This is a genomic window from Actinacidiphila acidipaludis, from assembly GCF_019890725.1.
GTDB classification, from domain to species: Bacteria; Actinomycetota; Actinomycetes; order Streptomycetales; family Streptomycetaceae; genus Actinacidiphila; species Actinacidiphila acidipaludis.
In genome coordinates, this window is sequence record NZ_JAINZZ010000011.1 from 1 (window position 1) to 56638 (window position 56638).

A 56638-nucleotide genomic window follows, 5' to 3' on the forward strand; every position below is an offset into this window, starting at 1 on the left:
GAGGGCTGCACCTGATCGACTTGGAGAACTTCTGCCTCGACCGCCCTGAGTGGGATCTGGTGGTGTCGGCCCACGAGTACGACCGGTTGGGGTGGGTGAGCCGGGACGAGTACCTCGCGTTCGTCGACGGGTACGGCCGGGACCTGCGCGACTGGCCCGGCTTCGGCGTCCTGGCCGCCGTCCAGGAGTTCAAGATGACGACGTGGCTCATGCAGAACATCGCAGAGGGCCCGCACGTGGCCGAGGAGGTTCGGGCTCGGCTCGCCTCGCTCCGAGACGATGAGGCGCCGCGGAACTGGCGGCCGTACTGACGCCGATGAGTCCAATGATCTGTGTGGGGCGACTACACGCGGCCCGATCGGCCGTTGGTTACGAACTGGTCGAGCGATTGCTCCAGCAACTCCAGAAAGTGCCGCAGATCATCAGCGACCTTGTCGAGTTCTGGCTCATCGAGCGAGGCCGTCCGAGTCCGGTACACCGCGCCAGCGGGGGCCAGTACGTAGGACAGACCACCGCCGTTTGAGCCGATGACCAAGCCGCCTTCGTTCCGGTCGACGCCAAGCTCGACCGCCCCGTACTCGTTGAGCATGACCAGAACATCAGTCGCCGAATGGATGAAGTATCCGTTACCGACGTCCTCCCAGGTCATAGACCCGACGCGGTGGTAGAAGGTGACCAGATCAACGGGTGCCAGGTTCATCCGGGCAAGTACCTCTGCTGCCGCCTGATCGTCCTGATCGGCCTCACGGACGCTATTGGTCCCGGCGGGATACCCCTGTCGATGCTCAAACTCGTCGGTCATTGCCTGGAGGGAACGGGAGACCCTGGCCACCCATGAAGCCAGCCAGGCATCCGTAAGCGAACGATCACTCATGGGTCTGGATCATGGCAGCAGGTCGAGTTACTCCTCCAGCTCGGCGCGAGCGATGACCACCCTCTCCTCAAAGGCCCGGACCACAGGGACCGAGGAACAGTCGCTGATCTCACGCTGGAAGTCCTCGATGTAACGGACGAAGCGCGCCGACTGCAACGACTCCCCTTCGTCTACCGCCAGGGTGGCCGTCGCAACGGCACTTTCAAGGTCGCCGTTCAGGTACTGGCCCTGTGCCAGGACCATTCGGCAGAACCCGAGGGTGCGGGCGTACTGCGGGTCGGTCTGGGCAACGGCCTGCTCTGCGAATCGCAGGGATTCGGCGGGCCGCTTGAGGTCGCGGAAGCAGTGGGAAAACTCGCCGATGATCTCTGCCTCGTCCACGTAGGCGAGGTACTCGGGGTCCTCTGCCGTGGCGGCCCGTTCGAAGAACTGCTCGGCCTCGTTCATCGCGCGCGATGCGCCGGCCACGTCCTGCGCGCTCGACAGGGCACGTGCCTCGTGGGCGGCAAAGATGGCGTTGGCGCGAGGAGTGGCCTGGCCTCTGCCACCTTCGAGGGCCGCGCGGGCGAGTTGGGCGGCACGGGCCGTCTGCCCGAGGTAGTTCGCTTGGTGGCTCATGTTGGCGAGAATCGTCGAGCCCAATAGGCGGTCATCGATGACCTGTGTCAGCCGGAGCCCGGAGATGAAGTAGCGGTGGGCCAGCGCGTGATCCCCGATGTCGTACGCGGTCCAGCCGAGTACTTCGGCGATCTCGGCGGCTGCTGCGAAGAGCGCGGCGCCTACCTTCTCGCTGTAGCTGGCCTTCAGCAGGGGGAGAACTTCATGACGGAAGTAGTGCCGCAATGTCGTGTGACCGTGTCCGCCTCCGTAAAGGAAGTCGAGCCGTGTAAACATCGCGGTTGCCGTACGTATGGCCATGACGTCGCGCATGCCGACTCGGCGCGTTCCTGGGACATCGGTTAGTCCGTCTGGCCGCGAGACCATCCAAGACAACACGGCCGAGTCGACCTCGCTGTCAGCCATGAACGCGGCGCCGTCCGGATGCTCGTCGCCCGGTCGGAGTTGAGTGAGCCCGTCAAGGGCTGCCAGCGCTTCGTCAAGGGAGGCTGCGTAGCCCGGACTGAGCGGCATTCGGCGTGGATGATTGAGGCCCGCAAAGCCGATATCAGCGGGCGTGATGGTGCGTCCCAGCTTGTCGCTCAGGGCCTCCGCCACATACGCAGCGGTCGCCGCCTGAATGCCGCTGCCGTCGAGCCAGCGCTGCACGGCAATGTGCGTGGTGCCGAGGTGGGCACCGTGCATCAGTGCCACGTCGCGCACTCGTCGCGCCAAGCCCTTGTTGGAGGCGCCGGCTTCGGCCATCACCGCCGCTAACCGGTGGTTTGGCTCCTTGCTCATGATCCCCCTGTCATCGCGTGATGACGGCAAGTGTCCATCCTGTCACGCAATTCCCGCACGGTGCACGGGGTTCACGGCTGAACCCCCCCCACGTAGTCACGTGAACCCCCGTGATCACGCGAACCCCTCTGTGAACGCTGCCGCTTGAGTCTTGACCGCCATTGACTTGCTGCACACAGCGGCGCACCAAGCCGCCGACGGACGGAGGACAACGCGATGACTTCGCGAGAAACCCACCGCCGGCCTCTGCGCACGGCGCATCCCGCGCCGATGGAGCCCGGCATCCTCGCCGGATCGGAACGCTTCCGTTCGGTGACCCTCGACGCGGACGCGCCTGACACGGGCTCGGTCGTCCGTCGCACCGCTTTCTCAGTGCTGAACAACTGGGGACTTCACCCTCTGGTGGACGACGTCACCCTGTGCCTCTCCGAGCTGGTGGGGAACGCAGTCCAGCACGCGGTACCCGATGGCTGGCACTCAGGCGCGAGCCGAGGGCGCCACGTGACGGTGACCCTCCGGGCCTGGCCGACATGCCTGTTCCTGGAGGTGTCGGACGAGGACTCCACACCCCCCATGCTCCCCGCGGGGGACTTCGTTCTCACCGACGACTCGAAGGCATCGTCAGACGCTCTGCTCGCCGACAGCGGTCGGGGACTCCTGATCATCCAATCCCTCTCCGACGCCGCTTGGTGGGCGCCCCGCGACGAGGGCGGCAAAAGCGTCTTCTGTCGCTTCGACCACGACCGCTGCCCACTCCCTACCGCCGACCAGACTCCGCAGCCGTCCATGGCAGCCGGACCGATCTCACTCCCCAGGTCCGGGTGACGGCGCGGTAGCGCCTGAGCTCTGGTCAAGCTCGGGCGGCAGGACGGCCTCCCGGCCCTTCCCCCAAGCCGGGAGGCCGTCCCCCACAACGACCACACAACCGCATACGCAGAACCGGACCACCCCTCCGCCTGGCAGCTTCCGGGGTGGTCCGGCGTAGGGGTCACGCTGGACCCCGGTGCCGAATGGTACCGGGGCTCTTGCCATGCCTTGGCCAACGCGGCACACCACGGCCACAGACCAGCCACCGCGTGGAAAGAGTGACGTGATCCCGATGCCTCCCACCGACCAACCCACCTTTGAAGGCGACGAGTTCGACCCGGCCACGATGCTCTGGTCTCCCGGCATCGACTACGTCCACGGCTGGCGCGAGGCGACCGACACAGCCGCGGAACTCCTCGATGCGCTCAGGGCCGCCGGCATCGACACGACGCCCATCGCGACGCGAGCCGACACTTCCCACGACGGCACAGGGTGGTCCGCCTGGCGCTACCCGTCGAAACCGCTCAGCACCTCACGGCCCTGGCGAAATGTGCGGCCCCTCGCTCCCGGCGCGCCGGCTGATGTGGGCCGCGCCCCGTTGGTGCTGGTCCACGCCCTGAGCTTGGGAATCACGGGGCCTCGACGTGACGAAACAAGCTCTGACCTGCCGGAATGGTGTTTCTGGGAGAGCTTGGAGGGACCCGCAGTTGACTGCCGTTGACCGGGGTGCACCGCTCGGTCGGGCACGGGTCGGGCACGTTCTGCCTTCGGGACGCGGTCGCAGCCTGCCCTCGAACCACCACGGGCAGGACTTGTACGCCCGACTCGGCTATCAGTACACCAGTCCCTACCACGCTGGCGGAGCCGAGTTCGATCTCATGCTGCTGCAGGTGGCCAGTGCATCTTGACTGGGGGCAGCAACACGGTATTCAGGCTGCCCTGCCCAGTTTCCCTTGAACCGCTCTTTTACGCTCCGGGCTGCCAGCTCTGCGTGGTGGCGGAGGGGTCTGCATCGGGCGATGTCCGCTCGTAGGCGGGTGCGTTCCACGATTCCAGGAGGCGCAGTGCCTCGTCGGTGGGTGAGCCGGGCTCGATGTTGTAGACATAGAGGGTCTGGTCCTCGTCGCCGGGTACAGGAAAGGACTCGAAGGCGAAGTGGAGGTCGCCGACGACGGGGTGGTGATGGAGTTTCGCGCCGTAGGTACAGCGCAGGACCCGGTGGTCGTTCCACCAGGTGGTGAACTGTGTTGAGCGCAGCGTGAGTCCACCGACCAGGTCGGCGAGTTGGCGGTCGTGGGGGCGGCGGCCGGCCTCCAGGCGGAGGATGGCCACGGTTTCGGCGGCCACGCGTTCCCAGTCGCCGACGGTTTCTTGGGCGGTGGGGTCCAGCAGGTAGTACCGGGCCAGGTTGCGGGCAGGCGCGGGTAGGGCGTCGAAGTCGGTGATCACTGCGCGAGCCAGCCGGTTGCTGGCCAGGACGTCGGTCCGTCGCCCGAGGACGAACGCCGGAACCCGCTGCGCTTCCAGCATCAGGTGCAGTCCGGGGCGCACTCGCTGCAGGGCCGTCCTGGACCGGCGGGCGGCAGTGCTCGGCCGCCTCAGCAGATCCTGCATGTACCGCATCTCGGAGGGGTCCAGTTGCAGCGCCCGGCCGAGGGCCTCCAGCACCTCGGGTGAGGGGTTGCCGGCCCGCCCATGCTCCAGGCGTGTGTAGTACACCGTGCTCATGCCGGCGAGCCGGGCGACCTCGTCCCGTCGCAGGCCCGGAACCCGGCGCGTGCTGCCGTCGTGCGGCAATCCTGCCTGGTCAGGGTCCAGACGGCTACGCCGCGTGCGCAGGAAATCGGCAAACTCGCTTCGACTGTCCTCAGGGACAGTGTCGCTCCGGCATGTGCGGTACATCCGAGCCTGAGGAGTCCTGTCGGTACCCCTCTCGCCAGGGTCCGGCACGTGCCCTTTTCGGTGGGTGCGGCGGTGGTCTGCTGGATGAGCGGTCCGGTTCGTTGCGGTCCGCCGCTGAAGATCCACGGAAGGCACCCCCATGACCTTGCAGTCCTCTGTCGCCCCGCTCACTGGCCGTGTCGCCGCCATCACCGGTGCTTCGAGCGGCATCGGTGAGGCGACCGCCGAGCACCTGGCATCGCTGGGTGCGAAGGTCGCCGTGCTGGCCCGGCGCGAGGACCGGCTCACGGAGCTGGTCTCGCACATCGAGAAGAACGGCGGCACCGCGCTCGCGATCGCCGCAGACGTCACTGACGCCGATGCCCTGCGGGCGGCCGCCGAGCGGGTCAGGGACGAGCTCGGCGGCGCCGACATCCTGTTCAACAATGCGGGCGTGATGCTTCCGGCCCCCATCGAGGAGCTGGCCACCGGCCAGTGGCAGCACCAGATCGACCTGAACATCACCGGCTTGATGAACGCCATCGGCGCGTTCGTCCCGCAACTGGTCGAGACGGCCGCCGAGCGTGGCGTCGGCGACCTGATCAACACCTCTTCGATCACGGCGAAGAACCTGTTCCCGAACTTCGCGGTGTACTCGGGCACCAAGGCGTACGTGACGCACCTGTCGCGGCACCTGCGCATGGAGCTGGGCCCGAAGAAGGTGCGGGTCTCGGCGATCGAGCCCGGCATCGTCGGCACGGAGCTGCAGAGCCACGTCACCGACACTGGTGCGCGGGAGTGGCTCGCCGGATCCAGGGATGCGATGGAGTGGCTGACGTCGGAGGATGTTGCTCACACGGTTGGGTTCCTCGCCTCGCAGCCGCCGCGCGTCAATCTTGAGCAGGTCACGATCATGCCGACCGGCCAGCTCAGCTGACCGCACTCCGCATGTCGTGTGACCCGTCGTCCACAGTGTGGGCGACGGGCTGCATCACGATGCCGGGCCTGGGTGGTGTTTGAGCTGCCCAGGCACCGGCGGCGCGTCGCCCCACCGGCGTATGGCTACCTCTGATCGCATCGAGGCCACGCCGCCCGGCCACGTGATCGCCCATCCGGCGGACGTCCGGACGCGATGTGACCGCACCCCACCTACGGTCGGAGACGTGTCATGCGCGGCCGTGGAGCCGCCTGGGCGAAGGAGGGGCCATGGCCGTACCCAGTCCGCGCCGAAGAAGCTACCCGGAAGGTCTCGGCGGCGAGATGATCGCCGAGTTCCTGGGCACTTTCGTCGTGATCCTGCTGGGCTGCGGCTCCGTGGCCGTCTCCGTTGTCGGGTTGCCCGGCTCGGGCCGGCAGGTAGAGGCGTTCGGGGCCGCCAACTGGCTCATCATCTCGTGGGGCTGGGGCTTCGCCGTCGCGTTCGGCGTGTACATCGCCGGCGGCATCAGCGGCGCGCACCTCAACCCCGCGGTCACCCTGGCGTTCGCGGTGCGCCGCACGCTGTCCTGGCGCAAGGTCGCCCCCTACTGGGCCGCTCAGCTCCTCGGCGCCTTCGTCGGCGCCGCGCTCGTCTACGCCGCCTACCGCTGGGCAATCGACGCATTCAACGTGAAAGCCGGCACCGCACGGGAGCAGTCGCTCAACACCTTCTCGATCTTCGCCACGTTCCCGGCCGAGTTCTTCGGCGACTCCTGGTGGGGGCCATTGCTCGACCAGATCGTCGGCACCGCGGTCCTCCTCATGGGAGTCTGCGCACTCATCGACATCAAGAACCTGGCGCCGAAGGCCAACCTCGGTCCGTTCCTGATCGGCCTGGTCGTCTTCGCTATCGGCCTGACTTTCGGCACGAACGCCGGTTACGCCATCAACCCCGCCAGGGATTTCGGACCCAGGCTCTTCACATTCTTCGAGGGCTGGGGTTCTCTGTCTCTCCCCGGGAATTTCAAGTGGTTCAGCAACTACTGGTGGATCCCGATCGTCGGCCCGCTCATCGGAGGGGTCCTCGGCTCCCAGGCGTACGACAGGCTCATCCCGCCCGTGATCAGGGCGCGTAGCGCGCCGAGCGAGGCTGGACGCGGAGACCTCGCGTAACGCCTGCGCCGAGCACAGGCCGCGCCACGTTTGCGCTGCAGAGAATGCAGGGTGCGCTCCTCCGAGCTAAAATTCGCGCTTCTGTCTATGGCGGATAGGACCGTCAAGGCCGCCGCATGAGTCGACGTCCGCCCGCTTGCGGTCACCGTGCGTGCTGTTTACGCCAGAGCTAGCCTTGTATCTGCAGCCAGCCCCGACGCGGCATGCAGCCTCGGGCGTCATGTGCCGTGATGTCTATGGGGCGTGAAAGACGAAAGGCAATTCCCGGAGGAGAGCACGATGCCCTTTTCTCAGCCGACTCAGGGCTTCCGGAACTACTACGAGCGCTCGGGCGAGGGGACGCCCGTCGTCCTCGTGCACGGCAATCCCGGTGATCACATGGAGTACTCACGCGTGGTCCCGCTGCTCGGGGACGACGTCGAGGTGGTGACGCCTGACCTGCGCGGGTACGGGAAGTCCGACAAGCACCTGGAGGACGTGGGCAATGCCTACTCCCTCACCGGCCAGGTGGACGGCGTCATCGCACTCATCGACGAGCTGGGAATCAGCGACGCGGTGCTCTGCGGGTACGACGTCGGCAGCTTCACCGTGCAGACCATCGCGATGAAGCGCCCGGACCTGGCGCACTCCCTGGTCATCGCCCCGCCCACCTTGGGCGTCGGCCGCCGAATCCTGGAGGAGAAGGCCGTCAATGCCTTCCTGCACGCCATCCTCTACAAGACGCGACTGGTGGAGGACCTGATCGACGGCAAGCCCGAGGCCGTCCGCGCGGCCCTGCGCGAGAACCTCGAGAGCTGGTCGCCCCCGGGGTCACCTGCGCCGGAGGCACTCCTGGACCACCTCACCGAAAACCACTCGGCGCCCGGGGCGTTCGTCGCCGGCGCCATGTGGTTCCGGTACCCAGAGGGAAACCCCATCACCTTCTACGCCAACGAAACCAAGCCGGAGCCCGCTGATCGCTTCTCCAAGAACGTCACCATCCTCTGGCCGGACAGTGATGCACTCTTCCCCGTGGAATGGAGTGACACGCTGGGCGACTACTACAGCGACTTCGATCTCCACATCATGGAGAACACGGGCCACTTCAGCCCGGTCGACTCCCCCGAGACGTGGGCGGAGCACATCCGCAAGCACGTCCAGGCCGCGGCACGGCAGCACGCCCACGCCTGACCAGCCAGCCCTCGCCGCCGGCGCTTGCGTTGCCCGCGCCGGCAACCCAAGCGCCGGCGGCGAGTTTCCGCACCGCTCTGCATAAGGTGTGTACGTACGCAGAGGAACGGCCATGGATGAGCCTCAACAGTTCCACCACAACATGTTCCGGCACGGTGGTGTCCGCACCCACTACGTGACCGCCGGCACGCCCCCTGGTGAGGGCGGGGACGGCCGGACGCTCGTGCTGGTCCACGGCTGGCCCCAGACATGGCGGGAGTTCCGCCTGATCGTGGGCCCCCTCGCTGCCGACGGCTGGTTCGTCGTCGCCCCGGATGTGCGGGGGGCCGGAGGGTCCTCGAAGCCCGAGGGTGGCTACGACAAGCAGACGATGGCACGCGACCTGAGGGCGCTGCTCGACCACCTCGGCGTGACCACGCCGGTCACCCTCTTCGGTCACGACCTGGGGATGCTGGTGACGTACGCGTACGCCACGCTCTACCCCGACGATGTCGATCGCCTCATCGTCGCCGAAGCCCCGATCCCCGGCACCAAGGTCTACGAGAGCGTGCTGGCTACGACCGCGTTCAGCAAGGACCCGCTGTGGCATTTCCACTTCCACGGTGCGCCCGACAACGCCGCCGAGCAGCTCATCGCGGGCAACGAGTTCGCCTACATCCGCTCGTTCTACGTCAAGCTCAGCGCGAACCCGGACGCCATCCCGATCTCGGAGGCCGAGCACTACGTGGCCGACTACACCGCTCCAGGGGCCATGCGGGCGGGCATCGAGCTCTTCCGGGCCTTCGAGAAGGACGCGCAGGACAACCAGCGCGTCTTGGCGGACAAGGGCAAGCTCACCCTCCCCGTCCTCGGCATCGGGGGCACGGCGAGCTTCTTCCTGCCGGTGGCGGAGCAGATGCTCTCCGAGGTCGCCGAAGACGTCACCGTCCAACCGATCGAGGAATCCGGCCACTGGCTAGCCGAAGAACAGCCCGACAAAGTCCTCGAACGGCTCCGCGAGTTCACGCACGTACCCCGAGCGGCCGCCTGAGCTGTACGACCCGCACGCCTGTCGCGGCGGGCGGAATGATGTCCGACCCGCCACCGTATGGTGACCACCCTCCCCCGGAAGGTCGGTGAGGCAGGTGACGGTCGTCGACACCCCCGCGGATTCTGGGAGGTGCTGGATGTGTTGAGCACTACGTCGTCGGGTGCAGATTGGACGTGATCCACTGGGTCGCCTGCCAGGTGGCTTTCAGCGCGGGATCCGCAGGACCCGACTGCCAGCTGTCGGCCACGGCGAACGAGACGAAGTACGTCGCGGCAAGTCCTCCCACACCCGTGGTGACGGCGAACAGGCCCTTCTCGTCCGGGAGGTACATCGCGGCCAGCACTTCGAAGGATGCCAGGACCGACAGGATCGAGATCACGACCGGGACCGAGGTGTACATGACCGCCGGGGGTATGTTCGCCGTGTGATCACGTTCCGCACCGATCGCAGCGAGTCCGACGGAGCCTGTGAGCCCCCCTATCGTCGCCACGACGAGCAGACCGCAGGCCAACAGCACCAGCTTTTCGGTGTGCGGCGGCTTGTTCGAGGTGAAGAGGACGGTCACCGTGGGAATGGCGAGCGCCCCGAAGGCGCCCACGATGGGGGCATACGAAGCCGCCCCCTTGCGTATGTCGTAGCGGCCTTCGGCCGTAGGTCCCCCTGAGCTGTTGGTCATGGCCTGACGATAGGTGGGCGTACTCACCCAAGCTCTGCGTATTGCGGCCACGGTTACCTTTTCGGAAGCTCTCCCGCCTTCCGGTCACCACGCCTACGTCAGGCTGCCGGACAGGAGGAGGCGGCCGAGGGGGGTGCAGGTGTGGCGGACGTGTTTGCCGTCGCGGACGGTGGCGACCAGGCCGGCCGCGCGCAGGGTCTTGGCGTGGGCTGAGGCCGAGCCTGCGCTGACGCCCAGGGTGCGGGCGAGTCCCGTCGTGCTCTGCGGCTCGGTCAGCAGATGGAGGGCCAGCGCCCGGGTCGCGCCGAGCAGCGCGGCCAGCGGGTCGGTGGGCGCGCCCGGCGCGGGCACCAGCGGCAGCGGTGTCAGCGCGCTGTAGACCAGGAGCAGCGAGCCGTCCGGGTGCCGGGTCCTGAGCGGCACGCCGCGCCAGAGCAGCGAGGGCATCAGGGTCAGCCCCCCGCCGCCGAGGACGACCGTCGTCTGACCGCGGCCGGGCAGCCGCAGATCGGCCCCGGACCAGGCCGCGCCGGGGACGAGCCCGGCCAGCATCGCCCGCAGCCCCTGCTGTTGCTGCACCTGCGTGCGCCACGCGACGTCCGCCGCGTATCCCGCACGCAGCCGGGGCCACCACGGCTCCAGCAGCGCGTCATGGGTCCGGGCCAGCGTGGACGTCAACTCCCGCCAGGCGCGCGCCTCGTGGCGTTCGAGCGCGGAGGCCCATGAACTGCCGGGCCCGGGGCGGCCGTTCCACAACCGCCGCAGTTCGGCGCTGACACGGGGCTGCGGCGTCGCCGCCACGCGGTCGAGCGCCTCGTCCAGCGCGAACACCGGTGGGTCCAGGAACGTCGGGCCGAGGCCGTCGGAGCGCAGGAGCTGGAGCAGGCGGCCGGCGGCCGCGCCGTTGCGTGACGACATCCCGGCCGACGTCGTGCGGCCCCAGCGCGTGAGGGCCGGGTCGCGGCTGCCCGCGCGCAGCACCGACAGCGCGAGGCCGGTCTCCACCAGTGGCGCGGGCCCGGGCGCGAACCGGACCCGCAGCAGGTCCTCGACGGTGAAGCGCAGAGTGAGCATGCGGGTTCTCCTCCCCGACCGCCGGCCCGCCAGGGGTCAGGCCGCGCCCGGCCTGCCTCGTTTCGGGCTCTGCGGAAAGGTTGGCCGACCAGGGGCCCGCCGCGCCAGGCTCACACCCGTACCGGACAGACCGGGCGCCCGGCTCGACGACGACGTACAGACCGGACGCCCCGGCTCGACGGCAACCGCACGCCCCGAGCGCCCACCTCACCCCGGACCAGGCCCAACACGCCCTGCCCGCACCCCCGTTCACCCGAACCTCGCCTCACCCCCGGAGCCCCGCATGAACCCCCTCCCCAGGACCGCCGCCCTCGCGGCCGCGGCAACCGCGGCGGTCACCGCCCTCGTCCTCCCCGCGGGCACGGCGCAGGCCGCGGCCGCCGTGCCGCCGCCCCCGCTGCCCGGCCCCTGGCAGCCTTACCACGCCAAGCCGTTCACCGACGCGGCCGGAGACGTCTGCGACTTCGCACTCCGCGGCGACGTCGTCCAGGACGGCGAGCAGATCCGGACGCTGGCCGTGGACGCGGCGGGGACGCCCACCGCCCAGGAGATCACCGGTCCGCTGGTCCTGCGGTTCACCGACGAGGCGACCGGCGGCTCCGTGGACCGCGACCTGGCCGGCACCGCGTGGCTGTTCCACCACGCCGACGGCAGCCAGACCTGGGTGGTCGACGGCCACCTCGGGCTCGGCACCCACGCCGCCAACCCCTATCAGGCGCGCGGCTATGCGGTGCTGACCGGCGGGCTGGTCCTGAGCATCGGCACCGATCACTACCCGCACGTCACCGCCCACGCGGGGCCCACGGAGGATCTCTGTGCGACCCTCGCGTCGCTGCCGGGCGGGGGACGGTAGCGACGCACACCGCCCCCGGGCGCCGGATCCGAGCGGATCCGGGACCGGGGGCGGTGCGGCCGGGCCCTGTTCAGGGCAGGGTCCGGCCACCGGCCGGGGGCCGTCCCTCCCCGGCCGGTCGTTGTGGGCGGCGCTCGGCCTCGTCGGGGCGCCGAACCATCAGCGGCAGCGCGGTCCGGCGCCCGGCCTCAGCCCATCCCGGCATGGGGGCCTGGCACTCGGCCCCACAACCGGTAGCGGCACTCGGGCCCCTCAGCCGATCCGCGCGCGGGAGCTCAGGCCCCTCAGGCGATCCCGGCGATCTCCGCCAGCCGCCGCGCCTCCGCCCGGGTCGACCGCGCCAACGCGTCCTCGTCGGCACGGGTGAGCCGGCCGTTCTCCACCACCGCTGTGCCGTTGACGAGCGACAGGGTCACGGGCGCGGCGGCGCCGAAGACGAGTGCGGCGACCGGATCGGCGATCGAGGCGTGGGCGATGCCGTCGAGCTTCCACAGCACCAGGTCGGCGAGCTTGCCGGCCTCCAGCGACCCGATCTCGGCCGTGCGGCCGAGGACTTGGGCACCGCCGTAGGTTCCGAGCCGCAGCGCCTGGCGGGCGTTGAGCGCCTTCTCGCCACCGCCGAGGCGGTTGATGAGCAGGGCGTTGCGCAACTCGGTGTGCAGCTCGCCGGATTCGTTGGAGGCCGTGCCGTCCACGCCGAGGCCCACGGGGACTCCCGCCGCCAGCATGTCGGGCACGCGCGCGATCCCGGCTGCCAGGCGGGCGTTGGACGACGGGCAGTGCGCGACGCCGGTGCCGGTGCGGGCGAAGGCCGCGATGTCGGAGTCGTTCATGTGGACGCAGTGCGCCATCCACACGTCGGCGCCGAGCCATCCGGTGGACTCGAAGTAGTCCGTGGGGCCCATGCCGAACAGTTCGTGGCAGAACTTCTCCTCCTCCATCGTCTCGCTGCCGTGGGTGTGCAGCCGCACGCCCTTGCGGCGCGCCAACCGCGCTGATTCCCGCATCAGTTCGGTGGAGACGGAGAACGGGGAGCAGGGCGCGGCGGCGATCTGCAGCATCGACCCGAAGGAGGCGTCGTGGTGGGTGTCGATGGCCTCCTCGGTGGCCAGCAGGGCGCCTTCGGTGGTCTCCACCGCGAAGTCCGGCGGGAGGCCGCCCGCGGACTCGCCGCGGTCCATCGAGCCGCGGGCGGCGGTGAACCGCACGCCGAGTTCGGCCGCGGCGCGGATCTCCGCGCCCAGCAGGTCGCCGGCGCCGCGCGGGAAGACGTAGTGGTGGTCCATCGCGGTCGTCACACCGCCGCGGGCCATGACGGCGAGCGATCCGGCGGCGGCCGCGTACACCATCGGCTCGTCGATCCGCGCCCACGTCGGGTAGAGCTCGACCAGCCAGTTGAAGAGGTTGCTGTCCTGGGCCAGCCCTCGGGTGATCCACTGGTAGAAGTGGTGGTGGGTGTTGACCAGCCCGGGGGTGACCAGGTGGCCGGTGGCGTCGACGCGGCGGGTGACGTTCTCCAGTCCGGCGGGCGCCGGTCCGGCGCCCACGGACTCGATGACGTCGTCCGCGACGACCACGTGCCCGGTGGCGTACTCGGTGTCGTGGGCGTCGACGGTGGCGACGGCCGCGTTCTCGATGACGATGCGCTGGGTCATGTGCGTGTGTGCCTCTCGTCGGTCCGCGCGGTCAGTCCGTCACCGGGATGCGGGCCTCGGCGCCGTCGCGCAGCACCGTGCCCTCGATGAGGCCGTAGGGGCGGTCGGCGGCGACGTAGACCTCGTTGTCGTTCTTCAGGCCGAACGGCTCCAGGTCGACCAGGAAGTGGTGCTTGTTCGGCAGCGACAGCCGGACCTCGTCGATGCCGGCGTGGTGCTCGATGACCCGCGACCCCATCGCGTACAGGGTCTGCTGCAGCGAGAGCGAGTACGTGCCGGCGAACGCCTCCAGCAGGTGGCCGCGCACCTGTGCGTAGGTCTCCTCCCAGGCCGGCGCGTCCCCGTTCTCGGCGCCGTCGCCCTCGGTCTCGTCCTCGCCGGTCCACGAGAACCGCCATCGGGCGGTCACCTCGGTGGCCAGGATGCGGTCGTGCGTCTCTTTCAGGGTGGTGTACTCGTCCTTGGCGTAGCCCCAGAACTCCGAGTCGGTGGAGTTGAGCACGACCAGGTCCTTCAGCCCGGATATGACCTGGAAGCCCCGCCCGTCGAAGGTGATCTCGGTGGTGCGGGTCTCCTGGCCGGTGCGGGCGAAGGAGTGACCGGTGGCGCCGATCCGCTCCCAGCCGTACTCCTCGATCCGGATGCGGGCGCGGTGGATCTGCTCCTGGCTGGTGACGAAGTGCCGGGCCAGGTGGACGCCGAACGCCTCGGCGGACTCGATGCCGTGCTCCTTGGCGAACGCGAACACGGTGTTCTTGGTGGTGTCGGTCGGCAGCACGTTGGCGTTGGAGCCGGAGTAGTGCACGTCGTCCATCGCGCCGGACAGGGCGACGGACACGTTGAGGTCCTTGATGCGGTGGGTGGCGCCGTCGCGGACGATCCGCACGACACGGTTCTCCGCTTTTCCGTACTGGTTCTGGCCGAGCAGGGTCGGGCGGGCAGGGCGGGAATCGGCGGTCATCGGTGCTAGCTCCCTCGGTATACGGAGTAGCCGAACGGATTGAGCAGCAGCGGCACGTGGTAGTGCTCGCCCGGCGTGACGGCGAAGACGACCGTCACCTCGGGGAAGAACACCGGGGCGTCGCTGTCCCTTGAGCGGGGGGCGTCCTGCTGGGCCTCGGCTTGATGGGTGAAGCAGCGGGTGAAGTACGGCTCGACGGCGAAGTCCAGCCGGACGTGGGTGGTGCCTTCCGGCACCGCGGGCAGGTCCTTGCAGCGGCCGTCGGCGTCGGTGGCCGAGGTCCCGTGCGCCGTCCAGCGCGCCGATGTCCCGGCGCGCACCGAGAGGGTCACCGCGACGCCGGTCGCCGGCCGGCCGCGGCTGGTGTCGAGGATGTGGGTGGACACGGAGGCCGTGCCGACGGGCGCCTCGGGTGCGGGTGCGGACGTCATGCGGGGTCCTCCTGGGCGGCGGCGAGCCGGGTGAGCCGGACACGGTTGATCTTTCCCAGCTCGGCGCGGACGATCTCGCGCTCGGTCCGCGCGTCGTTGCCGATCCGCTCCGCGAGCGCGGCGAGCATCTGCGCGCCGGTGCGCCCGGTGGCGCAGATCAGGAAGACGTGCCCGTGCGCGTCCTGGTACGCGAGGTTGAGCCGGAGCAGTTCCTCGCGCTCCTCGTCCGCCACGCCGCTCTGCTCGCGGGCGGAGGTCGCGTCGCCGGGCCTGGGCCGCCCGATCGGGGGGTGGCCGGCCATGGCCTCGCCGAGGTCGTCGGCGGTCAGTGCGGCCGTCGCCGTGTCGCTCGCCGCGAGCAGGTCGTCGAGGCGGGCGTAGGGCCGTCCGGCGGCCAGCGCCGTGCCCCAGGCCGTGCTGCCGCACACCTCGTGCAGGAGTGCGGCGGCCTCGGACGGGGACGCGGCGTTGAGCCGGGTGAGACCCGGCGATGCGCTGGAAGTCACCCTCGCAACGTAGGAGCCGCCGCGGCGCAGCGTCAACAGTTTGTTGAAAAATCGCGGGGCCCGGCCGCTGGGCACGGCTCCGCGAGGGGACCGCTCACTGCGCGTCGCGCGCGGCGTTCTCCCTGTTCAGGTAGTTGTAGACGGTGAACCGGCTGACGCCGAGGGCGGAGGCGACGGTCTCCACTCCGTGCCGGACCGAGAACGCGCCGCGCTCCTCCAGGATCCGGACGACGTTCTGCTTCTCCTTGCGGCCGAGCTGCGCCAGCGGGCCGTGGCGGCGCTCGAAGTCGGCGAGGATGTGGTCCAGCGAATCGGCCAGATGCGGCAACCGCACCGCGACCACGGGCTCACCCTCCCAGCTCAGCACCACGTCGTCACCGCGGGCCTCCCCGGGCGGCACCAGTTCGGCGCCCATCGCGTCCGCCAGCGGCCTGACCGCCTCGGCGAAGGGGTGACCTGCGGCGGCGGCCCGGGCGGTGTGGTCCGCGCGGCCGGTCGAGGGAGTCATGCCAAGGCCTCGCCCTCGGCGCCGTCCCGCTCGGGCAGCGCGTTGACCTGCAGGGACACCCGGGTGGCGCCGGCCGCCAGGCTCCGCCGCAGCACCTCGGCCACGGTCTCGACCACGGCCTCCACCGACCCCTCGGCGGTGTTGCCGAACGGGCCGACGTCGACCGCCTCCAGGGCGCCGCTCTCCACGACCTCGCGGGCGGCCAGGGCGTGCTCCGGCGGCTCCTCCAGGTCGAACGGCTCGGTCGTGAATTCCAGCCTCAGTCTCACGGGGCCCCCACGGCGACTGCACGGGCGCGCAGCCGGCGACTCGCTCACGGCCCTCCACCTCGGAGGGCGCCTGAGAGGCGACCTTAACCGACCGGGCCGGACCCGCAAGGCGGGTGCACATGGCCGCACCCGGGGCAGCAGTCCCCCGTAACCGACCGGCCGAACGAGCGAACGACCGACAGGCCGATCAGCCGACCGACCGGCCGCCAACCGCCTCGGCCGACCCGCGGATCGCACCCGCGGCCCCGCGCGCCACCGCCACCCACACCGCCACCGCCACCCACACCGACACCGACACCGACACCGACACCGAGCACCGTCGACGTCCCCGGACCCGGCGGCACTTGACACCGCACCTCAGACTGCTTCACTGTTCCACAAGACAGAAATTAACTTCCGCATTACGGAAGGAATGCCTCTCGTGAGCTTCACCGACGAGCGCTTCGATGTGAACCTGTCGATCCTGTTCACCGAACTCCCGCTCCTGGAACGCCCGGCCGCCGCGGCCGCCGCCGGCTTCGACGCCGTCGAACTGTGGTGGCCCTGGGTCGACGACCCGGCACCGGCCCAGGCCGAACTCGACGCGCTGCGTTCCGCCCTGGAGGCGGCGGGCACCCGGCTGGTGGGCCTCAACTTCTACGCGGGACGGCTGCCCGGCCCCGACCGGGGCGCCCTCTCGATCCCGGGCGTCGAGTCCGAGCGCTTCCGGGCGAACGTCCCGGTGGCGGCGGAGTTCGCCGCGTCCCTCGGGTGCACGGCGCTCAACGCCCTGTACGGCAACCGGGTGGACGGGGTCGCCCCCGCCGAGCAGGACCAACTCGCCCTGGAGAATCTGGTGTTCGCCGCCCGGGCGGCGAGCCAGGTGGGCGCCGACCTGCTGATCGAGGCGCTCAACGCACCGGAGTCGCCGCAGTATCCGCTGGTGAGCGCGGAGTCGGCGGTCGAGGTGGTGGGCCGGGTCAACGACACCACCGGTCTGGACAACGCCCGCTTCCTGCTCGACCTCTACCACCTGGCGGTCAATGGCGAGGACCTCCCCTCCGTCATCAAGCGGTTCGCCTCGCGCACCGGCCATGTGCAGATCGCCGACACCCCGGGCCGCGGCGCGCCGGGCACCGGCTCCCTGCCGCTGGCCGAACTCCTCGCGCAGCTCCGGGCGGCCGGGTACACCGGCTGGACCGGCCTGGAGTACAAGCCGTCCACCGACGGCAGTGCGGCGAGCTTCGGCTGGCGCGGCTGAACACCGCGCTCCCCCGACGCGAACGCCGGACCTGGCCCCCACCCCCTGATCCGCCCCCTTCCCCTGAGAGGAACTCATGAGCACCAACCTCCCCAAGATCGCCTGGATCGGGCTCGGGATCATGGGGTCGCCCATGGCCGAGAACCTCGTCCGCGCCGGGTACGAGGTCACCGGCTACACCCTGGAACCGGCCAAGCTGGAACGGCTGGCGGCGAACGGGGGGAAGGCGGCGGCGTCCGTGGCCGAGGCGGTGAAGGACGCCGACGTGATCTTCACGATGGTGCCGGCCTCCCCCCAGGTCGAGGCCGTCGCCTACGGCACGGACGGCATCCTGGCGAACGCCCGGCCGGGCGCGCTGCTGATCGACGCCTCCTCGATCACCCCGCAGACCTCGATCGACCTGGCGAAGGCCGCCGCGGCCAAGGGGATCCGGGTGCTGGACGCACCCGTCTCGGGAGGTGAGGCGGGAGCCGTCGAGGCCGTGCTGTCCATCATGGTCGGCGGCGAGCAGGCCGACTTCGACGCGGCCAGGCCACTGCTGGACGTGCTCGGCAGGACGGTCGTGCTGTGCGGCCCGCACGGTGCCGGCCAGACGGTGAAGGCCGCCAACCAGCTCATCGTCGCGGTCAACATCCAGGCGTGCGCGGAGGCCGTGGTCTTCCTGGAGAAGTCCGGGGTGGACCTGGCCGCGGCCCTGGAGGTGCTGAACGGCGGACTGGCCGGCTCGACCGTGCTGACCCGCAAGAAGGACAACTTCCTGCGGCGCGACTTCGCCCCGGGCTTCCGGATCGACCTGCACCACAAGGACATGGGCATCGTCACCGACGCGGCCCGCACCGTGGGCGCCGCGCTGCCGGTCGGCGCGGTGGTGGCGAACCTCGTGGCGGCACTGCGCGCCCAGGGCGACGGCGGCCTCGACCACTCGGCGCTGCTGCGCGGGGTGGAGCGGCTCTCGGGCGTGCCGGTCGGGAGCTGACGGTCCCGGTCGTGGGCTGAACAGCCCTGCGGTGTGCCGGCCGGGAACCGGCCCGCACACCCATCGACACCGCCCGGCGGTGCGTGACAGTCCTGTCGCGCCAAAACGCACCGCCGGGCGGATCACCCACACAGCGTCACCCGGCGCGATCAACTCAGCTCGCGTCACACCCCGCGCCGACCGGGTTCCCGATGGCTCGTCTCGGCCGCAGGAAGGGTCACGGTCTGTCCCGATCCCGAGCTCAGGCGCCCGCTCTTCCTGCACTATGGGTGCGGACACCGTGCGGCTGAAGGCGCCGCGCCCGACCGGGAGTTCGATCCATGGCAGAGAGCGTGCTGGTGCGCTGTCCGGCCTGTGGGCAGGAACGCAGCTACACCGCCCCGACGTTCCCGTGCGCCTGCGGAGCGCCGCTCGCGCCGCCGGTGCTGCTCGGCGGCCTGCCCGTCCAGGTGCGGCACCGCTCGTGGGACGACTCGTGGGTCCGGCTGCGCTGCCCGGACTGCGGGCGCGCCGACCAGTGGCCGCAGCCCGAATTCGACTGCTCGTGCGGCGCGTTGGTGCGGCTGCCGGTCAGCGGCGAGGACGGTCTGACCGCGGAGGACGCGGGACCGCTGCCGCCGGTGCCGGGCGCCGCGCCGGTGCCGGCGGGCCAGGCGCCGCCGCCGACGACGAGCCGGCCGCCGTTCCGGCCGGTGACCATCCGCACCGCCCGGGACGCCCTGACGGCCGCCGCCCAGTACCTGAAGTGGCTGGGTTTCGGTGGAGTGCGGCTCGCGGGCGACCGGAGCGCGAACGGGATCGACCTGCGCGGAGACGGCCTGGTCGCCCAGGTCGACCCGGCGACGATGCCCACGCCGCTGCGTGACGTCGAGTGCCTCTGGCTCAACTGCGCGAACGAGGACGCCACCGGCGCGTTCTTCTCGCTCGCCGGGTACGCGCACGACGCCCGGTTGCGCGCCGACCAGTTGGGCGTGCCGTTGTTCGTGATGGACCTGACCGGCACGCCGCAGCCGGTCAACGACGCGGCGGACGAACTGATCAGACGCGGCACCGACGTGGTTCCCTGAGCCCTACCCCTACCCCCCTCCTGCGCCCGGCCGCTGCCCGCGACCGGGCGCTCTGGCGTGCGCCGGCGGGCACCGGAGGCCCCGTCCCGCCGTACGCCCGGGGGTCCTTGAGGTCCGCGCCGCGGCAGCCGGGGGCTCTTGACGCCCGCGCCGCGACAGACCTATGTTCCTTTCATATAGCAGAACATGATTTCCGCATAGTGGAAGAACTAGGCGGAAGGCAGCTTGCGAGAGGGAGTCCCCATGCCCCGTATGACCGCCGCCCGCGCCGCCGTGGAGATCCTGAAGCTGGAGGGCGTCGACGTCGCCTTCGGCGTGCCCGGTGCCGCGATCAACCCCTTCTACGCGGCCCTCAGGGCGCACGGCGGCATCCGGCACACGCTGGCCCGTCACGTCGAGGGCGCCTCGCACATGGCCGAGGGCTACACCCGCACCCACCCGGGCAACATCGGCGTCTGCGTCGGTACTTCGGGACCGGCCGGCACCGACATGATCACCGGCCTGTACTCCGCCGGCGGCGACTCCGTGCCGATCCTGTGCATCACCGGGCAGGCGCCGAGGGCGGTGATCCACAAGGAGGACTTCCAGGCCGTCGACATCGCCGCGATCGCCGGTCCGGTCACCAAGAAGGCCACCACCGTGCTGGAGGCCGCGCAGGTCCCCGGCGTCTTCCAGCAGGCGTTCCACCTGATGCGCTCGGGACGGCCGGGCCCGGTCCTGATCGATCTGCCGATCGACGTGCAGCAGACCGAGATCGAGTTCGACCCCGCCACGTACCAGCCGCTGCCGGTCTACAAGCCGGCCGCGTCACGCGCCCAGATCGACAAGGCGATGACGTACCTGCTGGCCGCCGAACGCCCGCTGATCGTCGCGGGCGGCGGCGTCATCAACGCCGACGCCGCCGACCTGCTGGTGGAGTTCGCCGAACTCACCGGCACCCCGGTCGTGCCCACCCTGATGGGCTGGGGCGCGATCCCGGACGACCACGAGCTCAACGCGGGCATGGTCGGGCTGCAGACCTCCCACCGCTACGGCAACGCGACGTTCCTGGAGTCGGACTTCGTGCTGGGCGTCGGCAACCGCTGGGCCAACCGGCACACCGGGTACAAGCTCGACGTCTACCGGCGCGGGCGCACCTTCGTGCACGTCGACATCGAGCCCACCCAGATCGGCCGCATCTTCCCGCCGGACTACGGCATCACCTCGGACGCCAGGGCCGCCCTGGAACTCTTCGTCGAGGCCGCGAGGGAACTGAGGGCGGCCGGCCGGCTGCCCGACCGCTCGGCCTGGATCGCCGACCACCTGCGGCGCAAGGGCACCCTGCACCGCCGCACCCACTTCGACGACATCCCGATGAAGCCGCAGCGGGTCTACGAGGAGATGAACCGCGCGTTCGGCCCGGAGACGCGCTACGTCACCACGATCGGCCTCTCCCAGATCGCCGGCGCGCAGATGCTGCACGTCTACCGGCCGCGGCACTGGATCAACTGCGGTCAGGCCGGCCCGCTGGGCTGGACCGTGCCGGCCGCGCTCGGCGTCGCCGTCGCCGACCCCGGGGCCCAGGTGGTGGCGCTGTCCGGGGACTACGACTTCCAGTTCATGATCGAGGAGCTGGCCGTCGGCGCGCAGCACCGCATCCCCTATGTGCACGTGCTGGTCAACAACGCGTACCTGGGCCTGATCCGGCAGGCGCAGCTCGGCCTGGACATGGACTTCCAGGTCAACCTGGAGTTCGAGAACCTCAACTCCCCCGAGATCGGCGTCTACGGCGTCGACCACGTGAAGGTCGCCGAGGGCCTGGGCTGCAGGGCGATCCGCGTCACCGACCCGGCCGAACTGGGGCCGGCGTTCGAGCAGGCGAAGAAGCTCGCCGCCGAACACCGGGTGCCGGTGATCGTGGAGGCCGTCCTGGAGCGGATCACCAACGTCGCGATGTCCACCACGGCCGACATCTCCGACGTCCGGGAGTTCGAGGAGTTGGCCACGGCACCGGGTCACGCCCCGACCGCGCTCATCCCGCAGGCCTGAAGTCCTCCCGCAGCTCCACCTTGCGGACCTTGCCGCTGACCGTCATCGGGAAGGCGTCGAGGATCCGCAGGTGGCGCGGCACCTTGAAGTGCGCGAGCCGGCCGGCGCAGAATTCCGCGAGCTCCGCCAGGGTGGGCGGGTCCGCCGGGTCGCGGGGGATCACGCAGGCGAGGATCTCCTCGCCGTACCGCTCGTCGGGCACGCCCACCACCTGGACGTCGGAGATCTTGGGGTGGGTGTAGAGAAACTCCTCGATCTCCCGCGGGTAGACGTTCTCCCCGCCCCGGATGATCATGTCCTTGATCCGGCCGACGACGGCGAGATAGCCGTCGTCCCGCATCACCGCCAGGTCCCCGGTGTGCATCCACCGGCCGGCGTCCACCGCCTCGGCGGTGCGTTCCGGCTCCTCCCAGTAGCCGAGCATCACCGAGTAGCCCCGGGTGCACAGTTCACCGGCGGTGCCGCGCGGCACGGTGACGCCGGCCACCGGGTCCACCACCTTCACCTCGATGTGCGGCAGCACCCGGCCGACCGTCTCGGTGCGGTGTTCCAGGTCGTCGTCGCGGCGTGTCTGGGTCGACACCGGCGACGTCTCGGTCATGCCGTAGCAGATCGACACCTCGGCCATGTGCATCTCGGCCATCACCCGCTTCATCACCTCGGCCGGGCACGGCGAGCCCGCCATGATCCCGGTCCGCAGCGACGTCAGGTCGTACGACGCGAAGTCGGGCAGGCCGAGTTCGGCGATGAACATCGTCGGGACGCCGTACAGCGAGGTGCACCGCTCCTGCTGGACCGCGCGCAGCGTGGCCGCCGGGTCGAACGCGGGCGCGGGGATGACGATGCACGCGCCGTGGGAGGTGGCGCCGAGGTTGCCCATGACCATGCCGAAGCAGTGGTAGAAGGGCACCGGCAGGCAGACCCGGTCCTGCTCGGTGTAGCCGACGGTGTCGCCCACGAAGTAGCCGTTGTTGAGGATGTTGTGGTGCGAGAGGGTGGCGCCCTTGGGGAACCCGGTGGTGCCCGAGGTGTACTGGATGTTGACCGGCTCGTCGCAGCTCAGTCCGGCCTCGGCGGCCGCCAGGTAACCGGCGTCCAAGGAGCCCCCGGCGGCGACCAGTTCGTCCCACGCGGGGTCACCGATGTGCACGACCTGCCGCAACCGCGGGCAGCGCACGCGCACCTCGGCGGCCATGGCGCGGTAGTCGCTGGTGCGGTACTCGGTCGAGGCGATCAGCAGCCGCACGCCCGCCTGGTTGAGCACGAATTCCAACTCGTGCGTGCGGTAGGCCGGGTTGATGTTCACCATGATCGCGCCGAGCCGCGCGGTGGCGTACTGCACCATGACCCACTCGGGGCAGTTGAGGGCCCAGATGCCCACCCGGTCGCCCTTGCGCACCCCGGACGCGGCCAGTCCGCGGGCGAGTTCGGCGACCGCCGCGCCGAACCCGGCGTAGGTCCAGCGGCGGCCGCTCGGTACGTCCACGAGCGCGTCGCGATCGGGGTGGGCGGCGATCGCCCGGTCCAGGTTGCGCCCGATGGTCTCGCCCAGCAGCGGCCTGGTGCCGGTGCCGTGCGCGTACGACGGCTCGCCCGTGCCGCCCGGCGCGGTCGCGGCGCCGGCACCCGTGGCGGTCACCGGTGGTCCTCCTCGCGGAACTCCCGGCTGCCGTCGTGCATGGTGGCCTCGCGCAGCTGGACCCGGCGGATCTTGCCGGAGACGGTCTTCGGCAGCTCGGCGAACTCCAGCCGCCGGACCCGCTTGTAGGGCGCCAGCACCGCACGGGAGTGGGCGAAGATCGCCTTCGCGGTGGCGCCGTCCGGCTCCCAGCCCGCGGCGAGCACCACGTACGCCTTGGGCACCGACAGCCGCAGGTCGTCCGGCGCGGGCACCACGGCCGCCTCGGCGACCGCCTCGTGCTCCAGCAGCGCGCTCTCCAGCTCGAACGGGGAGATCTTGTAGTCGGAGGACTTGAACACGTCGTCGGCACGGCCGATGTAGGTGATGTAGCCGTCGGCGTCCCGGCGGCCGATGTCACCGGTGCGGTAGTAACCGCCGCCCATGGACTCCTCGGTGAGGTCCGGCGCGCCGGCGTACCCGGTCATCAGGCCGACCGGCCGCTCGCTCAGGTCCAGGCAGATCTCGCCCTCGTTGCCGGGCACCCCGCTGACCGGATCGATCAGGGTGACGGTGTAGCCGGGTGTGGGCCGGCCCATCGAGCCGGGCTTCACCGGCTGCCCGGGGGTGTTGGCGACCTGCACGGCGGTCTCGGTCTGGCCGAAGCCGTCCCGGATGACGACGCCCCAGTGGCGTTTGACGTGCTCGATGACCTCGGGGTTCAGCGGCTCGCCGGCCGCCACCACGGCCCGCGGCGGGGTGGCCAGCGCGCTCAGGTCGGCCTGGATGAGCATCCGCCACACCGTCGGCGGCGCGCAGAAGCTCGTCACCCCGGCACGGGCCATCGACGCCATCAGCGCGGCCGCGTCGAACCGGGTGTAGTTGTGCACGAAGACCGTGGCCTCGGCGTTCCACGGCGCGAACAGGCTCGACCAGGCGTGCTTGGCCCACCCGGGCGAGGAGATGTTCAGGTGCACGTCGCCGGGGCGCAGCCCGATCCAGTACATCGTGGCCAGGTGCCCGGCCGGGTACGACAGATGGGTGTGCTCGACCAGCTTGGGCTTGGCGGTGGTGCCCGACGTGAAATACAGCATCAGCGGATCGGCCGACCGGGTGAGGCCGTCGGGGGTGAAGCCGGGGTCGGCCCCGTAGGCGTCCTCGTAGGCGAGCCAGCCGGACGGGGCGCCGCCGACCGCGACGCGGGTGTAGTCGCCGGGGACCTCGTCGAACTTCGCGGTGTCCGCGGACCGCGCGACGGTGTGCCGCACGCCGCCGCGCTCCACCCGGTCGCGCAGGTCGGCCGGGCCCAGCAGCGGGGTCGCCGGGATCACCACGGCCCGCAGCTTCATGGCGGCCAGCGCCGTCTCCCACTGCTCGACCTGGTTGCCGAGCATCACCAGCACCCGGTCCCCCGCCCGCACGCCGTGCGCCCGCAGCCAGTTCGCGACCCGGGAGGAGCGCTCGGCCATCTCCCGGTAGGAGATCCGGACCTCGGTGCCGTCCTCCTCCACGATCCACAGCGCGGACCTGGAACCCGTCTCCGGGTCCGCCGCGACGACGTCGAACCAGTCCAGCGCCCAGTTGAAGTTTTCCGGCCGCGGCCAGCGGAATCCGTCGCGGGCGGCCGTATAGTCCTCCCGATGCCGTAGCAGGAAGTCCCGGGCACCACGGAATTCCGCGGTCGCCTCCGATGCCTCCATGTCTCCTCCTCGTCTACGGCCCCTGAGTAGCATCGTGCGTGAGTGACGTGGGTCTCACTACCCCCGGACGGGGGTGAGGGGGTGTGGAGCGTGGACGCAGCTCGCGGCGAGTCGGTCGACGTCCGTGCGGCACTGCTGCGGATGCGCAGGTCGGGACTGCTCCCCGTGGCCTTCGGCGGACTCGTCCCGGTGTCCGCGGGCGCGGCCCAGCCGCAGACCCCCGGGGGCCGCGCGTTCCGCATCACCGAACTGTCGGGGACCGGCGGCGAGTCGCTGCGCGGCCTCGCCATCACCACCGGAAACGGTCTCGGCGGCAAGGCGCTGGCGATGGGCCGCCCCTGCGCCGTCACCGACTACCGCTCCTCGCGGGTCATCAGCCACGAGTACGACGCGGCGGTGGCCGCCGAGGGCCTGCGCTCGGTCCTCGCGGTGCCGATCGTGGTGCACCGGCGGGTGCGCGGGGTGCTCTACGGAGCCCTGCGCCAGCCGTACGCGCTGGGCGACCGCCCGATGACCCTGGCCCAGGACGCGGTCCGCGAACTGGAGCAGGCGCTGGCCGTGCGCGACGAGGCGTACCGGCTGCTGTCCTACGCGCAGCAGCCGGCCGCCGGTGACCGCAGGGCCTGGGAGGAGGTCCGCGAGGCGCACGCCGAACTGCGCGCGCTGGCCGGGCGGATACCCGACCCGCACCTGCGGCAGGAACTGCTCGGCGCGTGCGCGCGGCTGGCCTCCGCCTCGGGCCCGGCCACCGCGCCTCCCCCGCGGGCCATGCCGCCGGCCCAGCTGACCCCGCGCGAGCTGGACGTGCTGGCCTCGGTGGCCTCCGGCGCCACTAACGCGGTGGCGGCGGCGCGGCTGCGGCTGCGCCCGGAGACGGTGAAGAGCTATCTGCGCTCGGCGATGCGGAAGCTGGGCGCGCACACCCGTCTGGAGGCGGTCGTCGCGGCCCGCAGGGCCGGTCTGCTGCCCTGACGCCCGTGCCATCCGGCCCTGACGGCCCGCTGTTCCGGCCGGCCCGCCGTCCCGGGCCGCCCGCGATGCCCGGAAAAGCAGCAGCGGTCGCCGGCCCCGCGGACGTACGCTCCGGCACATCGCCGGGGCGGCGTGTGGGTCGTGGGTGGAGGAGGACGGGATGTCGGTCGACCGGCTGCTGGGGTTCGCGGCGCTCTCACTGGTACTGGTGCTGATCCCCGGCCCCAGCGTGCTCTTCGTCCTGGGCCGCGCCCTGGCGCACGGCCGGCGCACCGCCCTGGGGAGCGTGCTGGGCAACGGCATCGGCGCCTACGCGCTGGCCACGCTGGTCTCGGTCGGGCTCGGCGAGGTGGTGTCCCGGTCGGCGATGGTGTTCATGGCGCTGAAGCTGGCGGGCGCGGCGTATCTGGTGTTCCTCGGGGTCAAGGCCTGGCGGCACCGCGGGGCGCTGTCGATGTCGGCGGCCGAGGCCGAGCAGGCGCCGCCCGCGGCCCGCGGTGATCTGCGCACCCTGTGGGAGGGCTTCGTGGTCGGGGTGACCAACCCCAAGACGATGGTCTTCTTCGCCGCCGTGCTGCCGCAGTTCGTGGACCGCGGCGCGGGCCGGGTGCACGAGCAGATGCTGCTGCTGGCGCTGGTGTTCACGGTGCTCGCGCTGATCTGCGACAGCATGTGGGCGATCGGCGCGTCGGCGGCCCGCGCCTGGTTCGCCAGTTCCCCGCGCCGGCTGGCCGCGGTGGGCGGCACCGGCGGTCTGGCCATGATCGGCCTGGGGGTCACGGTCGCGGTCACCGGCCGCGCGGACAACTAGAGTCCGCGGACCACCGCACTGACCTGCGGTTCCGGTGACGGCTCTGGACGAATGTGAGGAGCGGCACACCGCGCCGACATGCGAAACGTTTGCGTTTCGATAGGGGCGGTCGTACGGTTTTTGGAGTACGAAACCGTTTCGTTCTTCCTGCGGTCTGCCGCATCCGTCCCACCTCAGGAGTCCTCCCATGTCACAGAGCTCCACCGACGCCGCAGCGGGCGCGGACGCGCTCCGGAAGGCGCCGGCCGTCCCGTCCCAGGGCAGCGCGCCCGAGGGCGAGCGGCCCGGCCACCGCTGGTGGGTGCTGGGCGTCATCGCCATCGCCCAGCTCATGGTCGTCCTCGACGCGACCGTCGTGAACATCGCCCTCCCCTCGGCCCAGCACGCCCTGGGCTTCTCCGACAACAACCGGCAGTGGATCGTCACGGCCTACTCGCTGGCCTTCGGCTCCCTGCTGCTGCTCGGCGGACGGCTGGCCGACCTGATCGGCCGCAAGATCGTCTTCCTCGTCGGCGTGATCGGTTTCGCGGGCGCCTCCGCCCTGGCCGGCGCCGCCCAGAACTTCGAGGTGCTGGTCACCGGACGCGCCCTGCAGGGCCTGTTCGGCGCGCTGCTGGCACCCGCCGCGCTGTCGCTGCTCAACACCACGTTCACCGACGCCAAGGAACGCGCCAAGGCGTTCGGCATCTACGGCGCGATCGCGGGCGCCGGCGGCGGCATCGGCCTGCTGCTCGGCGGTGTGCTGACCGAGCACCTGAGCTGGCGCTGGACGCTCTACGTCAACCTGATCTTCGCGGTCCTCGCCTTCATCGGCGGTCTGACCTTCCTGCGCAAGGGCGCCCCGGCCGACCGGCCCAAGCTGGACCTCCCGGGCACCGTGCTGGTCACCGCCGGTCTGTTCAGCGTCGTCTACGGCTTCTCCAACGCCGAGACGCACCACTGGGGTTCGCCGCTGACCTGGGGCTTCCTGGTCCTGGGCGCCGCGCTCGTGGCCGCGTTCAGCTGGTGGCAGACCAAGGCCGAGCACCCGCTGCTGCCGCTGCGCGTCCTGCTGGACCGCAACCGGGGTGCGTCGTTCACCGTGCTGGCGATCTCCGGTGCCGGAATGTTCGGCGTCTTCCTCTTCCTGACCTACTACCTGCAGGCTTCCCTGCACTACTCGCCGGTCAAGACCGGCCTGGGCTTCCTGCCGATGATCGGCGCGCTGATGGTGGCCGCCCAGCTCGTCACCAACACGCTGCTGCCGCGGCTCGGCCCCAAGCCGATCGTGCCGCTGGGTATGGCGATGGCGGTCGGCGGCATGGCCTGGCTGACCACGCTGGACCTGCACAGCACCTACGCCGCGAACGTGCTGCCCCCGCTGCTCGTCATGGGCTTCGGCCTCGGCCTGGTGATGCCCGCGGCGATGTCCGTGGCCACCGAGGGCATCGGAGAGCACGACGCGGGTGTGGCCTCCGCCGCGGTCAACACGATGCAGCAGGTGGGTGGTTCGATCGGCACCGCGCTGCTGAACACCCTGGCCGCGAGCGCCGCGACACACTACCTGGCGGGCAGGAAGCCCACGCCGGACGTGCTCGCGCAGGCGCAGCTGCACAGCTACTCGACCGCGTACTGGTGGTCGGCCGGCATCTTCGCGGTCGGCGCGGTGCTCACGCTGCTGATGTACCGCAAGGGCCGGGTGGAGACCGGCGACGGTACGCAGGCCGTGCACATGTGACGGCCCCCTGGACCCCCCGGCTGCTCGTGAGCGGAGAACGGCCGGGGCGGGGGCCGGCCCCCGGGTGATCGTGGGGACGGGAAACCCGGGCCCGTCGGCCCCCTCTTCTTGCCGCCGCACCCGCCTCCGCGGGTGCGGCGGCCGAACCGCCCCGGCGGTGCGCCACCCCCGTGCGCACCGCCGGGGCGGTCTCATTTGTCCGCGGTCCTGTCCGCGGTGAGCCTGCCCGCCGCGCCCCAGCTGTCGGTGGGGACCTCGTGGATCCAGACCTGCACGGTCTCGGCGGGGATCTGGTAGGCGTCCACGAACGCGTCGGTGATCTTCCGGACCAGGTCCCGCTTGAGCTCGACGGTACGCGGGCCCTGCTGCACGGTGACGATCGGCATGACGGAACTCCCTGTTCACAGGCGGTGGTTCCGGTCCCTCCGGACCGCCCTTCGGTGTGCCTCCAGTCCACCGCCCCCGGCGCCCCGCACCAAGAAGCACTCCGCGACCGCAGCCATCACGGATCGAGATCGCCGTCCGCCGCGGCTGCTTCCAGCAGCAACTCCACGGCCCGCGACCGCCGTTCACGCCGTACCGCGAGACCGGTGGTGAGGGCCAGGCCCGCGCCGCGGAACGGCAGGAACGCCACCCGGGGAGCGTGCAGCCGGGCGGCCTGCGAGGCGTACACGACCGTCCACATCGCGGTGCCCGCGCCGATCGCGGCGAGGTTGTCCTGCAGGGACCCGGCGGGCGGCCCCGGCACCGGCTCGAACCCGGCGGCGTGGCAGGCGGTCACGACGAGGTCCACGAGCGGCGGGTTGGTCCGCCGGGCGACCAGGCGCAGCGGCAGCGCGGCCAGCTCGGCCAGGGCGACGTCCGGCCCGGCGGCCAGCGGATGCCGGGCGGGCAGTACGGCCAGCAGCGGGTCGGGCCACAGCGGGACGACCTCCACCCCGTCACCGCCGTCGGCGTTCCCGCCCGTCCCGCCCCGCTCCCGGTCGCCGCGCAGGAACGCCGCGTCCAGGCTGCCCGCGGAGACCATGGCGAGCCGCTCCCTGGCCGGGGCCGCCACCAGGTCGACGCTCACCGCGGGGGCCCGTCGGGCATAGGCGTCCAGGACCCGGTCGAGATGGACGCCAAGACCCGAGCTGGTGCCCAGCCGGAGCGTGGCCGTCCCGTCCCCGGTGAGGTCGGCGACCGCCGCCCGGGCCCGGTCGGCCGCGGCCAGCACCGCCCGCGCCTCGGGCAGGAACCGGGCGCCCGCCTCGGTGAGCCGGACGTGGCGCGGCGACCGGTCGAAGAGATCGGCGCCCAGGTCGCGCTCCAGCCGCCGCACCTGCTGGCTGACCGCCGACTGCACGATGTGCAGCCGCTCCGCCGCCCGCCCGAAGTGCAGTTCCTCGGCGACGGTCACGAAGTACCTGAGCTGGCGCAGTTCCACCCGCCGATCGTACGGAGCGCGGCACCGGCGCCCGGGCGGGGGACGGGCGCGTGGGTCCCGGGGCGCAGGGGGCGGACGCTGGTGGCGCGGGCACGGGTCGCGGGCTCCGGGCATGCGGGTGCATTTGGGCCGGTCCCGCCGCCGCGTCGCGCCCGCGGGCCGACGACGCGCGGCAGGCTGCTGGGATCACCTCCCGCCCGCCCCGGAAAGGCCCTGCGATGAACCCCCGCCGCCGTCCCCGAGGTCACGCCCTGCCGCGCGTCCTCGTCCGCGTTCCCGGCTGCCTCGCCCTCGTCTGCGGTCTGCTGCTGTGCGGCGCGGGCACGTCCCCGGCGGCGACCGCCTGGGCCGACCCCACGGCGACGCGCCTGCTGCCGCTGCCGCCCGGGGGCGACCGCTCGGGCGCCGCGGTGGTGACCGCGCGGGTCCTGCCGGCCAGCGCCGTGGTCGACCGCGAGGAGAACGGCGACTTCACGCTGTCGGTGACCAACACAGGCGCGGCGGCGGCCTACGACGTCCGGGTGCTGCTCGACGACGCCCAGCCGGGCAACGGCGTCGGGTCCGCGGACGGCCGCTGTCTGAGCCGGCTCGACGCCTCCTCACCGGCGGACCTGTGGTGCGAACTCGGCGACGTGGCGGCCCGGCAGACCGTCTCGGTGATTGTCCACACGTACATGGGGAGCTGCGCCGGGGCCGATCAGCTCGCCTCCGCACCGCGGTCGCCCGCACCGGCCTTCCGCTGGCACATCACGTACACCGACGCCGGCACGAAGCGGACCGCGAACGGCCCCACTCCGCAGTGGAGTTGCTCCGCCGCGGCATGAGGGACCCGCGACGGCCGCGGGCGCGCCGACGGCAGGACGACGGTCCGGGCGGCCGTGGTCCGGGGAACGTCGGCCAGGGCAGTGACCCGGACGGCCGGACCGTACGGTCCGTACGGCCCGTACGGGCTTAAAGCTGTGGCCGGGGGTCGTCCCGCCCGGTACGCTCACGGCGTGTTCCTTCTCTGTGCGTAGGCCGCGGACCCGCGGCGCCCCGACCCAGCCGACCGGACGCCCGTGACGGGCGGGTCCGACGGGCGGGCGCACGCGTCGTCCGTCCCTATCCGGCCTTCGCAGAGGAAGCACTCCCATGTCTTCGCCACGCCCGGCGGCGTCGTCGTACGCCGCCGTCCTTCGCCTGCCCCACGCCCGCCGCACCTTCGGCGCCGCCCTGTTCGGGCGGCTCGGCTACGGGGTCGTGTCCCTGTCCCTCGTCCTGTCGCTGGCCGCCGCCACCGGTTCCCTGCCGGCCGGCGGTCTGTTCGGCACCGAGTTCGCCGCCGTCTCGGTCGTGCTGGCGCCGGCCAGGGCGGGGCTGATCGACCGCTGGGGGGCGCGCCGCGCGCTGCCCGCGCTGGCCCTGCCGTTCGCCTCGGCGCTGTTCGTCCTGGCCGCCTGCGCCCACGCGGCGGCCGGCACCCCCCGGTGGCTGTTCGCCGTCCTGGTCGCGGCGGTGGGCGCGTCGTGCCCGCCGCTCGGGCCGACCATGCGGGCCCTGTGGTCGGCGATGGCGCCGGACGACGCCGTACTGCAACGGGCGTTCAGCCTGGACACCGTCGCCGAGGAACTCATCTTCCTGGCCGGCCCGTTGCTGGTCGTCGCGATCCACCCGGTACCGGGTCTTGTGCTGTCGGGCGCGGTGATCGCGGGCGGCACGCTGGCGATGGTGAGTTCCCCCGCCGCCCGGCTGATCGCCCCCGTCCCCAAGGAGACGTCCGCACCTCTGCGGCTGCTGGCGCCCGAGGGCGCCGGGGTCCGGCGGGCGGCCGCCGCGGCCTTCGGCATGGGCGTCTGCCTGGCCGCCGTGTACCTCTACGTGATCGCGGCCGCCGACCGGGCGCACCACCCGGCGGCCGCGGGCTGGATCCTGGCGGCGCAGTCCGCGGGCAGCGCGCTGGGCGGCCTGCTGTACGGACGGGTGCGGTGGCGGCTGGACGCGGCCGCCCGGCTGCCGTACCTGCTGCTGGTGATGGCCGCGCTGGTGGCCGTGACGGCGGCCGCGCCCTCGCTGCCGGTGCTCGGCCTGTGCGTCGCCGTCGGCGGCCTGCTCACCTCCCCCACCCTGTCGACGGCCTATCTCGCCGCGAGCAGGCTCGCCCCCGAAGGGACCGCCACACGCGCCACCACCTGGGCCAACTCCGCGATCAACGCCGGGTCTTCGGCGGGCGGCGGGCTCGCCGCCCTGCTGGTGGACCGGGCCGCGCTGCCGGTGTGCTTCCTGCTGGCCGCCGCCGCCCCGGCGTGCGCGGCGCTCGCCGCCCGCGGCCGGACGTCGCCCCGGGGACGGGGCCGGGAGCCGCTGCGGGCCGCTGGGGCCGGCGGGACACAGCAGGGGGCCGCCGGGGAGGACGTGCCTGGAGACGGCGGGACCCGGCCGCGCTCGGCCGCCGGGGAAGACGTGCCCGGGGCCGGCGGGACACAGCAGGGGGCCGCCGCAGAGCAGGCGCCCGGAGTCGACGGGAACCCCGCGCCCACGCTCAGCGGGACGTGAGCACCGCCGTCAGCGCCGGTGCGTACAGCTCCTCGATCTGTTCCGGTGTCAGCGCCAGTGCGGGCGGCAGGCGCAGCAGGTAGCGGGTGAGCGCCAGGCCCAGCAACTGGGCCGAGACCAGCGCCGCCCGGGCCGGTGCGTCCGGTCCGGGCGGCAGCGCCGCGGCGACCGCGGGGGCGACCTGGCGGGCGAAGATGTCCCGCATCCGGGCGGCCGCCTGGTCGTTGGTGACCGCCGAGCGCAGCAGCACCAGCAGCGCGTCGTCGGTGGGGTCGCCCTCCCAGCGGTCCAGGAAGTGCCGGATGAACAGCGCGGGGACGCGGTCGGGCGGTACGTCCCGCACGTCGGGCAGGTGCAGGTCGATGGCCAGCGCCGCCTCGAACAACTGCTCCTTGCTGCCGAAGTAGCGCATCACCATCGACGCGTCGATCCCCGCGTCGGCGGCCACGCCGCGGATGGTGGTGCGCTCGTAGCCCTGCTCCGCGAAACGCGAGCGCGCGGCGGCCAGGATCGCCGCCTTGGTCGCCTCCGAGGTGCGGCGGGGCCGGTCGCCCGCCGTGCCGTCAACAGCTTCGGTCTTCATGGCAACAACTGTAGGCCAACACGTGTTGACACACCACAGCGCTTGGGTTCACGATGTCAACAGACGTTGGCCAACAACCGTTGGCCTCTCTCTGTGAAGGGGGCATCCCATGACTGCCGGGGCACTTCCCGCCACCACCCACGTCGCGATCGTCGGCGCCGGGCCGACCGGCCTGGCGCTCGCGGTCACCCTCGCCCAGGCCGGAATCGACTTCGTCCTGCTCGACCGGCAGGCCGAGGGCGCCAACACCTCGCGCGCCGCCGTGGTGCACGCCCGCACCCTGGAGGTGCTGGACACCCTCGGCGCGTCGTCGGAGCTGCTACGGCGCGGCCTGCTCGTCGACCGGTTCACCGTCCGCGACGGCCGCCGCGAGCTGGCCCGGCTGTCCTTCGCCGGGCTGCCCACGCCGCACCCGTACACGCTGATGGTTCCGCAGAGCGAGACCGAGGACGTGCTGCTGGCCCGGCTGCGGGAACTCGGCGGCGACGTGCACCGGCCCTGCGAGGTGACCGCCGCCGAGCAGGACGCGGACGGCGTCACCCTGACGACCGCGGGCGGCGAGACGCTGCGGGCGCGGTACGCGGTCGGCGCCGACGGCATGCACAGCGCGGTCCGCCAGGCCGCCGGGATCGACTTCACCGGCGGCGCCTACGGGCAGTCGTTCGTCCTGGCCGACGTCACCATGGACTGGCGGCCGGGACGCGACGAGGTGTCGCTGAACTTCCACGCGGACGGGCTCGTGGTCGTCGCGCCCCTCCCGCACGGGCACCACCGGGTCGTCGCGATCGTCGACGAGGCGCCGGCCGACCCGGACACCGCCTATGTGCAGGCCCTGCTGGACGCGCGCTCCCCCGGCCAGGCCAGGGTCACCGCGGTGGTGTGGGGATCGCGGTTCCGCGTGCACCACCGGGTCGCCGACGCCTACCGCGCCGGGCGCCTGCTGCTGGCCGGCGACGCCGCCCATGTGCACAGCCCGGCGGGCGGCCAGGGCATGAACACCGGCATCCAGGACGCCTACGCCCTCGGCCGCGCCCTCGCGGAGGACCGGCTCGACGACTACGAGGCCGTGCGCCGCCCGGTGGCCCGGCGCGTGGTCGCCTTCACCGACCGCATGACCCGCATGGCCACGCTGCGGCGCGCCCCGGCCCGCGCGCTGCGCAACGCGGTCCTGCCGGTGGTGAGCCGCGTCCCGGCGTTCCGCCGCAGCCTGACCACCGAACTCGCCGAGCTCAACTACCGCTGAAACGCGGCACCGAGAGCGGCCGGTGTCACCCGTTCGGAGGTGTCCGCGGCGGCCGCGAGGGACTCCGCGGGCCGGGCGCGCGCCGGCAGGGCGACACGCCCTGGTGGCGGCTCCGACCCTGCGCGGAGGGGTGCCGCGGCGGGCTCGCGGGCCCGTCCGCGCGCCCGCCCACTGGATGGACAGGTCGCATGCGGACCCTGGCGCCGGGTTACCGTTGCCGCATGCACGTGAGCCAGCACCAGCCTTCCAGCGGGCCCGAGCCGGAGCCGGGAGCCGACGGGAAGCGCTCGCTGTACGTGCCGGTCAGGCGGGGGCCGGCGGGGTCCGTGGTCCGCCTGTGGCGCACGCCCTTCGGGACGCGGACGGCCGTGGCGTTCACCTCCGACCGGCGGCTGCGTTCGGTTCTGGGCCCCACCCAGCCGTGGATCCGCCTCTCCGAGACGGCACTTCGCCGCATGGTGGAACCGCTGGGAGCCCTGCTCCTGACCGTCGACCCGCTGCTGACCGCGCGTCCCCCGGCCTCCTGGTCGGCCGCCGAAGCGGCACCCCAGGCCGTGGCCGAAACCGTGCCCGAAACCCTGGCCGAAGCCGTACCCGAGGCCGTGCCCGGCACGGCGCCCGCGTCCGGCGGCACCGACGCGGCCGCACCGGAGGCCGCGGCACCCTGACCGCGGACCGTCAGCCGCGGGCCTCGAAAGCAGGGACGTCAACGACAGCGACGTCGACGGCAGGGACGTCAGCCGCAGGGACGCCGGCCGCAGGCGCACCGGCCGTGAACGCGTCCCGGGACGCGGAACCTCACACGCTGTAAGGCACGGGGTTGACTTCGTCGGGTGCGTGACCGGCGCGCTCGTGGGCCTTGCGCACGGCGTCCGCCGAAGGCGCCTCGGACAGGCAGTACACGTTGCCGGAGGCCGGGTCGGCCCAGGCGCGCTCGAACTGCACGCCCTCCTCCTGCTGCACGGCGAGGTCGGCTTCGTGCGCTTCCTTGAGCTGGTCGGCGGTGATGCCCTTCATCCCGCGGTGGACATCCATGAACGTCGCCATGGCGTCTCACTCCTCCGCTGCTGTGGCAGGGGCTGCTCTGCTGCTCCCCTGTCTCCATGATGCGCTCATTCGTCCCGCCCGGCGTGGCGGGGAGCGCTCAGGGCGCGGGCTGGACGTCGCCGATCATCTGGGCCGGGACGTCGGCGCGGCCGGCGAGGTCCCCCGGCGGGATGCCCGGGTGATGGCCGAGCGACGGGCGCGCGGAGATGGCCGGCCCGATGTCGTCCAGCGCCAGCCGGGAGACGATCCGGTAGCGGTCGCCGCGGTAGACGGAGTGCACGTACTCCACAGGGCGTCCGGTGGCGTCGCGGGTGAGCCGTTCGAAGAGCAGGGCTGGCGACAGCACGGGGACACCGATCAGCCGCGCCTCCTCCTCGTTCGTCACGGTCGGCTCGATCGACTGCACGGCCTCGTGGACGCGCACGCCGTGCCGGTCGCGCAGCAGGTCGTAGAAGTCTCCGGCCTCCATGTCGGCGGGACGCAGACCGGGGACGAGCGCCGCGGGCACGTGCAGGTACTCGATGGCCATCGGCTCGTCGTCGACCAGCCGCAGCCGCGCGATGTAGGTGATCTCGGCGGCGGGCGAGATCCGCAGCCGGCGGCCGACGCGTGCACCGGCCCGGACCGTGGTGAACTCCAGCACCCGGCTGGCCCACGTGCCGGACGCCTGCGGGAGGCGGTGGCTGTCGCGGTCCGGCGCGAGTTCCTGGGTGATCTTCGCGCGGGCCACGAACATCCCGCGGCCGTGCTCGCGCACCAGCAGCCCGGTGGCGACGAGTTCGTCGACCGCCGAGCGCAACGTCGGCCGTGAGACGCCGAGTTGCTCGCACAGGACGCGCTCGGACGGGATGGGGTCGCCCGGCGAGCGGGACTCGACGAGCTCCATGAGGTGCTCGCGGACCCGTTCGCGCTTCAGCGGGGAGCGCGCCGGCTCGCTGACCATGACGTGGTGTGCCCCTTCCCCGGGACCGCCCGGGCTGCCCCCGGCCGTGCTGTGCCCCGAGACTAGCCAGACACTGACCAGTTGGCCAGCACTGGTCAGCAACCACGGTCCCTTGCGGGCCCGGAGAGTGGCCGGATCAGCCCAAGTCTCGGTACGACATCGTGAAATGCCTTTCTGGTCCGGCCCCTTGACGACCTCGGTGGTCTCTGCCACCTTCACTTACCAGCTCCATACCAGTTGCCAAGTGGTAAGGTCCGCTCGCACCGGGAGACCACCTCGTGATCATTCCGCGCCCCACCCGGCTGACCCGTCTGCCGGGCCGGTTCACCTTCGACGCGACCACGGCCCTGCGGGCGCCGGACGGCGCGCTCGGCGCCGCCGGGCTGCTGCGCACGCTGCTCGCGCCGGCGACCGGGCTGCCCCTGCCGGTGTCCTCCGACGGCGCGGTGGTCCTCGCGGTGGATCCCGGTCTGCGCGGTCTCGGCGTGGAGGGCTACGAACTGTCCGTCGACCCGGACGCTGTGCTGCTGCGCGCGGCCCACCGCCAGGGCCTGCTGCGCGGCGTCCAGACGCTGCGCCAGCTCCTGCCCGCCGAGGCCCTGTCGGCCGGCCCGGTGACCGGTGTGCCGTGGCGGGTGCCGTGCGTGCGGATCACCGACGTGCCGCGGTACGCCTGGCGCGGCGCGCTGATCGACGTGGCCCGGCGCTTCCAGCCGCTGCCCTACCTCAAGCGGTTCACCGATCTGCTGGCGCTGCACAAGCTCAACGTGCTGCACCTGCACCTGACCGACGACCAGGGCTGGCGGATGCCGGTCGCCGCCCTGCCGCGGCTCACCGAGGTCGGCGGGACGCGCGCCCGCACGATGGCCGGCCGAGCCGGCAGCGGCACGTTCGACGACGTCCCGCACAGCGGCGCCTACACCGCGGCCGAACTGCGCGACCTGGTGGCGTACGCGGCCGAACGCGGGGTCACGGTGGTGCCCGAGATCGAGATGCCCGGCCACGTCAGGTCCGCCCTCGCCGCCTACCCGGAACTGGGCAACGTGCCGGGCCGCGCGCTGGACGTGTGGACCGAGTGGGGGGTGTGCGAGCAGGTGCTCGGCATGCACGACGAGGCGCTGGACTTCTGCCGGACCGTGCTCGGCGAGGTGATGGACGTCTTCCCGTCGCGGTACGTGCACGTGGGCGGCGACGAGTGCCCGGTCACCGAGTGGGAGCGGACGCCGGCCGCGCGGCAGCGGGCCGCGGAGCTCGGACTGCCCGCGCCCAAGGCGCTGCACGGCTGGTTCCTCGGGCGGATCGGCTCGTTCCTGCTGGAGTCCGGGCGCACCCCGCTGTGCTGGGCCGAGGACTCCGGCACGCTGCCGCGGGAGTTCACCGTGATGCCGTGGCGGGACGCCGCGCACGGACTGGCCGCCGCCCGGCGTGGTCACGACGTCGTGATGGCCCCGCACCGGGCCACGTACCTGGACTATCCGCAGACCGGCGACCCGGGCGAACCGCTGGGCCAGGCGGGCGAGATCGTCGACGTGGCGGCGGTGCACCGCGGCAGCGGGCCGCCGCCCTGGGAGCCGGAGGCGGCGGCCCGGGTGCTGGGCACGCAGGCGCAGTTGTGGACCGAGTTCGTGCCGACCGCCGAGCACGCCGAGTACCTGCTGTTCCCACGGCTGTGCGCGCTCGCCGACCGCGCGTGGAACCCGGCGGGCACGTGGGCGGCCGACGTGCTGCCCGCCCTGCACGCCCACACGGCCCGGCTGACCGCGCTGGGCATCCGCCACGGGCACCTCCCGCCCGTCCCCGAGCCGGCCCCGGAACCGGACCCCTGACGCGACCGCGGCGCACCACCGCGATCCGTCCCCCCGCACCATCCGCACAACCGCGTATCCCGCACAACCGCGTATCCCGCACAACCGCAGCACCGCAGCACTCACCGGAAACCCTGGGCCCGAACCCGGGCCCGTCGCGCGCCCCACACGTCCGAAAGGGATCACCGTGTCAGGAAAGCTCCACGTCCCCGCAAGAATCCGCACCGCGATGGCGGTGTGCACGGCGGCCGGCCTCGCCTGTGCCGCGCTCACCGCGCTGCCCGCCTCCGCCGCCCAGGACTCGCTCACCGCCCAGTACCGCACCAGCGCGTCCGGCGCGACCGCCGACCAGGTCGAGCCGTGGCTGGAGGTCACCAACACCGGTTCCACGACCGTCCCGTTGAGCAACGTGACACTGCGCTACTACTTCAAGTCCGACGGCCCCGGCGTCACCTACCGGTTCGCCTGCTCCTGGGCGGTCAAGGGCTGCGCCAACGTCACCGGGACGTTCGGCACACTCGCCAACCCGACCGCGACGGCCGACCGCTACCTGGAGATCGGCTTCACCGCGGGCGCCGGATCGCTCGCCCCCGGGCAGAACACCGGCGACCTCCAGCTGCGCTTCTACCGCGCCGACTGGCAGACGATCACCCAGTCCGACGACTACTCGTTCAACGGCGCGCAGACGTCCTACGCCAACTGGCCGAAGGTGACCGTGCAGGACGGCGGCAGCCTGGTGTGGGGCACCGCGCCCGCGGGCAACGACCCGACGCAGCCGCCCACCAGCCCGCCTCCCACGGGCGGCGGCGGCACCCCGAACGGGCCGACGATGTTCGACGACTTCAGCTACACCAGCAGCAGTGACCCGGCGGTCCAGCAGCACGGCTGGACGGTGAAGTCCGGGCAGGGCGGCCCGGGTGTGGCCGGGGCGACCTGGTCCCCGCAGGACCTGACGTTCGTCGCCGACGGCTCGGGCAAGGTGATGAACCTCAAGCTGACCACCGACGGCACGGCGTCCGGCACGCGCGAGACCGAGATCCAGACCACCGCGCGGAAGTTCAAGAACGGCACCTACGCGGCCCGGGTGAAGTTCAACGACACCCCTACCGGCGGCCCCGACGGCGACCACGTCAACCAGACGTTCTTCACCTTCACGCCGCTGAACGCCCCGATGGACCCGGACTACAGCGAGCAGGACTTCGAGTACCTGCCCAACGGCGGCTGGGGCGAGACCCAGAACATCATGTACGAGACGTCCTGGGAGACCTACAACCCCGACCCGTGGAACGCCGTCAACATCCACGGCCAGCAGTACGGCAGCCTCGACGGCTGGCACAACCTGCAGATCACCATCGACAACTCCTACATCACCTACTACATCGACGGGCAGCAGGTCGCCCAGCACGGTGAGCCGTACCTGCCCGAGACCCCGCAGTGGATCGACTTCAACCACTGGCTGATCGACACCGCGGGCCAGACCAGCAGCACGCCGCGCTCGTACAACGAGCAGGTGGACTACGTCTACTACGTCAAGGACCAGGTGCTCACCCCGGCGCAGGTGCAGTCGGCGGTGACCGGGCTGCGCAGCGCGGGCACCACGTTCGAGGACAACGTCCCCGCGAGCTGACCGGATCCGCGACCGCCCGTCCCCGTTCCGCGCGGGGGCGGGCGGTCGAATCCGCTCCCGGACTTTTCCGTTATCCGCGGGTCGTGGCACCGTCTCCTGTTCGAAGGGCCGTCGGCGCGAGCGGGCGCCGGCGGCGGAGAGAGGAGAGCGGGACATGCGTGCAGGCGACCGGGTCGGGCCGGACCCCGCGGTCGTGGCCGCCGCGCGGTCGGGCGACCAGCAGGCATTGGACGCGCTCGTCGCCGAGTGCCTGCCGCTGGTCTACAACATCGTCGGCCGGGCCCTCGACGGTCACGACGACGTCGACGACGTCGTGCAGGAGACGCTGCTGCGGGTCGTCCGGGGGCTCGGTGAACTGCGCGACCCCACGGCCTTCCGCTCGTGGCTGGTGGCCATCGCGGTCCGGCAGGTGCGCGACCGCGAGCAGGCCCGCAAGGCGGCCTGGCACCAGCAGACCGCCCTGGACGCCGCCGAGTTGATCGCCGACCCGGCCTCCGACTTCGCCGCCCTCACCATCATCGGGCTCGGACTGACCGACCAGCGCCGGGAGATCGCCGAGGCCACCCGCTGGCTGGACGGCGACGACCGGACGCTGCTCGCGCTGTGGTGGCTGGAGGAGACCGGCGACATCGGCCGGTCGGAACTCGCCGGCGCGCTCGGCCTGACCCGGCAGCACGCGGCGGTCCGCGTCCAGCGCATGAAGGAGCAACTGGACATCTCCCGCACGGTGGTGCGTGCCCTCGGCACCCTCGGCTCGGCCGACGCGTGCGCCGGGCTGCGGGAGCTGACGGCCGGCTGGGACGGCGTGCCCAGCCCGCTGTGGCGCAAGCGGTTCGCCCGCCATGTGCGCGGCTGCGGGCTCTGCGGACCGCGCAGCGCCGCGCTGCTGCCGATGGACCGGTTGCTCAGCGGCCTCCCCCTGCTGCCGGTGCCGCTCCCGCTCGCCGCCCACCTGCTCCCCGGCACCGCCCACCTGGCCGCGAGCCCGGTGTCCGCGGCCCAGGCCCCCGGCCCGCACCAGCCCGCCCCGCAGCCGCACTCCGGCGACCCCGCCCCCGGCGCCGCGCACTCCGCCGCCGGGCACCCCCAGCCCCCCACCCAGGCCGTGGCCCCACACGCGGCCCAGCGCACCGCTCCGCGACCTCGCCCCCCACGGCGGAGCGGTGCGCACGGGGGCGGCCGCGGCGGCCTGCGGGCCCGGCTGTGGCACACGCCGTTCGGCGCGCCCGCCACCGCGGTCGCCGCGGTCGCCGCCGTCACCGCGGCCGCTCTGCTCGCGGTCCACCTGGCCTCCGGCTCCTCGGCCCCCGCCGCCGACGCGGCACCGCGGCACACCGTCGCCGCGCCGGCCACCCCCGCGCCGCCGCCGGCCACGCCCACCGCCTCCCCCACGACGTCCTCGCCGCGGACCACGGCCTCGCGCCGTCCGACGCCGAAGGCCACCACCCGCAGGCCGGCGGTCCCCGCCGCACCACCCGCACCGCCGGCGGCCACACCCCGCAAGGGCGTGGGCGTCTGGAGCTTCGACGGCGTGAACACCGCGCTCGCCCGTTCCGGCGCCGGCTGGTACTACACCTGGTCCACCACGCACGCCGGCATCAGCGGGCCGGGCTTCGTCCCGATGGTCTGGGGCGCCGGCAGCGCGGACGCGGCCTCGCTGGCCCGCGCCCGGCAGGCCGGGCCGTACCTGCTCGGCTTCAACGAGCCGGACATGGCGGGACAGTCGAACATGACGGTCGACCAGGCGCTCGCGCTGTGGCCGTCGCTGATGTCCACCGGCCGGGTGCTGGGCAGCCCCGCTGTCGCGTACGGCGCAGACACGCCCGGCGGCTGGCTGGACCGCTTCATGAGCGGCGCTGCGGCCAAGGGCTACCGTGTCGACTTCATCGCCCTGCACTGGTACGGAGGCGACTTCACCACACCGGACGCCGTCGCCCAGCTCCAGCGGTACCTGGAGGCCGTGCACAACCGCTACCACAAGCCGGTGTGGCTCACCGAGTTCGCGCTCATCGACTTCTCGCACGGCACGCGGTTCCCCACCGACGCCCAGCAGGCCGCTTTCGTCACCGCGGCCACCGCCATGCTGGACGGGCTGCCCTGGCTCCAGCGGTACGCCTGGTTCGGGCTGCCCGCCAAGGACGGCGGCCCCAGCAGCGGCCTCTTCCACGGCGGCGCGGTGCCGACCGCGGCCGGCACCGCCTTCGAGAAGGCCCGCTGACGCCCGCGCGGCGCGCCGACGCGGCGCGCGACCGTCAGCGGGGAGCGGTGAACCGCACCGAGTGCGCCAGGCCGGGGTGGGCGGCGGCCAGCAGCCGCGCGCCCTCGCGTTCGAGGGCGTCCCAGTCGGTCCCGGTGAGCGGGGCGAACGGGGTGACGACGACGGCCGCGGCGCCGCGGTCGCGGGCCTCCTTGTCGAACTGCCAGGTGCCGCCGACGAATCCGTCGACCAGGATGGTGCCGCTCACCAGGCCGTTGACGGTGATCACCCGGTTCTTGTCGGCCGTGGCGAGGACGCGGGTGCGGTCGGCGTGGGAGAGCAGCAGGTTGTCGAAGTCGGCGACGAAGCGGGCCGGGACCTCGGTCGCCGGGTCCGCGAGAACCGCCTCGGGCAGGTCGTAGAGCACGCGGCCGTCGTCCTCGGCGGTGTAGGCGCGCAGTTCGAGAGCGGCGAACGCCTTCCTCAGCCCGGTGCGGCCCGACCACTTCTGCATGTCGGCGGGGGTGGCCGGCCCGAACGCGGCGAGGTAGCGGCGGACCAGTTCCTGCTCGCCCGGGCCGCCGGACCCGTCCTGCTCCCCGGCGCTCTCCCGCGCACCGCCCGGCTCACCGACCCAGGTGCCGAGCAGCGCGTACCGCACGCCGCCGCTCGCGCCCCACAGCCCGCGCGGCGGCACCTGCACCAGCGGCTCGCAGACCCGGAGGGCCTGCAGCAGCGAGTCGGCCCGGGCGTCCGGCCAGCGAGCACCCAGCGCGCCGCGCAACTCGCCCGGGGTCATGGGCTGTTCGGCGAGCAGCGCGCGGCCGTACGCGGCCACGGCGGTGAGATCCACGCCGGCGAAACCCGGTGCCCAGGTGGAGGTGCGCAGCGTGCGGTCCAGCGCCGGCTGGGTCCAGGCGCGCAGCCGCAGCGCGTCGGCCGCCGTCATCAGGTGGACGGTGCCGCGCATCGCCACCAGGCGGACGAGCCGGCGCTCGGTGAGGAGCGTGCCGGGTTCGGCGAAGTCGAAGTCCTCCAGGCGGGTCCACAGCCCGAGATACGGCGAGGACGGCACCTGGGACTGGAGCCCCAGGAGCCGGGCGACGGCCGTCTCGGTGCCGGCCGCCGCGCGCCGCAGCAGCATCTGGCGGTCGAGCAGGGTGCGGTTGAGCGTGCGCCGATCCAGCGCCAGGTTCCCCATGTCCTCACCGTAGGCCCCCTTGCGGACACCCCCGGTCCGCAATCAGGGCGGTCGCGGCCCGGGGGGACGCGTCAGGCCGCGGGCGGTCCGAGGCGCCGGTGCGGGCTGGGCGGCACGGGGTGGATCGGGGTGCGGGCGCCGGTGAGCGGCGCGCCGGAGCCGCCGTAGCGGTGCGCGACGATCTCGGCGGCGATGGACAGCGCCGTCTCCTCGGGCGTGCGTGCTCCCAGGTCGAGCCCGATCGGCGAGTGCAGGCGGCTGAGGTCGAGCTCCCCCAGGCCCGCGTCGCGCAGCTTGTCGAGGCGTTCCAGGTGGGTGCGGCGCGAGCCCATCGCCCCGACGTAGGCGACCGGCAGCCGCAGGGCCCGCTGCAGCAGCGGCACGTCGAACTTCGCGTCATGGGTGAGCACGCAGATCGCCGTGCGGCCGTCCAGCCGCCCGGCCTGGACCTCGCGGTCCAGATAGCGGTGCGGCCAGTCCACCACGAGCTCGTCGGCCTCCGGGAAGCGCAGCGGGGTGGCGAACACCGGCCGCGCGTCGCACACGGTCACCCGGTACCCGAGGAACCGCCCGGCCCGCACCAGCGCCGCCGCGAAGTCGATCGCCCCGAAGACCAGCAGCCGCGGCGGCGGCACGCTGGACTCGACGAGCAGCGTCAGCGGCTCCCCGCACCGGCTGCCGTCGGCGCCGATCGTGACCGTGCCGGTGCGGCCCGCCTCCAGCATGGCGTGGGCCTCGGCGCCGGCCGTCCGGTCGCGCTCCGGATCGCCGAGCGAGCCGTCGCGGGTGCCGTCGCCGCGGACCAGCAGGGCGCGGCCCAGCAGGTCCGCGGGCCCGCCGACGACCCGGGCGACCGCCGCCGCCTCGCCCGCGACGGACGCGGCGAGCGCGCCGGCCAGCTCCGGGCGGGCGGCGGGGTCGACCCGCTGGATGAGGATGTCGAGCTCGCCGCCGCAGGTCAGGCCGACCGCGAAGGCGTCCTCGTCGGAGTAGCCGAAGCGTTCGAGGAGAGTGCCGGGGCCGTCGCCGGACAGTGCCTCGCGGCACAGGTCGTAGACGGCGCCCTCCACGCACCCGCCGGACACGCTGCCGATCACGTTGCCCTCGCCGTCGACCGCGAGCGCCGCGCCGGGCTGCCGCGGGGCGCTGCCGCCGGTGGCGACGACCGTCGCCACGGCGAAGGGCAGGCCGCGTCCGCACCAGCGGTGCAGCTCCTCGGCGATGTCCAGCATGGGGCTCAACTCCTCGTGACGTCCGGTGCCTGCTCGTCGGAACGGGACCGGCTACCCGACCCCGAGCCAGGCCTCGATGGGATGCAGGGCGAAGTAGACGCAGAAGACGGCCGTCAGGATCCACATGAAGATCCCCGGCTCGCGCCACTTGCCCTGGGCGGCCTTGATCGCGGTCCAGGACACGACACCCGCTCCGACACCCGCGGTGATCGAGTACGTGAAGGGCATGAGCGCCACGGTCATGAAGACCGGCACCGACACCGACCGGTCGGACCAGTCGACGTGCCGGGCGTTGCTCATCATCATCGCACCGATGACCACCAGAGCGGCGGCCGCGACCTGGCCGGGGACGATCTGCGCGAGCGGGGTGAAGAACAGCCCGAGCGCGAAGAGGACGCCGGTGACCACGGACGACAGGCCGGTGCGGGACCCCTCGCCGACGCCGGTCGCCGACTCGATGAAGACGGTCTGCCCGGAGGCGCCCGCGACACCGCCGATGGCCCCGCCGGCGCCGTCGATGAACAGCGCCTTGGACAGGCCCGGCATCCGGCCGCGCGCGTCGGCCAGCCCGGCCTCGGTGCCCACGCCGATGATCGTGGCCATCGCGTCGAAGAAGCCGGCCAGCACCAGGGTGAAGACGATCACCCCGACGGTCATGCCGCCGATCGACCCCCAGCCGCCGAACTCCACGTGCCCGAAGAGTGAGAAGTCCGGCATGGAGACGGCGCTGCCCTGCAGCCTGGGCGCGCTGCCTCCCCAGTCGGCGGCGGTCAGGTGTCCGGCGGCGTTGACGATCACGGCGAGTACCGTCCCGGTGACGATGCCGATCAGGATGGCACCGGGGATGTTGCGGGCCTGCAGCATGAAGATGAGCAGCAGCGTGACACAGAACAGCAGGACCGGCCAGCCGGCGAGCCGGCCGCCGGCGCCGAGGGTGACGGGGGCGCTGCCGTGCGGGTCGCCCTTGCCCACGAACCCGGCGTTGACCAGCCCGATCATCGCGATGAACAGGCCGATGCCGATGGTGATGCCGTGCTTGAGGGCGAGGGGTATCGCGTTCATCACGATCTCCCGCAGCCCGGTGACCACCAGCAGCACGATCACGCCGCCGTAGATGACGCACATCCCCATGGCCTGCGGCCAGGTCATGTTGGGCGCGACCTGGGTGGAGATGACGCCGGCGACGCTGAGTCCGGCGGCGAGGGCCAGCGGGACCTTGCCGACGAAGCCCATCAGGAGGGTGGACACCGCCGCCGCGAGCGCGGTCGCGGTGATCAGTGCGGCGTGCGGCAGCTTGTGGCCGTCCGCGTCCGGGCCGGACAGCAGGAGCGGGTTGAGCAGCAGGATGTAGCACATCGCCATGAAGGTCGTGATGCCGCCGCGTACCTCGCGGGGGACCGACGAGCCTCGGTCGGAGATGTGGAAGTACCGGTCGAGCCACGATCTTCCGGCGGGGACACGCGAGCCGGGGCCCGCGTCCTCCGCCGCGGTGCGCGGCTCCACTGGCGTCTGGGTCATGGTGCCAACTCCCAAGGTTCACAGGGGCACCCGCACAGCTGTGCGGGATTTGGGATGCTGCTTGGCCTGCACGACCCGGGGGACGGCCCGAGGCGAACGATTGCCTTGCCGCCGTCCGGGGAGCGCGGCGCCCGTGATGGCCGCGCCCCGGACGGAGTTCCTACGATCCGGTGAGGTGCTCGGGCCGGACCGGCGTCCTGTTCAGCTCCAGCCCGGTCGCCTGCCGGATGGCGGCGAGGACGGCGGGGGTGGAGGACAGGGTCGGGGCCTCGCCGATGCCGCGCAACCCGTACGGGGCGTGCTCGTCGGCCAGTTCGAGGACGTCGACCGGGATGGTCGGCGTGTCGAGGATGGTGGGGATCAGGTAGTCGGTGAAGGACGGGTTGCGGACCTTGGCGGTGACCGGGTCGACGATGATCTCCTCCATCACCGCGACGCCGAGGCCCTGCGTGGTGCCGCCCTGGATCTGCCCGACGACCGACAGCGGGTTGAGCGCCTTGCCGACGTCCTGCGCGCAGGCCAGTTCGACCACCTTGACCAGCCCGAGCTCGGTGTCGACCTCGACGACGGCGCGGTGCGCGGCGAAGGAGTACTGCACATGGCCGTTGCCCTGGCCGGTGCGCAGGTCGAACGCCTGGGTGGGCCGGTGCCGGAACTCCAGTTCCAGCTCGACCGCCTCGCCCTCCAGGACGTCGGCGAGGTCGGCGAGCGCCTCGCCGCCGTCGGTGACGACCTTGCCCGCCTCCAGCAGCAGTTCGGCGGTGGCCCACGCCGGGTGGTAGGTGCCGAACTTGCGCCGGCCGATGTCCAGCACCTTCTCCCGGACGGCCTCGCAGGTGTTCTTCACCGCGCCGCCGGTCATGTAGGTCTGCCGGGAGGCGGAGGTGGAACCGGCCGAGCCGACCTGGGTGTCGGCGGGCTGGATGGTCACCTGGGTGACGCCCAGCTCGGACCGGGCGATCTGGGCGTGCACGGTGACGCCGCCCTGCCCGACCTCGGCCATCGCGGTGTGCACGGTCGCCACCGGCTCGCCGTTGATGACCTCCATCCGCACGCGGGCGGTGGAGTAGTCGTCGAAGCCCTCGGAGAAGCCGACGTTCTTGATGCCGACCGCGTAGCCGACGCCGCGCACGACGCCCTCGCCGTGGGTGGTGTTGGACAGGCCGCCGGGCAGCGCGCGCACGTCGGCCCCCTCGGTGGTCTCCCACTGCCGCTCGGGCGGCAGCGGGCGGGACTTGACCCGGCGCAGCAGTTCGGCGACCGGCGCCGGCGAGTCCACGACCTGGCCGGTCGGCATGACCGTGCCCTGTTCCATGGCGTTGATCTGCCGGAACTCCACCGGGTCCAGACCGAGTTCGGCGGCGACCTTGTCCATCTGCGCCTCGTAGGCGAAGCACGCCTGGACCGCGCCGAAGCCGCGCATCGCCCCGCACGGCGGGTTGTTGGTGTAGAGCGCGACGGCCTCGATGTCGACGTCCTCGACGACGTACGGGCCGATGGACAGGGACGCGGCGTTGCCGACCACCGCGGGTGAGGCCGAGGCGTAGGCGCCGCCGTCGAGCACGATCCGGCACTTCACGTGGGTGAGCCGGCCGTCGCGGGTCGCGCCGTGCTCGTAGTGGAGCCTGGCCGGGTGGCGGTGGACGTGGCCGAAGAACGACTCGAAGCGGTTGTAGACGATCTTGACCGGCTTGCCGGTGCGCAGCGCCAGCAGGCAGCCGTGGATCTGCATCGACAGGTCCTCGCGCCCGCCGAACGCGCCGCCGACGCCGGACAGCGTCATCCGGACCTTCTTCTCCGGCAGGCCCAGCACCGGCGCGATCTGCCGCAGGTCGGAGTGGAGCCACTGCGTCGCCACGTACAGGTCGACGCCGCCGTCCTCGGCGGGCACCGCGAGTCCGGACTCCGGGCCGAGGAACGCCTGGTCCTGCATGCCGAAGACGTAGTCGCCGGTGACGATCACGTCGGCCCGGGCGGCGGCGGCCGCCGCGTCGCCGCGGACGATCGGCTGGCGGTGCACGATGTTGGGGTGCGGGACGTGGCCGCTGTGGTGGTCGTCGCGGTGCTCGTGGACCAGCACGGCGTCCGGGCCGGTCGCGGACGCCTCGTCGGTGACGATCGGCAGTTCCTCGTACACGACGCGGATCTTCGCCGCCGCCCGGCGGGCGGTCTCCGGGTGGTCGGCGGCGACCAGCGCCACCGGCTCGCCGTGGTGGCGGACCTTGCCGTGGGCCAGCACCGGGGTGTCCCGGATCTCCAGGCCGTAGTGCTTCACCTCGGTCGGCAGGTCGTCGTAGGTCAGCACCGCGTAGACGCCGGAGGTGGCCAGCGCCTCCGCGGTGTCGATGGACGCGATCCTGGCGTGGGCGACGGTGCTGCGCAGGGTGTAGCCCCACAGCATGTCCTCGTGCCACAGGTCGGAGGAGTAGGCGAACTCGCCGGTGACCTTGAGGATCCCGTCGGGACGCAGCGTGGACTCGCCGATGCCGCCCTTGGTCAGGCCGTCCTGGGTGCCCTGGGTCAGGCTGGTGGGCGTGCGGCCGGGGGCGGTCGCGGCCCGGGTCCGGTGCGCGGTCATGCTCACACCGCCTCTCCGGTACGGGCGGCCGCCAGGCGGACCGCGTCCAGGATCTTCTCGTAGCCGGTGCAGCGGCACAGGTTGCCCGACAGGGCCTCGCGGATGTCGCCGTCCGTCGGCTCGGGGTTGCGTTCCAGCAGTTCGTCGGCGGCGACCAGCAGACCGGGGGTGCAGAACCCGCACTGCACGGCGCCGGCGTCGACGAACGCCTGCTGCACGGTGGACAGCCGGCCGTCCTCCCCCGCCAGTCCCTCGACGGTGACGACCTCGCGGCCCTCGGCCTGGCCGGCCGCGACCAGGCACGAGCAGACCGGCACGCCGTCCAGCCGGACGGTGCACGAGCCGCACTCACCCTGCTCGCAGGCGTTCTTGGAGCCCGGCAGGCCCATCCGCTCGCGCAGCACGTACAGCAGGGACTCGCCCTCCCAGACGTCGTCCGCCTCCTGCCTGCGGCCGTTGACGGTGAAGGTCACGCGCATGGCTGGTTCCTCTCGTCCTGCTGCTTGCCGCGGTACTGCTCCCAGGTCCAGCCGAGGGTGCGGCGGGCCATCACGGCCAGCGCGTGCCGCCGGTAGGACGCGGTGCCGCGCACGTCGTCGATCGGGTTGGCGGCGCCGGCCACCAGGTCGGCGAACTGCCGTGCCACCGCGGGCGGTACGGCCTTGCCGTTGTCCCAGAAGCCGCCCTCCTCCAGGGCCGCGGTGAGGAACTCCTCAGCGGTCGTGGCGCGGATCGGGGTCGGGGCGGCCGAGCCGATGCCGGTGCGGACCGTGCGCGTGTCGGGGTGGAGCGCGATGCCGAACGCGCAGACGGCGATGACCATGGCGTTGCGGGTGCCGACCTTGGAGAACTGCTGCGGTCCTGTGGCCTTCTTCAGGCGCACCGCGCGGATCAGCTCGTCCGGGGCGAGCGCGTTGCGCTTCACGCCGAGGTAGAAGTCGTCGATCGGGATCATGCGGGTGCCGCGGACCGACACCGCCTCGACCTCGCCGCCGCCGGCCAGCAGCGCCGGATGGGCGTCGCCGGCCGGCGAGGCGGTGCCGAGGTTGCCGCCGACGCCGCCGCGGTTGCGGATCTGCGGGGAGGCGACCGTGTGGGCGGCGAGCGCCAGCCCCGGCAGTTCGGCGCGCAGGGACTCCATGATCCGGCTGTACGGCACGGAGGCGCCGAGCGTCACGGTGTCCTCGCCGACCTCCCACTCCTGGAGCTCGGCGACGCGGTTCAGGTCCATCAGGTACTCGGGCCTGCGGTGGTCGAAGTTGATCTCGACCATCACGTCCGTGCCGCCCGCGATGGGCACGGCTGAGGGGTGCTCGGCCTTGGCGGCGAGCGCCTCCTGCCATGTGGCGGGACGCAGGAAGTCCATGGGGTCTCTTCTCGGTCTCTCGTCGGCCGCGCCGGCGGTCCGGACGCCCCGGGGGTCCCGGGGAATCCGCGGCGGGCGGGTGGAGCGTTGCGGAGGGGAGGTGCGGGGTGAGGAGGAGAGGGCGGTGGAGCCGGGGCCCTCCTCTGGAGCCATTCACGCGGTGTGGCCTCAGTACACGGCCGTGCGGCCGTCCGGGTGCAGTCACTGAAACCATGAAGCACTTGGCTGGCCAGGCCGTGGGTCTTGTAGATTCCTCCTAAAGGGTTCGTCCGGAAACCTCACCGCTTCCCACCGGTCACACCGGTGGACCAGCGGCGCCGACTTCGGACGGGGCTTCCCCACCGTGCACCCCGCACGGCCCACGCACCTCCACGACAAGGCGACGACGATGCGGCTCCGCGCACTGCTGGACACCGACGCTCTGGGCCTGCGCCTGCTCAGCGGCGCGGACGAGCTCGACCGGACGGTCCGCGGTGTCATGACCACCGACCTGCGCGACCCCAGCCGCTACCTCAACGGCGGCGAACTGGTCCTCACCGGCCTGGCCTGGCGGCACGGGCCCGAGGACTCCGAGCCGTTCGTCCGGATCCTGGCCGCGGCGGGCGTCGCGGCCCTCGCGGCGGGCGAGGCGGAGCTCAGCGCGATCCCGGACGACCTCGTCACGGCCTGCACCCGCAACCGCCTGCCGCTGTTCGCCGTCGACGAGCAGGTCGCGTTCGCGACGGTCACCGAGTACGTGGTCCGGCAGGTCTCCGGCGAGCGGGCCGGGGACCTCGCGGCGGTCGTCGACCGGCACCGCCGGCTGATGTCCGCGGGACCCGCCGGCGGCGGCCCCGACGCGGTGCTCGACCTGCTCGGCAGCGACCTGGACCTGCACGCCTGGGTGCTGTCCTCCACCGGCCGCGAGATAGGCGGGTCCGGCTACCCGCTGCCCGCCGCGGTCCGGGCGGAGCTGGCCGGCGCCCAGCAGGCCGCGTCCCGCACCGGACGCCCGGCCCCGCACCGGGTGGCCGCCCAGGGCGGCCGGGTCTACTCGCTCTTCCCGGTCCGCGCGGGCGAGGGCGGCACGGACATCCGGGCCAGCGTGCTCTCCGACTGGTTCCTCGCGGTGGAGGCCGACGCCGGCGAGTGGCCGGCCGAGCGACTCGACCTGCTGCACGGGGTGACGCAGCTGATCGCCGTGGAACGCGACCGGAGGGACGCGGCGCGCACGATGCGGCGGCGGCTGGCCGCGGAGGTCTTCGAGCTCGTGCAGGGCGGGGCGCCGCCCGCGGAGATCGGCGCCCGGCTGCGCGCCGCGGCGCCCGTGCTGATGCCCGGCGTGGCCGGGGAGCCGCAGTGGCAGATCGTGGTCGCCCGGGTGGACTGGGCCGACTCCGACGTGCCGCCGGGCCCGGTGGCGCAGGCGCTGCTGGAGGAGGCGCTGGCGGACCCGGCGGCGGCCGGACCCGAGGATGCCGACCGGATCGCCGTCGCACACACCGAGGACAAGGCGATGGCACTGGTGCCGCTGGTCCGGCGGCCCTCCGAGGGCGCGGACGGCGCCGACGGCGCGGAGGACGCGGAGCCCGAGCCCCTGGCGGCCGAACAGCTCCAGCAGGCACTGCGCGGGCCGCTGTCCCGCGGCCTGGGCGAGGACGGCCGGCTGACGATCGGCGTCAGCGCGGCCGTGCACTCGCCCGAGGGGCTGCGCGGCGCCCTGGAGGAGGCCCGGCACGCCCGCCGGGTCGCCGCCGCCCGCGGGGGCCGGGTGTGCGTGGCCGGCCACGAGGAGCTGGCCTCCCACGTCCTGCTGCTGCCGTTCGTCCCGGACGACGTACGGCGGGCGTTCACCGCCCGCCTGCTGGACCCGCTCCGCGCCTACGACCGCAGGCACCGGGCCGAGCTGATCCCCACGCTGGAGGCGTTCCTGGAGTGCGACGGCTCATGGACCCGCTGTGCTGCGCGGCTCCACCTCCACGTCAATACGCTCCGCTACCGGGTGGGGCGGATCGAGCAGCTCACAGGTCGCGACCTGTCCCGCCTCGAGGACAAACTCGACTTCTTCCTTGCCCTCCGCCTCAGCTAACCCCTCGCCTCCCGCTCGGGGCCCGCCCCCGAATCACGTGCCGCCGCCCCTTGACCGGCTTCCGGGCTGCCCCCGGGCCGCCGTTCCCGTCCTTCGCCCGGTGGTGGGTTGCTCGCGCTGGGGCCACCTCCCGGACGGAGTCTGGGGGACCTCGCGCCCCTGGATCACGTGCCGTTCGTCCACACGTTGGGGGCAGTACGGAAGCGTCTCCTCGGACTTGTGCGTGACCGTTTGTCCGTAGGAAGTCCCGGGCGGATGCACAAGTCCTTGCGGGGAGCGCTTCCTCCCCACCCCCTGGTCGTCCATGGGGTGGGGAGGCCTGGGCAGTACGGCGGTACCCCTGGACTGCCCCTGCGGCCACTTTCACTGCCAGGGGGTGGGGAGGAAGCGCTCCCCGCAGGAATGTGCATCCGCCCGACCAGCCAATTCGTAAGTAGCCGCCATGCACAGTCCGAGGAGACGCTTCCGGACTGCCCCCGACAAGTGGACGAACGGCAAGCGATAACAGGGGCGCGGGGTCCCCCAGGCTCCGCCCGCAAGCTGCCCCCAGCGCGACAAGCCACAGCCGGCCGGCAGACGGCAAACAAGGGCCAGGGGCACCCCCGAAGCCGAGGGCACAGGGCGACCCGCAGAGATGGCCAGGCGAGCCCAGCCCGCCAAGGGCGACCCGCAGAGATGGCCGGGCGAGCCCAGCCCGCCAAGGGCGAGCCTCAGGGCGCCATCGCCGGAGCCAACCACGTGGGAATGCCGTTGAGCAGCGCATAGAGCCGCGCCGCCTCACCACGGAGGCGCCCCGCCTCCTCCTCCCCCGCCACATCCGCCAGCGCCAGCAACGCTGGCGCCGTACCGACCAGATGCCCGAGCGCCACCCGAATCCGCAGGGACTCGGCGAATCCGTGCCGCGCCTCGGCCATGTCCCCCTCGGCCGCCGCGAGCCCCGCGAGATGCCGCCACGTGAACGACGTGAGGAACGTGTCGCCGTGCGCCACGGCCCCGGCGTGCGCCCGCCGGTACGCCGCCCGCGCCGCCACCGCGTTGGCCGCGAGGTTCTCCGCCACCAGTCCGCGGCGGAAGTCCAGCAGCGGCCGCCCGGGCGACGCCGGGGACAGCAGCGCCGCACTCCGGCCGAAGGCCGACCGCGCCTCGTCGGCCCGGTCCCGGACCGAGAACAGGGTCGCCCCGTACGCCAGGTACCCGCGCTCGGAGGCGGCAGCACCCCGCTCCTCGTCGGTCGAGGCCAGCGCCTCGGCCTTGCGCAGCGCGTCCTCGGCCTCCGCCCACCCGGCGACGTGGTAGAAACACCCCTCGACCAGCAGTTCCGCCCTGCTCAGCGCCGCCCCGGCGTCGTCGTCGCAGAAGGGCGCCAGCAGCGCCGCCGCCTCCGCCCAGCAGCCGCGTGCGCGCAACCGCCAGACGTCCGGTGTCCCGACCACAGATTCCGACAGGGCGGTGTCTGCCACAGCTTCTCCCCCAAGCACGTCGTCGAGCCCGCGTGAGCAACAGTGGCCGAAGTCCAGCACGGGCAAGTGCCCCGCGCCAAGGGGTCGGAGATCACTTCTTGTGAACGGGATCACTTTCACGAGCGGACAAACCATCTCACCTTCGCGGCGCCCGGCGGGTGCGGAAACGGCGAAACGGCGAAACTCCGGCACGTGAATCGGGTACGCGAACCCGGCACCCGGGTCCGGCACCCGGGTACGGCAGCGGCCTATCCCCAGGCGGAGCCGGTGAAGTGCTCGCGGGCCAGCGCTTCCACGGTGACCACGTCACCGGCGATCAGCGCCTCCAGCAGCACACGGTGCTCGGTGGCGTCGGCGAGCAGCGCCCCCTGCCGCCCGCGCGGCACCTCCTGCGGCACCGGCCACTGCGCCCGCCGGTGGAGCTCGTCCGCGACGGAGACCAGGTGAACGTTGCCCGACAGCTCCAGCAGCGCCCGGTGGAACGCCCGGTCCGACTCCGCGTAGGCGGCCCGGTCGCCGCCGGCCGCGGCCGCGAGCGTCGCGTCGGCCAGCGGTCGCAGAACGAGCCACCGGGACGACGGCAGGCTGCGGGCGAGCCCCAGCACGACCGGCACCTCCAGCAGCGCCCGGACCTCGGCCAGCTCCCGCAGGTCGCGAGCCGTGCGCTCGGCGATCCGGAAGCCGCGGTTCGGCAGGATCTCGACCGCCCCGTCCTGGGCGAGGAGCTGCATGGCCTCCCGCACCGGCGTCGCGGAGACCCCGTAGCCGAGAGCCAGCGCCGGAGCGGAGTGCACCGACCCGGGAGCCAGGGACCCGTTGATGATCGCCGCGCGCAGCTCCCGCAGCACCTGGTCCCGTACCGACAGCCGTATCGGCGCGGCTCGCTCCACCGGGTCCTGCCCCTCCCGGCCTCCTTTCGGCCGTACGTCCGAGGCCACCCGTCACCCGGGCGGCGTACTGCCGTTAGGTTAAACCCCACCAGTGATCGCTAAGGTAAGCCTTACCATGCCAGCGACCTGCTCCTCCTCGTACGCACGGCTGTCGGCGGCCTTCCCGGGCCTGCATGTGACCGCCGGCACACCGCCGCGCGGTCCCGGCTGGGTCGGTGCGGCGGAGCTGGCGCGGGGCGGCCCGGAGCTGACCGCGTTCATCGCCGGGGACGCGGACCGCCTCACCGGGGAGCACGGCCGGACGCCGCGGCCCGACGTCGCGGCCGGCCTCGCACTGCACCGCTACCTCTGGCCCGCCTGCCTGCTCTTCACCGTGCCGTGGTTCCTGCACCGGCGGGTGCCCCGACTCCCCGTCGAGGACGTGGCGTTCCACCCGGCGACGGGCCGATTCGCCGTCGACACACGGCAGTTGACGGGACTGCTGGGCGACCCCGTGCTGCGCGGTCCCGGCCGGCACGCGACCGTGCGCACCGAGGACGCGCTGCGCGGCGCGTTGCGCGCGGCACTGGCCGAGCATCTGACGCCGGTGCTGCGGGGGTTCGCCCCGCACGTGCGGCGCGGTCCGCGCACCCTGTGGCGCAACGCGACCGACGAGGTCGCCGAAGGGCTGTGGTACATCGCGCGGTTGCTCGGCGAGGAGGACCGCGCGGTCGCCGAACTGCGCGCCCTGCTGCCGGCCGGCGCCCGCTTCGGCACCGGCGGCTCAGCGGCCTCCCGGGCACCCGGGGGCCCGGCGCGCACCCGCCTCACATGCTGCCTGTTCTACACCGTGAGCCCCTCCGGCACCTGCGCCGGCTGCCCCCGCGCGACGGACGGCCCGCGGTTGCGGCACCCGGCGCACGCGGGATGATCGCGCACGCTACGATCTCGCTCAACTCAGCTGTTCTGGCACGACAGTTCGAGCACGCTCCTCGTACGCGTGCTCTTGCGCCATAACGTCTGCACGTATCCGCGCTTTTCGCGATGATGTCGGCCGTGAGCCGTCCCGCGGCCCGAGCGCGACGGAAGCGACACGAGGAATTCGCACATGAGAATGACCGACATATCGCTGGACTGGACGGTCTCGGCCGCCATCGGCCTGATCGTGCTCGCGGCCTGCGTCCTCGTGGTCCGCAACCGGCGCGAGTCCGGTGAGGACGCCACCACCGACTCGTGGGAGCGCAGCGAACAGCGTCGGCGCAAGAAGGAGGCGCTCTACGGCAGCGCCAGCTATGTGCTGCTGTTCTGCTGTGCCGCGGTGGCCGCGGCGCTCTCCTTCCACGGCCTGGTCGGCTTCGGCCAGGAGAACCTGGGGCTGAGCGGCGGCTGGGAGTACCTGGTCCCGTTCGGCCTGGACGGTGCCGCCATGTTCTGCTCGGTGCTCGCGGTGCGTGAGGCCAGCCACGGTGACGCCGCCCTCGGCTCGCGCCTGCTGGTGTGGCTGTTCGCGGGTGCCGCCGCCTGGTTCAACTGGGTGCACGCGCCGCGCGGGATGGGCCACGCCGGCGCGCCGCAGTTCTTCGCGGGCATGTCGCTGTCGGCCGCGGTGCTCTTCGACCGTGCCCTGAAGCAGACCCGCCGGGCGGCCCTGCGGGAGCAGGGACTGGTGCCGCGCCCGCTGCCGCAGATCCGCATGGTGCGGTGGCTGCGTGCGCCGCGCGAGACGTACGCCGCCTGGTCGCTGATGCTGCTGGAGGGTGTGCGGTCGCTGGACGAGGCGGTCGAGGAGGTCCGCGAGGACAAGCTGCAGCGCGAGCAGAACGCCATGCGGCGGCGTGACCACGAGCGCATGGAGCGCGCGAAGCTCAAGGCGCTCAGCCGCGGGCACCGCCCGTGGCCGCGCGGCGGCCGTGGCGGGCGCCAGGTGGAGCTGCCGGCGGGCAGCTCGGCGGGCGCCGGTCAGGCCGCATCGGAGCCTGCCATAGTGGCGACTCCGGAGCTGCCGGCGGGTGAACTGCCGGTGCGGGGCCGTCCGGCCCTGCAGCCCGTCCGTGAAGAGGTCGCGGCACCCTCCGCCGGCACCGTCGACCTGACGGCCGAGGACGACACGATGACGCTTCCGCGACTGGACTCGCTCGAGCGCAAACTCGCCGAGATGGAGCGGCAGTTCGGCTGACCTCAGCCGCTGTCCCCGCCGAAGTTCCGCCCGGCCTGACTGCCGGGCACGCCCTCGCCCGTCCGGCCCCGCCGGCTCGGGCGGGGGCTTCCTTCGTCCGCCCCCGGGTGCGTCCCGCGGGCAGCGCACGGAGCCTCAGGCGGCGCGGAGTTCGAACCAGACGACCTTCCCGGAGCCCCGGGGGCGCACCCCCCACGCGTCGGACAGCGCCTCGACCAGCAGCAGTCCGCGCCCGGACGTCCCGTGCTCCCCGGCGGCGGCCGACCTCGCCTCGTCCTGTGCCGCCCCCGCCGGGGGCCGCCGGGTGAGCGAATCCCCCACCTCTATGCGCAGCCGGTTCCCCGGCCCGGGCGACAGCGTCGCGGTCAGGTCCGCCCCTCCCCCGGTGTGCCGCAGCGCGTTGGTGACTAGCTCGGTGGTCAGCAGCTCCGCCGTGTCGACGAGCGCCGGCACT

General features: G+C 72.6%; 50 protein-coding genes and 1 pseudogene (1 of these 51 cut by a window edge). 24 read left to right on the forward strand and 27 right to left on the reverse strand.

Features of this window, described 5'->3' with window-relative positions; genetic code table 11:
- Positions 1-311: pseudogene (locus K7862_RS12195) on the forward strand (aminoglycoside phosphotransferase family protein); the annotation flags it as partial.
- Positions 312-343: 32 nt separating this feature from the next.
- On the opposite strand, the gene K7862_RS12200 reads toward K7862_RS12195, so the two are convergent.
- Both K7862_RS12200 and K7862_RS12205 read right to left on the reverse strand, forming a co-directional pair.
- Entirely contained in the window at positions 344-802 is a 459-nt protein-coding gene (locus K7862_RS12200) for an SMI1/KNR4 family protein (protein ID WP_222962536.1), read from the reverse strand.
- Between the two features lie 99 nt (positions 803-901).
- The gene (locus K7862_RS12205) at positions 902-2272 is read right to left on the reverse strand and encodes an NsdA family TPR-like regulatory protein (RefSeq protein ID WP_222962537.1); all 1371 of its coding nucleotides are present in this window, start codon (positions 2270-2272) and stop codon (positions 902-904) included.
- 270 nt (positions 2273-2542) lie between these two features.
- Between K7862_RS12205 and K7862_RS38450 the strand changes: the two genes are divergently transcribed.
- Positions 2543-3097, forward strand: a complete 555-nt coding sequence (locus K7862_RS38450) for an ATP-binding protein (RefSeq protein ID WP_372461564.1) — start codon at positions 2543-2545, stop codon at positions 3095-3097.
- Positions 3098-4045: 948 nt separating this feature from the next.
- Here the strand turns inward: K7862_RS38450 and K7862_RS12215 are convergent.
- Entirely contained in the window at positions 4046-4981 is a 936-nt protein-coding gene (locus K7862_RS12215; RefSeq protein WP_222962539.1) for a helix-turn-helix domain-containing protein, read from the reverse strand.
- Positions 4982-5120: 139 nt separating this feature from the next.
- On the opposite strand from K7862_RS12215, the gene K7862_RS12220 reads away from it, so the two are divergent.
- The 4 genes from K7862_RS12220 (at position 5121) to K7862_RS12235 (ending at position 9251) form a co-directional block, all read left to right on the forward strand.
- Entirely contained in the window at positions 5121-5897 is a 777-nt protein-coding gene (locus K7862_RS12220) for an SDR family oxidoreductase (RefSeq protein ID WP_222962540.1), read from the forward strand.
- Between the two features lie 269 nt (positions 5898-6166).
- Complete coding sequence (locus K7862_RS12225; protein ID WP_372461559.1) at positions 6167-7051, forward strand: MIP/aquaporin family protein; 885 nt, start codon at positions 6167-6169, stop codon at positions 7049-7051.
- A 279-nt stretch (positions 7052-7330) separates the two neighbouring features.
- Positions 7331-8221 carry an alpha/beta fold hydrolase gene (locus K7862_RS12230; RefSeq protein ID WP_222962541.1) on the forward strand — a complete coding sequence of 297 codons (891 nt, stop codon included), beginning with the start codon at positions 7331-7333 and terminating at the stop codon, positions 8219-8221.
- A 112-nt stretch (positions 8222-8333) separates the two neighbouring features.
- A complete protein-coding gene (locus K7862_RS12235) occupies positions 8334-9251 on the forward strand; it encodes an alpha/beta fold hydrolase (protein WP_222962542.1) in 918 nt (305 codons plus the stop codon).
- 148 nt (positions 9252-9399) lie between these two features.
- On the opposite strand, the gene K7862_RS12240 is transcribed toward K7862_RS12235, so the two are convergent.
- Together K7862_RS12240 and K7862_RS12245 are read right to left on the reverse strand one after the other, a co-directional pair.
- On the reverse strand, positions 9400-9927 hold the full coding sequence (locus tag K7862_RS12240) for a hypothetical protein (protein WP_222962543.1): 528 nt from the start codon (positions 9925-9927) through the stop codon (positions 9400-9402).
- Positions 9928-10020: 93 nt separating this feature from the next.
- Positions 10021-11001: an ArsR/SmtB family transcription factor gene (locus K7862_RS12245; protein WP_222962544.1), complete on the reverse strand. Its 981-nt coding sequence runs from the start codon at positions 10999-11001 to the stop codon at positions 10021-10023.
- A 283-nt stretch (positions 11002-11284) separates the two neighbouring features.
- On the opposite strand from K7862_RS12245, the gene K7862_RS12250 reads away from it, so the two are divergent.
- The gene (locus K7862_RS12250) at positions 11285-11854 is read left to right on the forward strand and encodes a hypothetical protein (protein ID WP_222962545.1); all 570 of its coding nucleotides are present in this window, start codon (positions 11285-11287) and stop codon (positions 11852-11854) included.
- Positions 11855-12138: 284 nt separating this feature from the next.
- Here the strand turns inward: K7862_RS12250 and K7862_RS12255 are convergent, their stop codons facing one another.
- The 6 genes from K7862_RS12255 to K7862_RS12280 all read right to left on the reverse strand — a co-directional run bounded on the left by K7862_RS12255 (position 12139) and on the right by K7862_RS12280 (position 16184).
- Positions 12139-13509, reverse strand: a complete 1371-nt coding sequence (locus K7862_RS12255) for an 8-oxoguanine deaminase (RefSeq protein ID WP_222962546.1) — start codon at positions 13507-13509, stop codon at positions 12139-12141.
- A 31-nt stretch (positions 13510-13540) separates the two neighbouring features.
- The gene (pucL, locus tag K7862_RS12260; protein WP_222962547.1) at positions 13541-14470 is read right to left on the reverse strand and encodes a factor-independent urate hydroxylase; all 930 of its coding nucleotides are present in this window, start codon (positions 14468-14470) and stop codon (positions 13541-13543) included.
- 5 nt (positions 14471-14475) lie between these two features.
- Entirely contained in the window at positions 14476-14901 is a 426-nt protein-coding gene (gene uraH / locus K7862_RS12265) for a hydroxyisourate hydrolase (protein WP_222962548.1), read from the reverse strand.
- Positions 14898-15407 (reverse strand): 2-oxo-4-hydroxy-4-carboxy-5-ureidoimidazoline decarboxylase, encoded by a 510-nt coding sequence (uraD, locus tag K7862_RS12270; protein ID WP_222962549.1) that lies wholly within the window; start codon positions 15405-15407, stop codon positions 14898-14900. The genes uraH and uraD overlap by 4 nt, the downstream gene beginning before the upstream one ends.
- Positions 15408-15501: 94 nt before the next feature.
- A complete protein-coding gene (locus K7862_RS12275) occupies positions 15502-15915 on the reverse strand; it encodes a helix-turn-helix domain-containing protein (protein WP_222962550.1) in 414 nt (137 codons plus the stop codon).
- Positions 15912-16184, reverse strand: a complete 273-nt coding sequence (locus tag K7862_RS12280; protein WP_222962551.1) for a hypothetical protein — start codon at positions 16182-16184, stop codon at positions 15912-15914. The genes K7862_RS12275 and K7862_RS12280 overlap by 4 nt, the downstream gene beginning before the upstream one ends.
- A gap of 412 nt (positions 16185-16596) precedes the next feature.
- On the opposite strand from K7862_RS12280, the gene K7862_RS12285 reads away from it, so the two are divergent.
- The 4 genes from K7862_RS12285 to gcl all read left to right on the forward strand — a co-directional run bounded on the left by K7862_RS12285 (position 16597) and on the right by gcl (position 21495).
- Positions 16597-17424, forward strand: a complete 828-nt coding sequence (locus K7862_RS12285) for a TIM barrel protein (RefSeq protein ID WP_372461560.1) — start codon at positions 16597-16599, stop codon at positions 17422-17424.
- Between the two features lie 76 nt (positions 17425-17500).
- Positions 17501-18400, forward strand: a complete 900-nt coding sequence (locus K7862_RS12290; protein WP_222962553.1) for a 2-hydroxy-3-oxopropionate reductase — start codon at positions 17501-17503, stop codon at positions 18398-18400.
- A gap of 320 nt (positions 18401-18720) precedes the next feature.
- A complete protein-coding gene (locus K7862_RS12295) occupies positions 18721-19467 on the forward strand; it encodes a hypothetical protein (RefSeq protein WP_222962554.1) in 747 nt (248 codons plus the stop codon).
- A gap of 252 nt (positions 19468-19719) precedes the next feature.
- Entirely contained in the window at positions 19720-21495 is a 1776-nt protein-coding gene (gcl, locus tag K7862_RS12300) for a glyoxylate carboligase (RefSeq protein WP_222962641.1), read from the forward strand.
- Here gcl and K7862_RS12305 read toward each other — a convergent pair.
- Together K7862_RS12305 and K7862_RS12310 are read right to left on the reverse strand one after the other, a co-directional pair.
- Entirely contained in the window at positions 21479-23134 is a 1656-nt protein-coding gene (locus tag K7862_RS12305; protein ID WP_222962555.1) for an AMP-binding protein, read from the reverse strand. The two genes, gcl and K7862_RS12305, sit on opposite strands and share 17 nt — an antisense overlap.
- On the reverse strand, positions 23131-24813 hold the full coding sequence (locus K7862_RS12310) for an AMP-binding protein (protein WP_222962556.1): 1683 nt from the start codon (positions 24811-24813) through the stop codon (positions 23131-23133). Before K7862_RS12310 ends, K7862_RS12305 begins: the two co-directional genes overlap by 4 nt.
- A gap of 141 nt (positions 24814-24954) precedes the next feature.
- Here K7862_RS12310 and K7862_RS12315 point away from each other — a divergent pair, with 141 nt between their 5' ends.
- The 3 genes from K7862_RS12315 to K7862_RS12325 all read left to right on the forward strand — a co-directional run bounded on the left by K7862_RS12315 (position 24955) and on the right by K7862_RS12325 (position 28313).
- Positions 24955-25785, forward strand: a complete 831-nt coding sequence (locus K7862_RS12315; protein ID WP_222962642.1) for a LuxR C-terminal-related transcriptional regulator — start codon at positions 24955-24957, stop codon at positions 25783-25785.
- A gap of 160 nt (positions 25786-25945) precedes the next feature.
- A complete protein-coding gene (locus K7862_RS12320) occupies positions 25946-26596 on the forward strand; it encodes a LysE family translocator (RefSeq protein WP_222962557.1) in 651 nt (216 codons plus the stop codon).
- A gap of 187 nt (positions 26597-26783) precedes the next feature.
- Positions 26784-28313 (forward strand): MFS transporter, encoded by a 1530-nt coding sequence (locus K7862_RS12325; RefSeq protein ID WP_222962558.1) that lies wholly within the window; start codon positions 26784-26786, stop codon positions 28311-28313.
- 191 nt (positions 28314-28504) lie between these two features.
- Here K7862_RS12325 and dmpI read toward each other — a convergent pair whose 3' ends face one another.
- Positions 28505-28699, reverse strand: a complete 195-nt coding sequence (gene dmpI, locus K7862_RS12330; protein ID WP_222962559.1) for a 4-oxalocrotonate tautomerase DmpI — start codon at positions 28697-28699, stop codon at positions 28505-28507.
- A gap of 116 nt (positions 28700-28815) precedes the next feature.
- A complete protein-coding gene (locus K7862_RS12335) occupies positions 28816-29739 on the reverse strand; it encodes a LysR family transcriptional regulator (protein WP_222962560.1) in 924 nt (307 codons plus the stop codon).
- A gap of 218 nt (positions 29740-29957) precedes the next feature.
- On the opposite strand from K7862_RS12335, the gene K7862_RS12340 reads away from it, so the two are divergent.
- Together K7862_RS12340 and K7862_RS12345 are read left to right on the forward strand one after the other, a co-directional pair.
- Entirely contained in the window at positions 29958-30563 is a 606-nt protein-coding gene (locus K7862_RS12340) for a hypothetical protein (protein WP_222962561.1), read from the forward strand.
- Positions 30564-30870: 307 nt separating this feature from the next.
- Positions 30871-32271, forward strand: coding sequence for an MFS transporter (locus K7862_RS12345; protein ID WP_222962562.1), 1401 nt, complete (start codon positions 30871-30873; stop codon positions 32269-32271).
- On the opposite strand, the gene K7862_RS12350 is transcribed toward K7862_RS12345, so the two are convergent.
- Positions 32258-32854, reverse strand: a complete 597-nt coding sequence (locus tag K7862_RS12350) for a TetR/AcrR family transcriptional regulator (protein WP_222962563.1) — start codon at positions 32852-32854, stop codon at positions 32258-32260. The genes K7862_RS12345 and K7862_RS12350 overlap by 14 nt on opposite strands.
- Before the next feature lie 109 nt (positions 32855-32963).
- Here K7862_RS12350 and K7862_RS12355 point away from each other — a divergent pair, with 109 nt between their 5' ends.
- Positions 32964-34097 (forward strand): FAD-dependent oxidoreductase, encoded by a 1134-nt coding sequence (locus K7862_RS12355; protein WP_222962564.1) that lies wholly within the window; start codon positions 32964-32966, stop codon positions 34095-34097.
- 221 nt (positions 34098-34318) lie between these two features.
- Positions 34319-34765, forward strand: a complete 447-nt coding sequence (locus tag K7862_RS12360; RefSeq protein ID WP_222962565.1) for an SAV_915 family protein — start codon at positions 34319-34321, stop codon at positions 34763-34765.
- Between the two features lie 130 nt (positions 34766-34895).
- On the opposite strand, the gene K7862_RS12365 is transcribed toward K7862_RS12360, so the two are convergent.
- Entirely contained in the window at positions 34896-35144 is a 249-nt protein-coding gene (locus tag K7862_RS12365; RefSeq protein ID WP_222962566.1) for an SCO4226 family nickel-binding protein, read from the reverse strand.
- 97 nt (positions 35145-35241) lie between these two features.
- Complete coding sequence (locus K7862_RS12370) at positions 35242-36087, reverse strand: GntR family transcriptional regulator (RefSeq protein WP_222962567.1); 846 nt, start codon at positions 36085-36087, stop codon at positions 35242-35244.
- Between the two features lie 278 nt (positions 36088-36365).
- Between K7862_RS12370 and K7862_RS12375 the strand changes: the two genes are divergently transcribed.
- The 3 genes from K7862_RS12375 to K7862_RS12385 all read left to right on the forward strand — a co-directional run bounded on the left by K7862_RS12375 (position 36366) and on the right by K7862_RS12385 (position 41737).
- Positions 36366-37913, forward strand: a complete 1548-nt coding sequence (locus tag K7862_RS12375; protein WP_222962568.1) for a beta-N-acetylhexosaminidase — start codon at positions 36366-36368, stop codon at positions 37911-37913.
- A 208-nt stretch (positions 37914-38121) separates the two neighbouring features.
- Positions 38122-39519 carry a cellulose binding domain-containing protein gene (locus K7862_RS12380; protein ID WP_222962643.1) on the forward strand — a complete coding sequence of 466 codons (1398 nt, stop codon included), beginning with the start codon at positions 38122-38124 and terminating at the stop codon, positions 39517-39519.
- A 154-nt stretch (positions 39520-39673) separates the two neighbouring features.
- The gene (locus tag K7862_RS12385; RefSeq protein WP_222962569.1) at positions 39674-41737 is read left to right on the forward strand and encodes a sigma-70 family RNA polymerase sigma factor; all 2064 of its coding nucleotides are present in this window, start codon (positions 39674-39676) and stop codon (positions 41735-41737) included.
- A gap of 34 nt (positions 41738-41771) precedes the next feature.
- On the opposite strand, the gene K7862_RS12390 is transcribed toward K7862_RS12385, so the two are convergent.
- The 6 genes from K7862_RS12390 to K7862_RS12415 all read right to left on the reverse strand — a co-directional run bounded on the left by K7862_RS12390 (position 41772) and on the right by K7862_RS12415 (position 49611).
- Positions 41772-42917, reverse strand: a complete 1146-nt coding sequence (locus K7862_RS12390; RefSeq protein WP_222962570.1) for a winged helix DNA-binding domain-containing protein — start codon at positions 42915-42917, stop codon at positions 41772-41774.
- Between the two features lie 71 nt (positions 42918-42988).
- Positions 42989-44149 carry an XdhC family protein gene (locus tag K7862_RS12395; RefSeq protein WP_222962571.1) on the reverse strand — a complete coding sequence of 387 codons (1161 nt, stop codon included), beginning with the start codon at positions 44147-44149 and terminating at the stop codon, positions 42989-42991.
- 51 nt (positions 44150-44200) lie between these two features.
- On the reverse strand, positions 44201-45667 hold the full coding sequence (locus K7862_RS12400) for an NCS2 family permease (protein WP_222962572.1): 1467 nt from the start codon (positions 45665-45667) through the stop codon (positions 44201-44203).
- A 160-nt stretch (positions 45668-45827) separates the two neighbouring features.
- A complete protein-coding gene (locus K7862_RS12405; RefSeq protein ID WP_222962573.1) occupies positions 45828-48245 on the reverse strand; it encodes a xanthine dehydrogenase family protein molybdopterin-binding subunit in 2418 nt (805 codons plus the stop codon).
- 2 nt (positions 48246-48247) lie between these two features.
- Positions 48248-48724: a (2Fe-2S)-binding protein gene (locus K7862_RS12410; RefSeq protein ID WP_222962574.1), complete on the reverse strand. Its 477-nt coding sequence runs from the start codon at positions 48722-48724 to the stop codon at positions 48248-48250.
- Entirely contained in the window at positions 48715-49611 is an 897-nt protein-coding gene (locus K7862_RS12415) for an FAD binding domain-containing protein (protein WP_222962575.1), read from the reverse strand. Before K7862_RS12415 ends, K7862_RS12410 begins: the two co-directional genes overlap by 10 nt.
- A 388-nt stretch (positions 49612-49999) precedes the next feature.
- On the opposite strand from K7862_RS12415, the gene K7862_RS12420 reads away from it, so the two are divergent.
- The gene (locus tag K7862_RS12420; RefSeq protein ID WP_222962576.1) at positions 50000-51679 is read left to right on the forward strand and encodes a PucR family transcriptional regulator; all 1680 of its coding nucleotides are present in this window, start codon (positions 50000-50002) and stop codon (positions 51677-51679) included.
- Between the two features lie 710 nt (positions 51680-52389).
- On the opposite strand, the gene K7862_RS12425 is transcribed toward K7862_RS12420, so the two are convergent.
- Both K7862_RS12425 and K7862_RS12430 read right to left on the reverse strand, forming a co-directional pair.
- Complete coding sequence (locus tag K7862_RS12425; RefSeq protein ID WP_222962577.1) at positions 52390-53139, reverse strand: hypothetical protein; 750 nt, start codon at positions 53137-53139, stop codon at positions 52390-52392.
- A gap of 248 nt (positions 53140-53387) precedes the next feature.
- Positions 53388-54077 (reverse strand): GntR family transcriptional regulator, encoded by a 690-nt coding sequence (locus tag K7862_RS12430; protein ID WP_222962578.1) that lies wholly within the window; start codon positions 54075-54077, stop codon positions 53388-53390.
- Between the two features lie 67 nt (positions 54078-54144).
- Here K7862_RS12430 and K7862_RS12435 point away from each other — a divergent pair, with 67 nt between their 5' ends.
- Together K7862_RS12435 and K7862_RS12440 are read left to right on the forward strand one after the other, a co-directional pair.
- Positions 54145-54939 (forward strand): (2Fe-2S)-binding protein, encoded by a 795-nt coding sequence (locus tag K7862_RS12435; protein WP_222962579.1) that lies wholly within the window; start codon positions 54145-54147, stop codon positions 54937-54939.
- A 177-nt stretch (positions 54940-55116) separates the two neighbouring features.
- Entirely contained in the window at positions 55117-56184 is a 1068-nt protein-coding gene (locus K7862_RS12440; RefSeq protein ID WP_222962580.1) for a DUF2637 domain-containing protein, read from the forward strand.
- Positions 56185-56319: 135 nt separating this feature from the next.
- Here the strand turns inward: K7862_RS12440 and K7862_RS12445 are convergent, their stop codons facing one another.
- Positions 56320-56638 carry the 3' portion of an ATP-binding protein gene (locus K7862_RS12445; protein WP_372461561.1) on the reverse strand. 47 nt of this gene lie beyond the right edge of the window, so only the last 319 of its 366 coding nucleotides appear in the window; its start codon lies beyond the right edge, outside the window; its stop codon occupies positions 56320-56322.

Bases quoted from the DNA above. Each gene is read 5' to 3' on its own strand.
- K7862_RS12200 (WP_222962536.1), bottom strand. From the start codon at position 802: ATGACCGACGAGTTTGAGCATCGACAGGGGTATCCCGCCGGGACCAAT.
- K7862_RS12205 (WP_222962537.1), bottom strand. From the start codon at position 2,272: ATGAGCAAGGAGCCAAACCACCGGTTAGCGGCGGTGATGGCCGAAGCC.
- K7862_RS38450 (WP_372461564.1), top strand. From the start codon at position 2,543: ATGGAGCCCGGCATCCTCGCCGGATCGGAACGCTTCCGTTCGGTGACC.
- K7862_RS12215 (WP_222962539.1), bottom strand. From the start codon at position 4,981: ATGTACCGCACATGCCGGAGCGACACTGTCCCTGAGGACAGTCGAAGC.
- K7862_RS12220 (WP_222962540.1), top strand. From the start codon at position 5,121: ATGACCTTGCAGTCCTCTGTCGCCCCGCTCACTGGCCGTGTCGCCGCC.
- K7862_RS12225 (WP_372461559.1), top strand. From the start codon at position 6,167: ATGGCCGTACCCAGTCCGCGCCGAAGAAGCTACCCGGAAGGTCTCGGC.
- K7862_RS12230 (WP_222962541.1), top strand. From the start codon at position 7,331: ATGCCCTTTTCTCAGCCGACTCAGGGCTTCCGGAACTACTACGAGCGC.
- K7862_RS12235 (WP_222962542.1), top strand. From the start codon at position 8,334: ATGGATGAGCCTCAACAGTTCCACCACAACATGTTCCGGCACGGTGGT.
- K7862_RS12240 (WP_222962543.1), bottom strand. From the start codon at position 9,927: ATGACCAACAGCTCAGGGGGACCTACGGCCGAAGGCCGCTACGACATA.
- K7862_RS12245 (WP_222962544.1), bottom strand. From the start codon at position 11,001: ATGCTCACTCTGCGCTTCACCGTCGAGGACCTGCTGCGGGTCCGGTTC.
- K7862_RS12250 (WP_222962545.1), top strand. From the start codon at position 11,285: ATGAACCCCCTCCCCAGGACCGCCGCCCTCGCGGCCGCGGCAACCGCG.
- K7862_RS12255 (WP_222962546.1), bottom strand. From the start codon at position 13,509: ATGACCCAGCGCATCGTCATCGAGAACGCGGCCGTCGCCACCGTCGAC.
- pucL (WP_222962547.1), bottom strand. From the start codon at position 14,470: ATGACCGCCGATTCCCGCCCTGCCCGCCCGACCCTGCTCGGCCAGAAC.
- uraH (WP_222962548.1), bottom strand. From the start codon at position 14,901: ATGACGTCCGCACCCGCACCCGAGGCGCCCGTCGGCACGGCCTCCGTG.
- K7862_RS12275 (WP_222962550.1), bottom strand. From the start codon at position 15,915: ATGACTCCCTCGACCGGCCGCGCGGACCACACCGCCCGGGCCGCCGCC.
- K7862_RS12285 (WP_372461560.1), top strand. From the start codon at position 16,597: ATGCCTCTCGTGAGCTTCACCGACGAGCGCTTCGATGTGAACCTGTCG.
- K7862_RS12290 (WP_222962553.1), top strand. From the start codon at position 17,501: ATGAGCACCAACCTCCCCAAGATCGCCTGGATCGGGCTCGGGATCATG.
- K7862_RS12295 (WP_222962554.1), top strand. From the start codon at position 18,721: ATGGCAGAGAGCGTGCTGGTGCGCTGTCCGGCCTGTGGGCAGGAACGC.
- gcl (WP_222962641.1), top strand. From the start codon at position 19,720: ATGACCGCCGCCCGCGCCGCCGTGGAGATCCTGAAGCTGGAGGGCGTC.
- K7862_RS12310 (WP_222962556.1), bottom strand. From the start codon at position 24,813: ATGGAGGCATCGGAGGCGACCGCGGAATTCCGTGGTGCCCGGGACTTC.
- K7862_RS12315 (WP_222962642.1), top strand. From the start codon at position 24,955: ATGCGCAGGTCGGGACTGCTCCCCGTGGCCTTCGGCGGACTCGTCCCG.
- K7862_RS12320 (WP_222962557.1), top strand. From the start codon at position 25,946: ATGTCGGTCGACCGGCTGCTGGGGTTCGCGGCGCTCTCACTGGTACTG.
- K7862_RS12325 (WP_222962558.1), top strand. From the start codon at position 26,784: ATGTCACAGAGCTCCACCGACGCCGCAGCGGGCGCGGACGCGCTCCGG.
- dmpI (WP_222962559.1), bottom strand. From the start codon at position 28,699: ATGCCGATCGTCACCGTGCAGCAGGGCCCGCGTACCGTCGAGCTCAAG.
- K7862_RS12340 (WP_222962561.1), top strand. From the start codon at position 29,958: ATGAACCCCCGCCGCCGTCCCCGAGGTCACGCCCTGCCGCGCGTCCTC.
- K7862_RS12345 (WP_222962562.1), top strand. From the start codon at position 30,871: ATGTCTTCGCCACGCCCGGCGGCGTCGTCGTACGCCGCCGTCCTTCGC.
- K7862_RS12350 (WP_222962563.1), bottom strand. From the start codon at position 32,854: ATGAAGACCGAAGCTGTTGACGGCACGGCGGGCGACCGGCCCCGCCGC.
- K7862_RS12355 (WP_222962564.1), top strand. From the start codon at position 32,964: ATGACTGCCGGGGCACTTCCCGCCACCACCCACGTCGCGATCGTCGGC.
- K7862_RS12360 (WP_222962565.1), top strand. From the start codon at position 34,319: ATGCACGTGAGCCAGCACCAGCCTTCCAGCGGGCCCGAGCCGGAGCCG.
- K7862_RS12365 (WP_222962566.1), bottom strand. From the start codon at position 35,144: ATGGCGACGTTCATGGATGTCCACCGCGGGATGAAGGGCATCACCGCC.
- K7862_RS12370 (WP_222962567.1), bottom strand. From the start codon at position 36,087: ATGGTCAGCGAGCCGGCGCGCTCCCCGCTGAAGCGCGAACGGGTCCGC.
- K7862_RS12380 (WP_222962643.1), top strand. From the start codon at position 38,122: ATGGCGGTGTGCACGGCGGCCGGCCTCGCCTGTGCCGCGCTCACCGCG.
- K7862_RS12385 (WP_222962569.1), top strand. From the start codon at position 39,674: ATGCGTGCAGGCGACCGGGTCGGGCCGGACCCCGCGGTCGTGGCCGCC.
- K7862_RS12390 (WP_222962570.1), bottom strand. From the start codon at position 42,917: ATGGGGAACCTGGCGCTGGATCGGCGCACGCTCAACCGCACCCTGCTC.
- K7862_RS12395 (WP_222962571.1), bottom strand. From the start codon at position 44,149: ATGCTGGACATCGCCGAGGAGCTGCACCGCTGGTGCGGACGCGGCCTG.
- K7862_RS12400 (WP_222962572.1), bottom strand. From the start codon at position 45,667: ATGACCCAGACGCCAGTGGAGCCGCGCACCGCGGCGGAGGACGCGGGC.
- K7862_RS12405 (WP_222962573.1), bottom strand. From the start codon at position 48,245: ATGACCGCGCACCGGACCCGGGCCGCGACCGCCCCCGGCCGCACGCCC.
- K7862_RS12410 (WP_222962574.1), bottom strand. From the start codon at position 48,724: ATGCGCGTGACCTTCACCGTCAACGGCCGCAGGCAGGAGGCGGACGAC.
- K7862_RS12415 (WP_222962575.1), bottom strand. From the start codon at position 49,611: ATGGACTTCCTGCGTCCCGCCACATGGCAGGAGGCGCTCGCCGCCAAG.
- K7862_RS12420 (WP_222962576.1), top strand. From the start codon at position 50,000: ATGCGGCTCCGCGCACTGCTGGACACCGACGCTCTGGGCCTGCGCCTG.
- K7862_RS12435 (WP_222962579.1), top strand. From the start codon at position 54,145: ATGCCAGCGACCTGCTCCTCCTCGTACGCACGGCTGTCGGCGGCCTTC.
- K7862_RS12440 (WP_222962580.1), top strand. From the start codon at position 55,117: ATGAGAATGACCGACATATCGCTGGACTGGACGGTCTCGGCCGCCATC.